35 protein-coding genes, 1 tRNA gene and 2 pseudogenes are annotated in these 45,006 nt (G+C 70.7%); 17 read left to right on the plus strand and 21 right to left on the minus strand.

Features of this window, described 5'->3' with window-relative positions; genetic code table 11:
- Window positions 1-754 precede the first annotated feature (754 nt).
- Together ABD481_RS41885 and ABD481_RS41890 are read right to left on the minus strand one after the other, a co-directional pair.
- A complete protein-coding gene (locus ABD481_RS41885; protein WP_344671481.1) occupies window positions 755-1,936 on the minus strand; it encodes a winged helix DNA-binding domain-containing protein in 1,182 nt (393 codons plus the stop codon).
- Window positions 1,933-2,166, minus strand: coding sequence for an SCO4848 family membrane protein (locus ABD481_RS41890; protein WP_344671482.1), 234 nt, complete (start codon window positions 2,164-2,166; stop codon window positions 1,933-1,935). Before ABD481_RS41890 ends, ABD481_RS41885 begins: the two co-directional genes overlap by 4 nt.
- A gap of 121 nt (window positions 2,167-2,287) precedes the next feature.
- Here ABD481_RS41890 and dnaE point away from each other — a divergent pair, with 121 nt between their 5' ends.
- The 6 genes from dnaE (at window position 2,288) to ABD481_RS41920 (ending at window position 8,717) form a co-directional block, all read left to right on the plus strand.
- Window positions 2,288-5,854 (plus strand): DNA polymerase III subunit alpha, encoded by a 3,567-nt coding sequence (gene dnaE, locus ABD481_RS41895; protein WP_344671483.1) that lies wholly within the window; start codon window positions 2,288-2,290, stop codon window positions 5,852-5,854.
- A gap of 124 nt (window positions 5,855-5,978) precedes the next feature.
- Window positions 5,979-6,593 carry a nitroreductase family protein gene (locus ABD481_RS41900; protein ID WP_344671484.1) on the plus strand — a complete coding sequence of 205 codons (615 nt, stop codon included), beginning with the start codon at window positions 5,979-5,981 and terminating at the stop codon, window positions 6,591-6,593.
- 79 nt (window positions 6,594-6,672) lie between these two features.
- Entirely contained in the window at window positions 6,673-7,500 is an 828-nt protein-coding gene (locus ABD481_RS41905; RefSeq protein ID WP_344671485.1) for an inositol monophosphatase family protein, read from the plus strand.
- 124 nt (window positions 7,501-7,624) lie between these two features.
- On the plus strand, window positions 7,625-7,942 hold the full coding sequence (locus tag ABD481_RS41910) for an ArsR/SmtB family transcription factor (RefSeq protein WP_344671486.1): 318 nt from the start codon (window positions 7,625-7,627) through the stop codon (window positions 7,940-7,942).
- Window positions 7,939-8,454 carry an SRPBCC domain-containing protein gene (locus ABD481_RS41915; RefSeq protein ID WP_344671487.1) on the plus strand — a complete coding sequence of 172 codons (516 nt, stop codon included), beginning with the start codon at window positions 7,939-7,941 and terminating at the stop codon, window positions 8,452-8,454. The genes ABD481_RS41910 and ABD481_RS41915 overlap by 4 nt, the downstream gene beginning before the upstream one ends.
- Before the next feature lie 178 nt (window positions 8,455-8,632).
- A tRNA-Tyr gene (locus ABD481_RS41920) sits at window positions 8,633-8,717 on the plus strand.
- Window positions 8,718-8,734: 17 nt separating this feature from the next.
- Here the strand turns inward: ABD481_RS41920 and ABD481_RS41925 are convergent.
- The 3 genes from ABD481_RS41925 to ABD481_RS41935 form a co-directional block, all read right to left on the minus strand.
- A complete protein-coding gene (locus ABD481_RS41925; RefSeq protein WP_344671488.1) occupies window positions 8,735-9,106 on the minus strand; it encodes a hypothetical protein in 372 nt (123 codons plus the stop codon).
- Window positions 9,103-10,359, minus strand: a complete 1,257-nt coding sequence (locus ABD481_RS41930; protein ID WP_344671489.1) for a helix-turn-helix domain-containing protein — start codon at window positions 10,357-10,359, stop codon at window positions 9,103-9,105. The genes ABD481_RS41925 and ABD481_RS41930 overlap by 4 nt, the downstream gene beginning before the upstream one ends.
- Before the next feature lie 443 nt (window positions 10,360-10,802).
- Window positions 10,803-11,966, minus strand: a complete 1,164-nt coding sequence (locus ABD481_RS41935) for an AfsR/SARP family transcriptional regulator (RefSeq protein ID WP_344671490.1) — start codon at window positions 11,964-11,966, stop codon at window positions 10,803-10,805.
- A gap of 143 nt (window positions 11,967-12,109) precedes the next feature.
- Between ABD481_RS41935 and ABD481_RS41940 the strand changes: the two genes are divergently transcribed.
- Complete coding sequence (locus tag ABD481_RS41940) at window positions 12,110-13,456, plus strand: hypothetical protein (protein WP_344671491.1); 1,347 nt, start codon at window positions 12,110-12,112, stop codon at window positions 13,454-13,456.
- A 253-nt stretch (window positions 13,457-13,709) separates the two neighbouring features.
- Window positions 13,710-14,918, plus strand: coding sequence for a phospholipase D-like domain-containing protein (locus ABD481_RS41945; protein ID WP_425559406.1), 1,209 nt, complete (start codon window positions 13,710-13,712; stop codon window positions 14,916-14,918).
- Between the two features lie 87 nt (window positions 14,919-15,005).
- Here the strand turns inward: ABD481_RS41945 and ABD481_RS41950 are convergent, their stop codons facing one another.
- Window positions 15,006-15,869 (minus strand): NAD(P)H-binding protein, encoded by an 864-nt coding sequence (locus ABD481_RS41950; protein WP_344671492.1) that lies wholly within the window; start codon window positions 15,867-15,869, stop codon window positions 15,006-15,008.
- A gap of 125 nt (window positions 15,870-15,994) precedes the next feature.
- Between ABD481_RS41950 and ABD481_RS41955 the strand changes: the two are divergent.
- Window positions 15,995-16,936, plus strand: a pseudogene (locus tag ABD481_RS41955) (helix-turn-helix transcriptional regulator); the annotation flags it as partial.
- Window positions 16,937-17,219: 283 nt separating this feature from the next.
- Here the strand turns inward: ABD481_RS41955 and ABD481_RS41960 are convergent.
- Window positions 17,220-18,668: a class II fumarate hydratase gene (locus ABD481_RS41960; protein ID WP_344671493.1), complete on the minus strand. Its 1,449-nt coding sequence runs from the start codon at window positions 18,666-18,668 to the stop codon at window positions 17,220-17,222.
- Window positions 18,669-18,794: 126 nt separating this feature from the next.
- Here ABD481_RS41960 and ABD481_RS41965 point away from each other — a divergent pair, with 126 nt between their 5' ends.
- Window positions 18,795-19,448 (plus strand): Bax inhibitor-1/YccA family protein, encoded by a 654-nt coding sequence (locus ABD481_RS41965; RefSeq protein ID WP_344671494.1) that lies wholly within the window; start codon window positions 18,795-18,797, stop codon window positions 19,446-19,448.
- 117 nt (window positions 19,449-19,565) lie between these two features.
- Here ABD481_RS41965 and ABD481_RS41970 read toward each other — a convergent pair whose 3' ends face one another.
- Window positions 19,566-20,393, minus strand: coding sequence for an SAM-dependent methyltransferase (locus ABD481_RS41970; protein WP_344671495.1), 828 nt, complete (start codon window positions 20,391-20,393; stop codon window positions 19,566-19,568).
- Between the two features lie 386 nt (window positions 20,394-20,779).
- Here ABD481_RS41970 and ABD481_RS41975 point away from each other — a divergent pair, with 386 nt between their 5' ends.
- Together ABD481_RS41975 and ABD481_RS41980 are read left to right on the plus strand one after the other, a co-directional pair.
- Window positions 20,780-21,340: a TetR/AcrR family transcriptional regulator gene (locus ABD481_RS41975; RefSeq protein ID WP_344671513.1), complete on the plus strand. Its 561-nt coding sequence runs from the start codon at window positions 20,780-20,782 to the stop codon at window positions 21,338-21,340.
- Entirely contained in the window at window positions 21,337-22,743 is a 1,407-nt protein-coding gene (locus tag ABD481_RS41980; RefSeq protein ID WP_344671496.1) for an MFS transporter, read from the plus strand. The genes ABD481_RS41975 and ABD481_RS41980 overlap by 4 nt, the downstream gene beginning before the upstream one ends.
- Here ABD481_RS41980 and ABD481_RS41985 read toward each other — a convergent pair.
- From ABD481_RS41985 to ABD481_RS42000, 4 genes are all read right to left on the minus strand, one after another.
- Window positions 22,706-24,637 (minus strand): helicase HerA-like domain-containing protein, encoded by a 1,932-nt coding sequence (locus ABD481_RS41985; protein WP_344671497.1) that lies wholly within the window; start codon window positions 24,635-24,637, stop codon window positions 22,706-22,708. The genes ABD481_RS41980 and ABD481_RS41985 overlap by 38 nt on opposite strands.
- Before the next feature lie 5 nt (window positions 24,638-24,642).
- The gene (locus ABD481_RS41990) at window positions 24,643-25,353 is read right to left on the minus strand and encodes a PspA/IM30 family protein (protein ID WP_344671498.1); all 711 of its coding nucleotides are present in this window, start codon (window positions 25,351-25,353) and stop codon (window positions 24,643-24,645) included.
- Between the two features lie 44 nt (window positions 25,354-25,397).
- Window positions 25,398-27,536, minus strand: a complete 2,139-nt coding sequence (locus tag ABD481_RS41995) for a TPM domain-containing protein (RefSeq protein WP_344671499.1) — start codon at window positions 27,534-27,536, stop codon at window positions 25,398-25,400.
- Window positions 27,537-27,645: 109 nt separating this feature from the next.
- Window positions 27,646-29,511, minus strand: a complete 1,866-nt coding sequence (locus ABD481_RS42000; protein WP_344671500.1) for an ATP-binding cassette domain-containing protein — start codon at window positions 29,509-29,511, stop codon at window positions 27,646-27,648.
- A gap of 72 nt (window positions 29,512-29,583) precedes the next feature.
- Here ABD481_RS42000 and ABD481_RS42005 point away from each other — a divergent pair, with 72 nt between their 5' ends.
- Window positions 29,584-30,960: an aminotransferase class V-fold PLP-dependent enzyme gene (locus tag ABD481_RS42005; protein WP_344671501.1), complete on the plus strand. Its 1,377-nt coding sequence runs from the start codon at window positions 29,584-29,586 to the stop codon at window positions 30,958-30,960.
- A 61-nt stretch (window positions 30,961-31,021) separates the two neighbouring features.
- Window positions 31,022-31,411: a VOC family protein gene (locus tag ABD481_RS42010; protein WP_344671502.1), complete on the plus strand. Its 390-nt coding sequence runs from the start codon at window positions 31,022-31,024 to the stop codon at window positions 31,409-31,411.
- Between the two features lie 90 nt (window positions 31,412-31,501).
- On the opposite strand, the gene ABD481_RS42015 is transcribed toward ABD481_RS42010, so the two are convergent.
- The 6 genes from ABD481_RS42015 to ABD481_RS42040 all read right to left on the minus strand — a co-directional run bounded on the left by ABD481_RS42015 (window position 31,502) and on the right by ABD481_RS42040 (window position 37,026).
- Entirely contained in the window at window positions 31,502-32,149 is a 648-nt protein-coding gene (locus ABD481_RS42015; RefSeq protein WP_344671503.1) for a DUF1269 domain-containing protein, read from the minus strand.
- Between the two features lie 45 nt (window positions 32,150-32,194).
- Window positions 32,195-32,443: a helix-turn-helix domain-containing protein gene (locus ABD481_RS42020; RefSeq protein WP_344671504.1), complete on the minus strand. Its 249-nt coding sequence runs from the start codon at window positions 32,441-32,443 to the stop codon at window positions 32,195-32,197.
- Complete coding sequence (locus tag ABD481_RS42025) at window positions 32,443-33,096, minus strand: DUF2975 domain-containing protein (RefSeq protein ID WP_344671505.1); 654 nt, start codon at window positions 33,094-33,096, stop codon at window positions 32,443-32,445. Before ABD481_RS42025 ends, ABD481_RS42020 begins: the two co-directional genes overlap by 1 nt.
- A gap of 89 nt (window positions 33,097-33,185) precedes the next feature.
- Complete coding sequence (locus ABD481_RS42030) at window positions 33,186-34,622, minus strand: MFS transporter (protein ID WP_344671514.1); 1,437 nt, start codon at window positions 34,620-34,622, stop codon at window positions 33,186-33,188.
- Between the two features lie 110 nt (window positions 34,623-34,732).
- Complete coding sequence (locus ABD481_RS42035; protein WP_344671506.1) at window positions 34,733-35,761, minus strand: glutamate ABC transporter substrate-binding protein; 1,029 nt, start codon at window positions 35,759-35,761, stop codon at window positions 34,733-34,735.
- The gene (locus ABD481_RS42040) at window positions 35,758-37,026 is read right to left on the minus strand and encodes a hypothetical protein (RefSeq protein WP_344671507.1); all 1,269 of its coding nucleotides are present in this window, start codon (window positions 37,024-37,026) and stop codon (window positions 35,758-35,760) included. Before ABD481_RS42040 ends, ABD481_RS42035 begins: the two co-directional genes overlap by 4 nt.
- A gap of 218 nt (window positions 37,027-37,244) precedes the next feature.
- On the opposite strand from ABD481_RS42040, the gene ABD481_RS42045 reads away from it, so the two are divergent.
- Window positions 37,245-38,618, plus strand: coding sequence for a beta-propeller fold lactonase family protein (locus tag ABD481_RS42045; RefSeq protein WP_344671508.1), 1,374 nt, complete (start codon window positions 37,245-37,247; stop codon window positions 38,616-38,618).
- Between the two features lie 97 nt (window positions 38,619-38,715).
- Here ABD481_RS42045 and ABD481_RS42050 read toward each other — a convergent pair whose 3' ends face one another.
- Window positions 38,716-42,147: a fibronectin type III domain-containing protein gene (locus ABD481_RS42050; RefSeq protein ID WP_344671509.1), complete on the minus strand. Its 3,432-nt coding sequence runs from the start codon at window positions 42,145-42,147 to the stop codon at window positions 38,716-38,718.
- Between the two features lie 174 nt (window positions 42,148-42,321).
- On the opposite strand from ABD481_RS42050, the gene ABD481_RS42055 reads away from it, so the two are divergent.
- Entirely contained in the window at window positions 42,322-42,999 is a 678-nt protein-coding gene (locus tag ABD481_RS42055) for a hypothetical protein (protein WP_344671510.1), read from the plus strand.
- 319 nt (window positions 43,000-43,318) lie between these two features.
- Here the strand turns inward: ABD481_RS42055 and ABD481_RS42060 are convergent, their stop codons facing one another.
- On the minus strand, window positions 43,319-43,480 hold the full coding sequence (locus tag ABD481_RS42060) for a zinc-binding dehydrogenase (protein ID WP_344671515.1): 162 nt from the start codon (window positions 43,478-43,480) through the stop codon (window positions 43,319-43,321).
- Between the two features lie 43 nt (window positions 43,481-43,523).
- Window positions 43,524-43,835: pseudogene (locus tag ABD481_RS42065) on the minus strand (zinc-binding dehydrogenase); the annotation flags it as partial.
- On the opposite strand from ABD481_RS42065, the gene ABD481_RS42070 reads away from it, so the two are divergent.
- Window positions 43,812-44,501: a TetR/AcrR family transcriptional regulator gene (locus ABD481_RS42070; protein ID WP_344671511.1), complete on the plus strand. Its 690-nt coding sequence runs from the start codon at window positions 43,812-43,814 to the stop codon at window positions 44,499-44,501. The pseudogene ABD481_RS42065 and the gene ABD481_RS42070 overlap by 24 nt on opposite strands.
- Window positions 44,502-45,006: the final 505 nt, after the last annotated feature.

The following is a 45,006-nucleotide window of genomic DNA, read 5'->3' on the forward strand; positions in this document are numbered from 1 at the left end:
CAGGTATCAAGTCCATGCCGGAACCTTGTTGTTCTAGCGCTGCGGTTGGGCTTGCATGAACTTGACACCTGGTCGGCGGTACTGTAGGCAAAGCCCTGCCGACGTGACCGAGGAGAACAAACCAAAAACCCAGGCAGAGAGCTGACAATCACTGGGGAGGGGGCTGAGCGCCTTGCTGACTACGGCCGCCGGGAAGGTTCAAAGCAAAAGCGGCGGACAGCTGAAGGCCTCCCGCACCAGCATCCCAAAGACCTGCCGCGCCGGTACCTCAGAAACCTGCCTCACCCGGCGGCCGAAGGTTTGCCTACCGGCGGCCGGATGGCTGAAGTGACCGCCCACCGCCCCCGGATCCTTCAGTCCTCTCCCGGGTTTTTGGTTTGTTCTCCTCGGTCACGTCGGCAGGGCTTTGCCTACAGTACCGCCGACCAGGTGTCAAGTTCATGCAAGCCCAACCGCAGCGCTAGGACTCTTACCGCAGCGGCATGGACTTGATACCTGGGCGGCGGTGCTGTACCCGTAGGGCTGCCGACGTGAGCGAGGGGAACAAACCCCCACCCCACAAACCGCCAGCGCAGAGACTGACCAGACCACCCTATGGAGCTGGCGCCAGTTCTCCGAGGGATCCGAGGCCCTCGCCGGAGGCGCCTGCCTTACCCAGCTCTTGACTTTGACTGGCTTTTGACCTTCAGCTCTTGACCTTTGCCCCCCACCCCCCACCCCTCAACCCTCAGCCCCAACCAGCCGCACCCCACCCTCACCCCCCACTCAACTCCCGCTCCAACGGCACCCGAAACCTCGGCGTCACCCGCGTCTCCCCCAACAACCCCTCCCAGCGCTGAGCCTCAACCCCAACCGCCTTTACCGCATCACTCCCCACATCCCGCAGCACCCGCGTCGCGATCGTCCCGTCGGCGCGCTGAGCCCAGCCCCCGATCACCTCGCCGTTCCACCACACCGTTGGGCCGACGTTGCCCGCGCGGTCGAACAGTTGAGGGCGTAGCGCCTCCGGCAGATACCACTCGCGGGATTGCCAGCCCATCGCCGTCGGGTCCAGCCCTGGCAGGAGTGCGGCCCAGGGTTCGGTCGTTGTTGTTGACCCCAGCCGGCCCGCAGGTTCCAGGTCGTCGGGGAGTAGCCAGCCGACGCCCTCGTGGAGTGCCACCTCGACCGCTGCGATCGCCTTCAGGGCCCGGCGGGCGTCGGTGACCTTCCATCCGGTCCACCACTTCAGGTCGGCCTCGGTGGCTGGTCCGAAGGTTCGGAGCCAGCGGCGGGCGAGTTGAGCTTGCGCCTCCGCCACCGGCATCTCGGTGTGGCCGGCGCCGGGTTCCCAGCGGTGCTGGCTCGACAGCCAGGAGCCGACCGGGCGGCCTCGGGTCACGGCGCCGTCGAAGCCGAGGACGCGGAGTACGCGCGCGGAGGCCGGCTGCCAGGTCTCCCACTTCGTGCCCTTGCCGTAGAGGACCTTGTCGCGCAGGCCCGGGACCGCTTTGCCCAGCTCGGCGCCGGTGGCGGTGCCGCGGCGGCGGACTTCGGCGAGGGTCTCCGTCTCGACGCGGTCCAGCCAGGTCTCGTCGAGGCCGGCGTCGCGGGCGCTTTTCATCAGGTTCGCGCGTTCCTTGGCCCACAGCTCGCGGGTGATCGACGCCTGCACGACGGAGGCCAGGTCGGCCGGGAACACGAACAGCGTCTGGCGCATTCCGTGCATGCGGACCAGGGTGCGGTCGTCGTAGAGGGCCCGTTCGACCTCGGCGGTGGCGGGCTCGGCCAGGCGGGCCAGTGCCGTCAAGTAGACGGTCGCGGCGTCCGTCGCGTGGAGCGCCACCAGCGCCTCGGCCACGTCCTCGGCGGTGGCCGCTCGCCGGCTCGGCGCCAGCAGGTGGCGGTCGGCCAGGCGGGCCCGGCGCTCGGCGGCGTCGACGGTGCGGAGGGTCACCCGTCCATCCTGCGCAGCGCCCGCACCGAGCGCCACCCGATAACGCCGATCGCGATCCCGGCGCTGACGGAGACCGCGACCAGGACCGCGTGGATCAGGAAGAACGAGGTCGGCCCGCCGTCCCAGGACCGGTGGTCCTGCCAGATGGCCTTCATGAACCGCGGCCAAATGATCAGCGACCACAGGCCGAACGCGACCAGGAACCACGACGCGACACGCCCGAGTTTCACTTGCTCTCCTCGCCTACCTGGGATCCAGAAAACCCTACCCGCCCGAGCGCCACGCCCCCCTCGCGACCTGTTTTAGACTTCACGTGCCCCGCCAGCCGCACCCCCGCAGGAGGATGTTCCCGTGTCTGATTCCTTCGTCCACCTGCACGTTCACACCGAGTACTCGATGCTCGACGGTGCGGCACGGTTGAAGGACATGTTCAAGCACGCGTCATCCCTCGGGATGCCGGCGGTGGCCATGACCGACCACGGGAACATGCACGGCGCGGCCGACTTCACCAAGCAGGCCCAGGGCGCCGGGGTGAAGCCGATCATCGGCATCGAGGCGTACGTGGCCCCGGAGTCGCGCTACAACCAGAAGCCGATCCGCTGGGGCCAGCCGCACCAGAAGTCCGACGATGTCTCCGGCGGCGGCCTGTACGGCCACGCCACCATCTGGGCACGGAACGTCACCGGCCTGCAGAACCTCACCAAGCTCTCCTCCCGCGCCTTCACCGAGGGCTTCGCGCGCAAGTACCCGCGCATGGACGCCGAGCTGATGGCCGAGCACTCCGAGGGCCTGATGGCCACCACCGGCTGCCCCTCCGGCTTCGTCCAGACCCGGCTGCGCCTGGGCCACGAGAAGGAGGCCCTGGAGGCGGCGGCGCAGTACCAGGACATCTTCGGCAAGGACAACTTCTACCTGGAGCTGATGGACCACGGCCTCGACATCGAGACCCGGGTCCGCGAGGGCCTGCTGGACATCGGCCGCAAGCTCAACATCCCGCCGGTGGTGACCAACGACTCGCACTACACCTACCGCGAGGAGTCCGTCGCCCACGACGCCCTGCTGTGCATCCAGACCGCCTCCAACATCGCCGACCCGGACCGCTTCAAGTTCGGCGGCGACGGCTACTACCTGAAGACCGCCGACGAGATGCGCGCCCTCAACAGCGACGACGTCTGGCAGGAGGGCTGCCGGAACACGCTGCTGATCGCGGAGAAGGTGGACCCGGAGGGCATGTTCGCCTACCGGAACCTGATGCCGCGCCTGGAGGCGCCGGACGGCCTCACCGAGGACCAGTGGTTCCGCAAACTCGCCTACGACGGCCTGAACAAGCGCTTCCCGGCCGGCGTCCCGGACCAGAAGACCTACCACGACCGCCTGGAGTTCGAGCTCGACGTCATCCTGTCGATGGGCTTCCCCTCCTACTTCATCGTGGTCGCGGACTTCATCAACTGGGCCAAGGACAACGGCATCGCCGTGGGCCCGGGCCGCGGTTCGGCCGCGGGATCGCTGGTGGCGTGGTCGCTCGGCATCACCGACGTCGACCCGATCCCCTTCGACCTCCTCTTCGAGCGGTTCCTGAACCCCGACCGGGTCACCCCGCCCGACATCGACATCGACTTCGACGACCGCCGCCGCTCGGACGTGATCCGCTACGTCACCGAGAAGTACGGCGAGGACAAGGTCGCGATGATCGCCACCTTCGGGCGGATCAAGGCCAAGGCCGCCGTGAAGGACTCCAGCCGCATCCTGGGCTACCCCTTCGCGATGGGCGACCGGATCACCAAGGCGCTGCCGCCGGACGTGATGGGCAAGTCGATGCCGCTGTCCGGCGTGTTCGACAGCAACCACCCGCGCTACGGCGAGGCCGGCGAGATCCGCGGCATGTACGAGCAGGACCCGGACGTCAAGAAGGTGATCGACACCGGCCGCGGCGTCGAGGGCCTGATCCGCCAGCCCGGCGTGCACGCGGCCGGCGTGATCATCTCCCCGGAGACCATCACCGACCACGTCCCGGTCATGATGCGCCCGGCCGACGGCGTCATCATCACGCAGTTCGACTATCCGACCTGCGAGGAAATCGGCCTGATCAAGATGGACTTCCTCGGCCTGAGGAACCTGACGATCATCACCGACGCTCTGACCAACGTCGAGACCACCACCGGCGCCCGCCTGAACACCCTGGAGTTCCCGCTCGACGACCCGCTGACCTACGAGCTGCTGTGCCGCGGCGACACCCTCGGCGTGTTCCAGCTGGACGGCGGCCCGCTGCGCTCGCTGCTGCGCCAGATGCGCCCGGACAACTTCGAGGACGTCTCGGCCATCATCGCCCTGTACCGCCCCGGCCCGATGGGCGCCAACTCGCACATCAACTACGCCGAGCGCAAGAACAACCGGCAGCCGATCACGCCGATCCACCCGGAGCTGGAGGAGCCGCTCAAGGAGGTGCTCGGCGTCAGCTACGGCCTGATCATCTACCAGGAGCAGGTGATGGCGGCCGCGCGGGTGCTCGCCGGCTACTCCCTGGCCCAGGCCGACCTGCTGCGCCGGGCGATGGGCAAGAAGAAGAAGGAAGTCCTCGACAAGGAGTACGTGGGCTTCGAGAAGGGCATGGCCGACAACGGGTACTCGGCCCAGGCCACCAAGGCGGTGTGGGACGTCCTGGTCCCGTTCGCCGACTACGCGTTCAACAAGTCGCACTCGGTGGCCTACGGGTTCATCGCGTATCAGACCGCGTATCTCAAGGCCCACTATCCGGCCGAGTACATGGCCGCGCTGCTCACCTCCACGGCCACCGACAAGGACCGCTCGGCCATCTACCTGGCCGAGTGCCGCCGGATGGGCATCAAGGTGCTGCCGCCGGACGTCAACGACTCGCTGCACCAGTTCACCCCGGTCGGCTCGGACATCCGCTTCGGCCTCGGCGCCATCCGCAACGTCGGCGAGAACGTGGTCTCCTCGGTCATCGCCACCCGCAAGGCCAAGGGCCGGTTCACCTCCTTCAACGACTTCCTGGCCAAGGTGGACCTCCCGGTCTGCAACAAGCGGACGATCGAGTCGCTGATCAAGGCCGGCGCCTTCGACTCCCTGGGCCACTCCCGCCGCGGCCTGATCGAGCAGCACGAGCGCGCCATCGACTCGGTGGTGGACGTCAAGAAGCAGGAGGCGCTGGGCCAGGACTCGCTGTTCGGCTCGCTGCTGGACGGCGGCCAGGAGGCCATCACCGGCGGCGTCGAGCTGGCCTTCTCCGACATCGAGTGGGACAAGAAGGTGCTGCTCGGCTTCGAGCGGGAGATGCTGGGCCTGTACGTCTCGGACCATCCGCTCTCCGGCGTGGAGCACGTCCTGGCCTCCAAGGCCGACTGCTCGATCGCCTCGCTCACCTCCGACAGCGAGCGCGCCGACGGCTCGATCGTGACCATCGCCGGCATCGTCTCGGGCCTGGCCCGCAAGGTCACCAAGCAGGGCAACACCTGGGCCGCGGCCGCCATCGAGGACCTCGAGGGCGGCATCGAGACCATGTTCTTCCCGCAGACCTACCAGCTCTACGCCACCCAGCTGGCCGAGGACGCGGTGGTGGTGGTCAAGGGCCGCCTGGACCGCCGCGACGAGGTGCCGAAGCTGATCGCGATGGAGGTGGCGATGCTCGACATCTCCTCGGCCGGCAGCAGCGCCCCGGTGGTGCTGCACGTCTCCGAGGCCCGGGTGATCCCGGCCACCGTGGAGCGGCTGAAGCGGATCCTGACCAGCCACCCGGGCACCACGCCGGTGCGCATGCACCTGCGCAGCCGGGACGAGAAGGTGGTCCGCTACCAGCTCGGCGACAACCTGCGGGTGTCGAACTCGCCGGCCCTGAGCTCGGACCTGAAGGTGCTGCTCGGCGCCGGATGCTTCGGCTCGGAGCCGGCGGCGGCCGAGTAGCGTCGGTCGCGGTGGGTCGCAATGAGTCGCGCCGGGTGGCGCTGAGGGGGGCGCCGCGGGGGGCTGAGGGGGGCGCCGAGCAGCGCTGAGAGGCGCCGAGTCAAGCCGAGCAAGGGACAGGAACATGGAATTCCAGGACGTGATCCGCAAGCGCAAGATGGTGCGGGCGTTCACCACCGAGCCGATCGCGCCGGAGGCCGCGGACCGGCTGCTGCGCGCCGCGAACCGGGCGCCGTCGGCCGGCTTCTCGCAGGGCTATGCGATGCTGGTGCTGGAGTCGGAGACGGACCGCACGGCCTTCTGGACCGCGATGGACCCCGAGGACGACTACGCCGGCACGCCGCTGCGCAACGCGCAGATGATCGTGATCCCCTGCTCCAACAAGGACATCTACCTCGACCGCTACGCCCGGGAGGACAAGGGCTGGACCGACCGCGACGAGGCCCGGTGGCCGGTTCCCTTCTGGCACATCGACACCGGCATGCTGACGATGCTGTTGCTGCTGGCCGTCGTCGAGGAGGGCCTGGGGGCGCTGTACTTCGGGATCCCGCCGTCGGTGATCGGCGCGGTCCGCGAGCAGTTCCGGATCCCGGACGACTTCACGCCGATCGGGGCGGTCGCCATCGGCCACCCGGACCAGGACCGGGACGCGAAGCAGCGGACGTCGCGCAAGACGATCGCGCGGCGCACGGTGGAGGACATCACGCACCGGGGCCGGTGGGGTTCAGCAGAGGCCTGACAGCCCCTCACCCCCCTCACCGGTCCGATGCGTGGACCGAGGATGACCGGCCCTTGCCGTCGTCTGCGAGAGTGAGGGAGTGATTTCCCTCGCGGACCTGGCAGAAGTCGAAGACATCATCCGTTCCGTCAATGAAGCAGTGGTCCTGCCGCGGTTTCGGAGCCTGCGCGACTCCGACATCGCCATGAAGGGCCCCATGGACCCGGTCACGGTCGCCGACCGGGAGGCCGAGGAACTGCTCCGCGACCGCCTCACCGCCTTCCTGCCCGGCTCGGTGGTGGTCGGCGAGGAGGCGGTGTCCGACGACCCGCTGGCCCTACGCGCGCTGACCGGTCCGGCGCCGGTGTGGATCGTCGACCCGATCGACGGCACCCGCAACTTCGTGGCCGGCTCCAGCCGGTTCTCCACGCTGGTGGCGCTGTCGGTGGAGGGCGTGCTGCAGGCGTCGTGGTCGTACGCGCCGGTGCTGGGCCGCGTCGGCACAGCGCTGGCCGGCCAGGGGGCCTGGGTGGACGGCGCGCCGGCCCGGGTGGCGGCGGCGAGCGAGCCGCCCGCGCTGCCGGTGACCACCTCGCACCCGGTGTGGTGGCCGGCCGGCTACGGCCGGAGCTACGACGCCCTGAACGCCGCGGGCCTGGACGTCCGCTACTTCGACGCGTGCGGGATCGAGTACCTGGACCTGGCCGTCGGCCGGCGCTCGGCGATGATCCTGACCTGGGAGCACTGCTGGGACCACGCCGCCGGCCTGCTGCTGGTCGCCGAGGCCGGCGGCCACGTCGCGGCGCTGGACGGCAGCGCGGTGCGGCTGGCGGGCGGCAACGCGCTGCCGTTCGTCGCGTCCAGCGACGCGGCGGGCAACGCGCTGATCCGGCAGCTCATCACGGGGTCGGCGCAGTCTGTGGCGTGAACGTACGTCGCTGCGGTGGCCTGAAGGTACGTCGCTGCGGTGGGGTTCGCGGTTCCGGGCCGCGAACCCACACCTCCACTATATTCCTTGACGGGCATATAACCGAAGAGGCAAACTCGATGCCATGACCGTCGCCGCCGCCTTCCAAGCCCTGGCCGAGCCTCGCCGCCTGGCCCTCCTGGAGCTGTTGCGCGACGGCGAGAAGTCGGTGGGCGAGCTCGCCGAGCGCCTGGACGCCAGCCAGCCGGCGGTGTCCAAGCACCTGCGGGCCCTGAAGGAGGCCGGGCTGGTGGAGGTGCGGCCGGACGCGCAGCACCGCTTCTACCGCATACGCCCGGAGCCCCTGGCCGAGGTGGACGACTGGCTGGCGCAGTACCGCTGGCTGTGGAACCGGAGCCTGGACCGCCTGGAAGCCCACCTGGAGCAGCGGAGGAAGACATGAGCGACACCCCGGCGACCCTGACCACCCCCGGCCCCCAGGGCGCGGCCGTCCGCCTGGAGCGCGTCCTGCCCGACCCCCCGGAGGTGGTGTGGCGCGCCCTCACCGAACGGGACCAGCTCAAGGCCTGGTTCCCCTGCGACGTGATCGTCGCCGGCGGAGCCTGGCGACCGGGCGCGGCCATCTCCTTCCCCTTCGGCCCGGAACCGGACGCCCTGACCCTGACCGGCGAGGTCCTCGAAGTCCGCGAACCCGAACTCCTGGCCTTCACCTGGGCCGACGAGACCCTCCGCTTCGAACTCACCCCCCACCCCTCCGGCACCCACCTGGTCCTCATCGACGAACTACGCCCCGGCATCGCCGCCCGCAACGCCGCCGGCTGGGACGTGTGCCTGGACCGCTTGCTGGGCCGCGATCCGGCCGACGACGCCTGGCGCGGCCTGTTCGAGCGGTACACGGCCGCGTTCGCGCCGACGCTGGGCGCGCAGGAGGGGCCGCCGGAGGGCTTGGGGTAGGGGGACGGCGGGGGCGGTGGCGGCGGTGGCGCTTGCGATTGCGGAAAAAGCCGTTGGGCCGATGCCCCGGGCAGCCCTACCGTGGGACGCGCAACAGCGGCACGGGCTTTCGGGACGACTCTTCGGGTCTGCCTTTCGAGGCGACCTTTGGAGGCGACCTTCCGACCGGCCGCATCGTGCGGGTGCGCCGGAGTGGGAGAGCCGGGCCTGGCTGTAACCCAGGTGGCCTCGTGCCTGAGCAGGTTCGAATCCTGCCGCCCGCACCCGACGTGCGCCGCGACTAACCTCGCTCCACAGCCTCGAAAATGTCGCTATTCGTCTCCCGCTGCCACTCGGGCTGTTCACTCCAGTCCGCCACGTAGCTCGGCTTCGGGTCGCCGAAGTGCTTGTAGATCTGGGCGATCCAGCACAGCGACACAAACCGGCCTTTCTGCTCACGGGTCAGTTTGGCGGCACTGCCTTCACTCACCTGAAGGAACGCCCGCAATTGCTCGCACACCGTGGCAGCCGCCTGCCGTTCCCATTCAGGCGTCTCTTCCCAACGCGCGATATAGCCAGGCTTGGGCTCACCGGGGTAGTGCTTCTTCACGCCTGCGATCCACGCCTCACGGAACACGCGGCCGGCTTCTTCGGACAAGGCTCTCCCTTTCATCTTCCAGCGACGGGGAACGCTGAGATCGCTTCGCTCAGGTCATGGATCTGGCTGTCGGTAACGAGCGGTGTGAGTTGGTTGTTCAGCGCGTGGAGCTTCCGCCCGATGTACCCCGACCCCGTTGCATCAGCCAGCTCGAGAGCCGCGCTGCCGTAGTGCGCAGTCTGGCCGACGTCATTGCGCTGCATACCGAGCACAGCAAGATCAACGAGTACGCTTCCGCGTCGACGAGCGGAGAGCTTCTGACTCAACGCTGCGATGAGCGCGGACTCTGCACGGTCAGGATGTCCCAGCTCGATGTAGCACCTACCGCGCTCCTCAGCCAGGCGGGAATCATCGAACCGCAGCCAGCCACCGTTCTGGAATGCTCCGGTCATGGCGCTGACGGTCTCAGCCTCGTCGAGCGCCCGGCTGCACCCGTCGAAGTCTCCCGCACCGGCCAGGGCCTGCGCTCGCACTTGCGCCACCCAATAGCGAGTAGAGAGCTGATTGTCACCGCGCTTGGCGAGCGAGGAAGCGACGTTCAGGAGCGGGAGCGTCTGCGTGAAGTGCTGCTCGGACATGGCGACGAAGGCGTGACGAGTCAGCGCACAGGCCCACAGGTCGAAAGCCTTCGCCTCCTTGCTCGCGCTGGCGGCCAAGGTGTAGCAGTGTCCGGCATCAACCAGGCGATTACTGTCGAAGAAGACCTCACCGGCGAGCTGGAACAGGTCGCCCGCCAGGGCGCACAGCTTTTCATGGGTCGCAATGCCTTGGTTGCGCTCCAATGCCGCAGTGAGCAGCCCCAGCTGCTGCCGGACGAGCGGGTACACCGCGCGCTTGGATTGCGACAGCGCAAAGGCCTGCCACAAATGGCTGTTCATCTGCTCGAGTTCGTCGATCGACTCCGGCATGACATGGCGTTCCGCACCATCGAGCTGCGGGACGGCAACGAGCGCGCCCGCGATGCTCAGCAGCTGAAGCAGCTCCCGACGGTTCATGTCACTATCTATGACTTCCAGTTCAGAAGGCGCCGGCAGACTGACCGTGCCCGCTGGCGTGGTGGCCGGTGTCCGTAGCAGCGTCATCAGCTCTCTGGTGCTGACTTCGAGGATACGGGCAAGCTTGGGACGGATGTACGGTTGCGGATCAGTCCCGCCGAGCTCCCACCGAACGACCGTCGAACGTTCTACGCCGAGCGCCTCGGCGAGCGTCTCTTGTGTGAACCCAAGGGCCTTGCGACGTTCGGCGAATCGGCGGCGCTTCGTCGGCATGACCCTCCTTCTGGCGATCTACCTTGAGTGACGTTTTCCGCGCTCAGAGTACGGGATGCGTCATCGATGCGCCTCGAATGCGCCATTTTCGATCTGTTGGGCACCGAATGCCGATGCCTTACTTCTTGTGGGGCGTGGTTGCGCGGCCCCGTCGATCGCATGGCAAGGATTTTCGATCATGGTGAGTGTGCCCCGCCGACAAGCATCGGTCACGAACAGCGAATCCCGGAATCGCTATGCCGCCCTTCCGATTGAAGGTACGCAGATTGTCCGCCAGGTTCGGGGGCCGAACGAAGCCCCGGGTTTCGCTGTGCGTTGCTGCTGTGGATACCGGGCCGGGCCGTGGAACGGCGTCGAAGCGGCCGAGGCGGCCAGGGCGCTTCACGCCGACGCCTGCCACTGGCCGAAGCCGTGACTTCAGCCGCCCGCACCCACCACCCCCCTCAATGATCATCCACCTTCAACACATACAACCCCAGCACCTTCCCCTCCGCATCAAGCGTCACCCGCCCCTTCATCCGCGCGGTCTCGTAGATCAGCGGGATCTCGACCACCGTCCGTAGGCCCGCGCGGCGGACTCTGGGTATGCCTGACATTCGTTGGAAGGCGCCCATCTTCCGTTCCAGGTTGTCGCGGGCGCCGGCCAGGTGTTCGATGGTGGCGACTTCGGCGAGGGGGGCGCTGAACCAGGGCCAGAGGCGGTCGAAGCGGCCGGTGACGAAGGCGGCGAGGGTCAGGGAGGCGCGTTCTACGGCTTCGTCGATCGCGTGGAGGGATTCCAGGGCCACTACTGGGGCGGCTGTGTGGGGGGAGCCGTTGCCGTGGGTGGCTTTGGAGGTGCCGCCGTCGAGGATGCGGCGGTGGAGGGCTCGGAGTTCGGCGCCGGGTTCTATGCCTAGTTCGGCGATGAGGGCTCGGCGGGCGTCTTGGTAGACCGCCAGGGCTTCGGCGCGGCGGCCGCTGCCTTCCAGGGCCAGCATGAGTTGGGCGTGGAAGTGTTCGTAGAGCGGGTGCCGTTTCACGAGTTCGCGTAGGCGGGGTATCACGTCGCCGTGGCGGCCGAGGGCCAGGTCGGCCTCGCAGCGGTCGTCCAGGACCTGGAGGCGCAGCTGTTCCAGGTACGGGACGCAGGCGTCGCGCAGGCGTTGGGACGGCACGTCGACCAGCGGCTGTCCGCGCCACAGGCGCATGGCGCGTTCGGCCGCGCTCGCCGCCACGGCCCAGCTGCCGCCGGCCAGGGCGACCGCGGCGCGGCCGCAGGCGGTCTCGAAGGCGAGGGTGTCGAGTTCGCCGACGGCGACGCGGCAGAGGTAGCCCGGCGGCTTCGTCACGATGCGGTCCGCGGCGGGGCCCAGGGCCCGGCGCAGCCGCAGGACGTAGACCCGCACGGTGCGGGCCGCGTCCGCCGGTGGTTCGCCGTCCCAGAGGATGTCGCAGAGCTCGTCGACCGAGACCGGATGGTTGGCGTGCAGCAGTAAGGCGGCAAGCAGCGTCCGCAGCCGGGATCCCGGGATGCGAACCTCCTGTCCGGACTCGTCGCTGACTAGGAACGGTCCGAGGATCGCCCAGTGCATCGTCTTCCCCTCGTCGGCGGCGTCGGTGGCCACGCGCCGTCAGTGTCCTGCTGTAGTCGCAATGTAGTCGGATTGTCACGCACTGCGCAGAGCCTGGTACCCAGCGCCACGGGCCGTGACCGGAGTCGGGGAAATCAAGGTCCTTCGACCGCGAGCCCTTAGAGAGGGGAAACCCCATGAATCCAGTCTCGCGACGCCGCTTGCTCGCGGGCGGAGCGGTGGCGGGAACCAGTGCCGCCGTTCCTCAAATACTTCAGACTGCGCGGGCCGACGCGCCGTCCGCGCCGCCCCCGGCGACCACTCCGACAGTAGTGGTCGGCGGACCCGCGAACGCCCAGTGGATCACCCCGTCGAACGACCCCACCGGGGTGCTCGACACCCCAGTGATCCAGGCCGGGCTGACGAGCGGAAGCGGAGTATGGCTCGCTCCCGGCGACTTCTACATCAACACCACGCTCACCTTCGCCGCGAACAACACCGTGCTCTACGGCCAGGGCCGCCGCGCCTCCCGGATCCACGTGGCCCCCGGGTTCACCGGGGCGCACGCCGTGGACCTCGGCGGCCATCAGTTTTGCGAGGTACGGGACCTCTCGATCGAGGCCCCGGCCGGCACGCTCGGCACGTCCACCCAGCTCAACGGCATCCACCTGGGCGGCGGCGGCATCCGCAATCGGATCGCAGGGGTCTACTTCCTCAACCTCAACGGCTGGGGCTTCACCTTCGACAGCACCACCGCCAACTGCGCGGGCCTGGTCCTGGAGGACCTGGTGGCGGACACCTGCGCGGGCGCGATCTCGTTGCGCGGCCCGGCCTCCCCGGCCTATCACGGCTCGGCGGCGATCATCGCCCCGTCGGCGGTGAACATGGGGACCGGCTCGGGCCCGCTGGCCGGCGCGCCGGCGTTCGCGTTCACCGACTTCGAGGACGTGACCTTCTTCGCCCATCCGGCGACCACGCCCCGCAACGGCGGCGGCGCGATCGTCATCACCGGCGACTGCGCGGCGCTGTTCTTCTACGGCGCCGACATGGGCGGCACGCCGAACAGCCCGGCGGTCGTCATCCAGGACGACGGCACGGCCTCGCCGACCGCCATCAGCTTCCACGGCGGCTTCCTCCAGCTGGCCTCGATCGGCGCTCAGATCATCGGTAGCGCGAGCAAGATCCTCTTCGAGGGCGTCCACTTCCAGCACAACCAGACCCACGGCCTGTCGATCGAGAACGCCGGCCCCGTGACCGCCACCGGTCACGACGTCCTGGTCTCGCGCTGCTTCTTCGCCGCGAACGGCAACGGCGCGACCGGCACCGACTACGACCTGAACTGGGCCGGGGGCAGCACCGGCGACGTGCTCGGCTGCCACTTCGGTTCGACGATCGTGAACCCGGTGATCCCGCCGCAAGCCCCCGGGGTGCGGTTCTCGGTCAACAACGCGACTGCGAACGTGCGCTACGAGCTGAACACGTTCCCCGCCACGAGCGACAACTACACCGCCGATCCGCCTTCTCACGTTCTGCCCACGCCCTGACGGGGCTCCTGGAAGGCTGGCCACGTGCCGGTCTTCCGGGCCCGACCAGCGCCATCACCCCCGTTCATCTAAAAGTCCTGCTAAATACCCTTTGCACGCTAAGCGCCGATCTGTACTTTCCGGTGTGGGTTCCCCCGGTACCCTCCGAACCCCACCATCAGGAGAGACGGAATGCTGAGATCCGCCCTCCGGCGCGTCGGCCTCCGCGATCTACAACTTCATCACCAGCGCCCAGAAGTCCATCGACGTGACGATGTACGAGCTGCGCGACACCACGGTGACGACGGCCCTGGTGAACAAGAAGAAGGCCGGGATCCCGGTCCGGGTGATCCTGGACGGGAAGCAGACCAGCGTGAACGGCGCCGCCTACAGCGCCCTGCAGGCCGGCGGCGTGAGCGTCGTCTACAGCTCCTCGGCGTTCACCTACACCCATCAGAAGACGATCACCGTCGACGGCGCCACCAAGACGCTGGACGTGCAGGAGGAGGAGTTCGGCGACACCGCGCTGATCAACGCGATCGTCGCGGCGGCGCAGCGCGGCGTGACAGTGCGCTGCGTGCTGGAGAACACCGGCGGCTCCTACAACTCGGAGATCAGCCAGGTCCAGGCCGCCGGGGTGCAGGTGATGCAGTACACGTCGCAGACCGGCTATTACATCCACGCCAAGGCGATCGTCGCCGACTACGGCACGGCGAACGCGAAGGTGTTCGCCGGCTCGGAGAACTTCTCCGACAACTCGCTGAACCACAACCGCGAACTCAGGCTGATCCTCACCGACAGTGGTGTGCTGTCCGGCATCGAGAACGCGTTCACCGCCGACTTCACCAAGGGCACGAGCACCGGCGTGACGGTCACCAACCCGGGCGCCCAGTCGGCCACCGTCGGCACCGCCGCCGGAACCAGCAGCGTGACCGTCACCGCGACGGACTCCACCGGCCCGTCGGGCACGGCGGCGTTCAGCTGGACGGTGACCGGCGCCTCGTCCTGCGGCAGCGCCAACCTGCTCGGAGACCCCGGTTTCGAGAACGGGACCAACGCGGCGCCGTGGACCGCGTCCTCCGGCGTCATCGCCAACAGCTCCAGCGAACCCGCCCGCACCGGCAGTTGGGACGCGTGGTTGGGCGGTACCGCCTCCGGCACCGGCACCCTGGCCCAGACCGTGGCGCTGCCGAGCGGCTGCACGACGTATACCTTCGGCTTCTGGATGCACATCGACACCTCGGAGACCAGCACCACGACCGCCTACGACACGCTCAAAGTGCAGGTCCTGAACAGCGCGGGCACCGTGCTGAGCACCCTGTACACCTACTCCAACAAGAACGCCAACACTGGTTACTCCCAGCACAACCTCTCGTTGGCGTCCTACGCCGGCCAGACCGTGACGCTGAAGCTCACCGCGACGAACGACTACGAGTACCCCACCTCGTTCGTGGTCGACGACACCTCGGTGACGACCAGCTGACGCTCTCTGGCCGATGAGTTCCCGGCCCGCGGAGGCCACCGCGGGCCGGGAACGCCTTCAGGACGCTGCGGCGTGGTCCTGGACCTTTCAGAACGCTGCGGCGTGGTCCTGGACCCACGTCGCGAAGCTCCGGGCCGGGTGTCCGGTGACCCGCTCCACGGCGTCCGTCACCGGGCGTGGGTTGCCGACGGAGGCGGCCCAGATGCCGATGATGTCGTCCAGGATCGGCGCCGGAACGTGCGCGCTCATCTGCTCGCGGACCGCGTCGACCGGCACCTCGACGAAGCGGATCGGGCGGTCGAGGACCTCGCCGAGGATCCGGGCCTGGTCGGCGTGCGTCAGGGACTCAGGGCCCGACAGGTGGTAGACACGGCCCGCGTGGCTGGTGGCCCCGACCTGGCCCGCCGGGTCAGCGCCGGTCAGCGCAGCGACGGCGACCTCGGCGATGTCCACCTCATGAATCGGCGACCCCGCGGCGGCGGCATACGCGCCGCGGACGTCGTCGCCAGCCTTCGTCTGGTAGCCCCACGGCAGGGTGTTGGCCGCGAAGACCTCGCCGCGCAGGAACGTCCACTCCAGGTCCGACGCCCGCAGCGCCTGCTCGGCCCGCCAGTGGTACTCGGCGATCGGGCCGCTCTGCGTCTCGGCGTCGTCGTCCACCGAGCCCGAGGACAGCAGCACGACGCGCCGCACGCCGGCCGCCTCCGCGGCGGCGACGAAGTCCGCGCCGGAGGCCGTGGGCACGGCCAGCAGGAACACCGCCTCGACCCCGGCCAGGGCCGCCCCCAGCGACGCCGCGTCGGCCAGGTCGCCCGCGACCGCGTCGACGCCGGCCGGCCACTGCGCCCGCTCCGGGTTCCGGCTCAGCGCCCGCACCTTGTGCCCGGCGGCGGCCAGCTGCTCGACGACGTTCCGGCCGACGTTCCCCGTGGCACCAGTGATCAAGAACATGAGATCTCCCCAGAGACTGCAATGGATGCGCGCTACCCGGATCGGGCTCGCATCAGCGAGACTAGAACCCCTTGCGGACAGGTTCTGTCCTCGATCCAGGAGCGATTCCAAGGAGTTCGGCGCCCATGCTCCAGACCTCGGCCCGGCTGCTCCGGCTGCTGTCGCTGTTGCAGTCCCGTCCCGACTGGCCCGGCGGCGAGCTGGCCGAACGCCTCGAAGTGACGCCCCGCACGGTCCGCCGCGACGTCGACCGGCTGCGCGACCTCGGCTACCCGGTGGAGTCCGCGCCGGGGACCGCGGGCGGCTACCGCCTCGGCGTCGGCGCCGCCCTGCCGCCGTTGCTGCTGGACGACGACGAGGCGGTCGCGGTGGCGGTGGGCCTGCGCGGAGCCGCCGCCGGATGGCTGACCGGGATCGAGGAGACCTCGCTGCGCGCCCTGAGCAAGATCGAGCAGATCCTGCCGTCGCGGCTGCGGCACCGGGTGGACTCGGTCCAGACCGCCATCATGCTGCTGCCGGGCGACTGCCCGGTGGTGGACGCCGCGCTGCTCATAGCCCTCGCCGGAGCCTGCCGGGCACACGAGGGCGTCCGCTTCCGCTACCGGGACCAGACGCGGCGCGTCGAGCCGTATCGGGTGGTCCGGGCCGGGCGGAACTGGTATCTGCTCGCCTACGACCTGGACCGGGACGACTGGCGGACGTTCCGCGTGGACCGCGTCGGCGGCCCGATCCAGCCGGGTGCGCGGTTCACGCCGCGGCCGGAGCCGGACGGCGACGCGGTGACGTACTTGTCGGACGCCATCACGCGCGCGCCCTATCGGTATCAGGCCACGATCTTGTTCCATGCGCCGGTGAAGGATGTCGCGGCCGGGACCACTCCCACCGCCGGCCGCCTGGAGGCGCGGGACGAGAATTCCTGCTTCTACTACACCGGCGCCGAGGCGCTGGACACCATCGCGGTCTACATCGCGTTGAAGGGCTTCGAGTTCGAGGTCATCGATCCGCCGGAGCTCCGCGACTACATAGCGGCGCTGGCCGCGCGGATGGACCGCGCGGTGGCGTCGACGGTCGCGCAGCCGGTTGCCGAGGCAGGCGACGAGCCCGCACCAGGTGCTGAACCGATTGCCAAACTAGGTGCCGAACCAGTTGCCGAGCCCGCCACCGACTCCGCCGCCGAACCGGCCACCGACTCCGCCACCGAACCGGGCACCGGGCAGGACGCCAAGCAGATCTCCGAGCAGGTCGGCGAACCGATCGCCGAACCGATCGCCGAGCAGGTCGCCGAACCGATTCCGGCCTAGAACCCGGCCGCCCCCTGGCTCGCCAACAAGCCCGTCGGACCCGAACCCCTCACTCGGCGTCCGGCGGCACCGTCATCGCCCTCGGGTCCACGATCCGGTCGAACTCCTCGGCGCTGAGGAATCCGCTGGCGATCGCCGCCTCCCGCAGCGTCGCCCTGGTCGTGTCCGCGCTGTGCGCGATCTGCGCGGCCTTGTCGTAGCCGATCTCCGGCGTCAGCGCCGTCACCAGCATCAGCGAGCGCCCCAGGTCGCGGTCGATGCGTTCACGGTTGAGCTCGATGCCTTCCAGGCAGAACACGCGGAAGTTGCGGGCCGCGTCGGTGAGGATGCGGGCCGAGTGCAGGAACGAGGAGGCGATCAGGGGTCGCATGGTGTTGAGTTCGAAGCTGCCGGAGGCGGCGGCGTGGGCCAGGGCCGAGTCGTCGGCCAGGACGCGGGTGCAGACCATCATGGTCGCTTCGCACTGGGTCGGGTTGACCTTGCCGGGCATGATCGAGCTGCCGGGTTCGTTCTCCGGGAGGCGGAGTTCGCCGAGGCCGGTGCGGGGGCCGGAGCCGAGCCAGCGGACGTCGTTGGCGATCTTGTGGAGCGCGGTGGCGACGCCGCGCAGGCCGGCCGAGGCCGCGGCCATGGCGTCGGCGCCGGCCAGGGCCGCGAACTTGTTCGGGGCGGTGACGAAGGGGTGGCCGGTCAGCTCGGCGAGTTCGGCGGCGAAGTGGCCGGCGAAGCCGCGGGGGGCGTTCAGGCCGGTGCCGACCGCGGTGCCGCCGGCGGCGAGTTCGTACAGGCCCGGCAGGGCTGTCTCCAGGCGGGCCGTGGTGGCGGCGATCTGCGCGGCGTAGCCGGACCATTCCTGGCCGACGGTGAGCGGGACCGCGTCCTGCAGGTGGGTGCGGCCGGTCTTCGGCACATCGGCCCATTTGCCGGCGTTGGCGTCCAGGGCGGCGTGCAGGGCGCGGAGTTCGGGCAGGACGCGGTCGTGGAGCGCCAGCACCGCCGCGACGTGGGTCGCGGTCGGGAAGCTGTCGTTGGAGGACTGGCCGAGGTTGACGTGGTCGTTGGGGTGGACCGGGGTCTTGCTGCCGAGGGTGCCGCCGACGAGTTGGATCGCGCGGTTGCTGATGACCTCGTTGACGTTCATGTTGGTCTGGGTGCCCGAACCGGTCTGCCAGACGAACAGGGGGAAGTGCTCGTCGAGGTCACCGGAGACGACCTCGGCGGCGACGCGGGCGATCAGGTCGGCCAGCCAGCCGGGCAGCCGGCCGGCCTTGCCGTTGACCAGCGCGGCGGCCATCTTCACGTGGCCGTAGGCGTGGTGGATGCCGGGCGGCATGTGGTCGTCGCCGATGGAGAAGTGCTCCAGGGAGCGCTGGGTCTGGGCGCCCCAGTAGCGGTCGGCCGGGACGTCGATCGCGCCGAGCGCGTCACTCTCGCGGCGCAGGCCGGTGGCGTCGATCCCGATCGGCAGGTCGAGGATCTCGGGAACTGGTCCGTCCATGCGGCAAGGTTATCGAGCATCCTTGAAATGCGCAGATCCGCGATGTGCACAAGAATTCGATCGACGACTGCCGACCCGACGGGTCCGGCGCACGATGAAATCCGCTCAGGCGGGTAGGGAGTGGACGTGTACGAAACGACAACGGCGCGCCGGGCCGGCTATGGCATCTCGACGAACACCTTGTTCGCGCGCACCATGACGTATGTCGCGGCCACCGCCGGGCTGTTCGCGGTCGGCGCCTACCTGGGCCGCAACCTGAACCACGGGGCCGGGTTCATCGCCTTCATCGCCGCCTTCGTGGCGCTGATCGCGATGCGGTTCACGGCCGAGAAGTCGCGGGAGGCCACGGTCGTCCTGCTCGGGGCGTTCGGCCTGATGATGGGCATCGCGATCTCGCCCACGCTGGTCTACTACGCGACCACGGATCCGAAGGCGCTGTGGCAGGCCGGCGGCGCGACGGCGCTGTTCATCCTGGCCCTGGGCTCGGCCGGGTACGCCACCAACCGGGACCTGTCCGGCGTGGCCCGGATGAGCTTCTGGGCGCTGGTGGCGCTGCTGATCTTCGGCGTGGTGGCCATCTTCGTGAACATCCCGCACGCCTCGGTGATCTACAGCGTGGCGGGCCTGGTGATCTTCGCCGGCTTCACGCTGGTGGACTTCCAGCGGCTGCGGCGCAACCAGGACATCGTCTCGGCGCCGCTGCTGGCCGCGTCGATCTTCCTGGACATCCTCAACGTGTTCCTGTTCTTCCTGAGCCTGTTCGGCGGCCGCAGGAACTGAGCGGAAAAGAGCGGAAAAGAGCGGGCCGGAGCCGGGCCGGAGAACCGGAACCGGGTCGCGACGACGAGAAGGCCGCCGGGCGATCCGCCCGGCGGCCTTCTCGCGTCTGCCCGGTCCTCAGCTCTCCGGGATGCGGGCCAGCACGCCGTACGTCCGCAGGATCGATACCTCGTTGCTGTTCGGCTCCGGCTGCCACTGGTCCACCGTGACCAGGCCCGGGTCCTCGATCTCCAGCCCGGTCAGCCAGGCGGCGATCTCCTGGGGCTCGCGGTTGATGAACGGCACCTTGGTGGAGCGCCGGTAGTCGTCGAGCATCTCGGCCTGCTCGCCGGGGTGCGCCAGGTCGGGCGCGGCGTGCGAGAGCGCCAGATAGCTGCCGGGGGCGACGGCGCCGATGTAGGAGCGCAGGATCCCGGCCGGGTCCTCCTCGTCCGGGATGAAGTGCAGCACCGCGTTCATCAGGACCGCCACCGGCCGGGACAGGTCCAGGGTGCGCCCGACCAGCGGGTGCTCCAGCACGCTCTCCGGGCGCCGCAGGTCGGCCAGGACGGCCTCGGCGCCGTCGACGTCCTTGAGCAGGTGCCGGGCGTGCGCGATGGCGACCTGGTCGATGTCGACGTAGAGCACCTTGACGTCGGGGTTCACGGCCATCGCGACCTCGTGCACGTTGCCGACCGTCGGCACGCCGGAGCCCAGGTCCAGGAACTGCGTGATCCCGGCCGGGCCGGCCAGGTGCCGCACCACCCGGCCCAGGAAGGCGCGGTTCGCGCGGATCGCCGCCACCAGCGTCGGCATCGCGGTGGCGGCCCGCCGGCCGGCCTCCCGGTCGGCCTCGAAGTTCTGGCTGCCGCCGAGCCAGAAGTCGTAGATCCGGGCCGGGCTCGGCTGTGAGGGGTCAACATCGGGAAGGCTCAGCGCGAGCTCCGCAACCTCGATCGCGTCCATGCGCACAAAGGTACGCGCGCGGCGCGGATTTCACGACAGGACGATCAGTACAGAGCGATCAGTCCCCTCACGTTTCAATCGCCGCAACCGGGTACCCGGAGCATCGATCGACGGCTGCACCGCTCGGCGGCCCACGGGGGCCCGAGCCGACCTGGAACAACCCACGGAGGAACGACGATGACCACTGTCTTCGCGGAGGCGGCTGTGGTCCGCCGCGCCCGGCTCACGATGGTGATCCGGCGGATGCTGATGATGTGGATCGTCCGCGGCGGCTGAGGGGCGCGACTGAGGGGTGCGCCGATGGGGCGCGCCGGTGGGGCGCGGTCGACCCGTTGTTACTTGTTAGTGAGTAGTAACATGCCAGCATGGCGACGGTGTCGAAGAAGATGACCGCCGACGAGCGCCGGGCGCAGATCCTGGCGGTCGCGGCGGAGGAGTTCGCGCTCGGGGGCCTGCACGGCACCTCGACGGAGACCATCGCGCGGCGCGCGGAGATCACGCAGGCGTACGTCTTCCGGTTGTTCGGCTCGAAGAAGGCGTTGTTCATCCAGGTGGTGCAGCGGGCCTTCGAGCAGTTGACCGGCGCCATGCGGGAGGCGGCCGGGGACCGCACCGGCCTGGAGGCGCTGTCGGCGATGGGCCTGACGTACGACTCGTTGCTCGGCGATCGCACCGCGCTGCTGTTGCAGTTGCAGGGGTTCGCGGCGGCGAGCGAGCCGGAGGTCCGGGACGCGGTCCGCGACAGTTTCGCGCGGATGTGGGGCACGGTCGCGGACACGACGGGGCTGGAACCGGTGACGGTGAAGTCGTTCCTGGCGTTCGGGATGCTGCTGAACAACAGCGCGGCGCTGGAGCTGCGGGACGTGGACGAGCCGTGGGCGCTGGGCGTGCGGACCCGTATCCAGCCCGGCTTGTTCACTCATATCACCAGTGAGACCAACCAATGACCGCCGCCACGGTGGCCGCCGAGGACCGGCGGGCCGCGGACGCGCTGACCCGGACGCTGCTGCTGATCGCGCTGGTCGTGGCGATCGCCGGGAGCCTGGGCTCGCCGCTGATCACCAGCGTCGCGACCACGCTGCACGTGTCGTTGGCGGCGGCGCAGTGGACGCTCACGGTGTCGCTGCTGGTCGGCGCGGTGGCCACGCCGGTGCTGGGCCGGCTGGGCACCGGCGCCCGGCGGCGTCCGGTGGTGCTGGGCACGCTCGGCGTCATCGTCGTCGGCAGTGTCCTGACGGTCCTTCCGCTGTCGCTCCCGGTGCTGATCGCGGGGCGGGCGGCGCAGGGCTGCGGGCTGGCGTTGCTGCCGTTGTTGATGGCGGCGGCGCGGGAGCGGCTGGACGCGGCCCGGTCGGCGGCGGCGATCGCGATGATCTCGGTGGCCTCGACGGTCGGCGTCGGCATCGGCTATCCGCTGGCCGGGTACCTGACCGACGTCGGCGGGATCCGGGCCGCCTACGGCGCCGGGCTGGTCGGGACGACGGTGGCGTTCGTCGCGGCGGCGCGGGCGTTCCCGGAGTCGCGGCAGCCGTCGGCGCCCGCGCCGGACGCGGCCGCGAGCGCGCTGCTCGGCGCCGGGCTGCTGGTGCTGTTGTTCGTGCTGGGCGAGGTCAGCCTGTGGCAGCACCATCTGCCGGTGGCCGCCGCGCTGGTGCTGGCGGCGGCCGCGCTGCTGGCCGGGTGGGTGCTGCGGGAGCGGCGGCTGCCGACACCGCTGGTGGACCTGCGGCTGCTGCGGCACCGCGCGGTGGCGGCGGCGAACGCCGCGATGCTGGTCGCCGGGGTGGGCATGTATCTGCTGCTGTCCTGCATCACGCGCTACGTCCAGACGCCGCACGCGGCCGGGTACGGCTTCGGGCTGAGCACGTTCGCGGCCGGGCTGTTCCTGGTGCCGTTCTCCATCCTCGGATTCGTCGCCGGGCGTATCAGTCCTCGGCTTCGCGAGAAGCTGTCGGCTCCGGCGTTGTTGAGCGGCGCCACGGCCGTCGTGCTCGTCGCGTTCGTGGTCTTCGCCTTGGTGCGGAGCACTGTGGCCGGGCCGCTGGTCTCCATGTCGCTGCTCGGGTTTGGCGTCGGTGCGTTCTCGGCGGCGATGCCCGCGGTGATCCTCGCCGTGACTCCGGCGCAGGAGACGGCCAGCGCGATGGGCGTCAACCAGGTGGTGCGGAGCATCGGGTTCTCGATCGGCAGCACGCTCAGTGCGCTGGTGCTGGCGGCCGCCACGCCGGCCGGCTCCGTCTTCCCGAAGGAGGACGGCTACGGCACCGCAGCGTGGATCGGCGTCGGCGTGACGCTGTTGGCGCTGGGCCTGGCTAGCGGCGCTTCCGCGTCCCGAACAAGTTCCGAGTGATCTCGCGGACCGCGGTGTTCACGGCCTGCTTCACAGTGCCGTTGCCCAGGTACTGGTCGATGAGGTTCGGCGGCGCCTTCTGACTGGCCGGGGCACGCCGGGCTTCCTTCTCGGCGCGGGCGGCTTCGGTTTGCTGCCGTTTGGCTTCCTCGTCGGCGGCTTTCTGCGCCGCCGCGTCCGCCGCCGCCTTCTCAGCGGCCATCTGCGCCTCGAGTTCGCGCGCGGCGAGGATTTCGTAGGCTGATTCGCGGTCGATCGCCGCGCCGTACTTCGCCATCTGCGGGGAGGCCGTGACGGCGCCCTGCACGAGGGCCGGGTCCGCCTCGGCCATCAGCGACTCCGGCGCCCGCAGCCGGGTCCACGCCACCGGCGTCGGCGCGCCCTTCTCCGACAGCACGGTCACCACGGCCTCGCCGATGCCCAGCTGCTGCAGCAGTTCGCCGAGGTCGTAGCCGGACTTGGGGAACGTCGACACGGTCGCCTTGAGCGCCTTGGCGTCGTCGGGGGTGTAGGCGCGCAGGGCGTGCTGGACGCGGTTGCCGAGCTGCGCGAGGACGTCGCCGGGGACGTCCTTAGGGGTCTGGGTGACGAAGAAGATGCCGACGCCCTTGGACCGGATCAGCCGCACGGCCTGGGTGATCGCGGACAGGAAGTCCTTGGAGGCGCCGTTGAACAGCAGGTGCGCCTCGTCGAAGAAGAAGACGAGCTTGGGCCGGTCCAGGTCGCCGACCTCGGGCAGGCGCTCGAAGAGTTCCGCGATGAGCCACATCAGGAACGTGGAAAAGAGCTCGGGCCTGGTGGCCACGCCCGGCAGCTCCAGCAGCGAGACCACGCCGCGGCCGTCGGGGGCGGTGCGGATCAGGTCCATCGCGTCGAACTCGGTCTCGCCGAAGAACGGCTCGGCGCCCTTCGCCTCGAACGCGACCAGCTCGCGCAGGATCACCCCGGCGGTCTGCGACGACAGGCCGCCGATGGTCTTCAGCTCGGCCTTGCCCTCATCGCTGACCAGGTACTGCACAACGCTGCGCAGGTCCTTGAGGTCCAGCAGCAGCCAGCCCTTGGTGTCGGCGTAGTGGAAGACCAGGCCCAGCGAGGACTCCTGGGTGGCGTTGAGCCCGAGGACCTTGGCCAGCATGGTCGGCCCGAACGCGGTGACGGTGGCCCGGATCGGCACCCCGGTGCCCTGCCCGCCGAGAGTGTAGAACTCGCACGGGAACGCCGTGGCGCTCCACTGCTGACCGAGCCCGGCGGTCCGGGCCAGCAGCTTCTCATCGCCACTGCCGGGCACGGCCATGCCCGACAGGTCGCCCTTCATATCGGCCAGGAACACCGGCACCCCGGCCGCCGACAGCTGCTCGGCCAAGCCCTGCAAGGTCTTGGTCTTGCCGGTACCGGTCGCACCCGCGACCAGACCATGCCGGTTGAGCATCGCCAACGGCACCTGGATCTGAAGATCGGCCCGCGGCTCGCCATCGACGACCAGCGCGCCGAAGTTCAGGACCGGGCCGTCGAAGGCGTAGCCGTCGGCGATGGCGCGCGCCGGGTCGGCGGGTGGCTCGGCAGCTGGCTCGGCGGGTGGTTCGGCGGGTGGTTTCGGGTCGGCGGATGGTTGTGGAGCGGCTTCGGCAGCTGGTTGCGGAGCATCTGCGGCTTCGGTTTCGGCGGCAGCTGGCTCGGCGGCGGCCGTCGGTTCGGCGGCAGTCGGCTTTGGAGCAGCCGGTTGCGGAGCATCTTCGGCTTCGGCTTGGGCAGCAGCTGGCTTGGCGGCGGCAGTCGGTTTGGCTTTGGCAGGCGGTTTGGTCGTAGTCGGCTCGGGCTCGGCGGCGGCCGTCCGGCCCGCCGAAGCGCTCCCGGCGCTCTCAGTACTCTCAGTACTCTCGGCAGTCTTCTTCATCGTCGTCACTGTGCTTTCAGCGCGGCCAGGCGCTTGGCGACCTCGGCCTGGTCGGCGAGGCCTTCGAGGTCGTTGAACTGTGCGTCGAGCGAGGAGGCGGCGAGTTCCTGGGCGCCCTTCACCTTCGCTTCTTCGCGGCGGACCTTGTCCTCGAAGCGGCTCACCTCGCTGGACGGGTCCATGATGTCGATGCTCTTGAGGGCGTCGTTGACGCGGGACTGGGCTTCGGCGGACTTGGAGCGGGCCACCAGTTCGTCGCGTTTTGTCTTGAGCTGGTCGAGTTTCTCCTTCATGGAGTTCAGGCCGGCCTTCAGCTGGTCGACGACTTCCTGCTGGTTCTTGATCAGTGGGGTGGCGGCCTTGGTCTGGCGCTCGGCGGCCAGCTGGCGTTCCAGCGCGACCTTGGCGAGGTTGTCGAAGCGGTCGGCCTCGGGGGTGTCGCCGCCGGCTCGTAGCGTGTCGGCGCGCTGGCTGGCCGCCAGGGCCTTCTCGCCCCATTCCTGCGCGGCCTTGGCGTCCTCGGCGTTGTCGGCCTCCATCAGGCGCAGGTTGCCGATCGTGGAGGACACCGCCTGCTCGGCCTCGGCGATGTTGTTGGTGTAGTCGCGGATCAGCTGGTCCAGCATCTTCTGCGGGTCCTCGGCGGAGTCCAGCAGGGCGTTGATGTTGGCCTTGGCCAGCTGCTTCACGCGGCCGAGGATGGTCTGCTTGGTCATCGGGGTGCCTTTCTCGCCGTTGGTGCCGCCGGAGGGCGGACGGGTCAGAACCTGCCCCCGCCGCCGAGCCGGCCGCGGGTGCCGCCGCCGCCGAAGCTGCCCGGTCCCCCGCCGCCGCTTCCGAATCCGCCGCGTGACGGCGCGGACCACCCGCCGCCGCGTCCGGTGCCGCCCCGGCCACTCCGGCCACCGCCCCGGCCGCCGCCGAGCAGGTCCCCGAGGATGATGCCGCCCAGCACGGCGCCGCCCATCGAGCCGCCGGAGCGGCCGCCGCCATAAGGGGACTGATACTGGTCGGCGTCGTTCTGCGCGGCGGACAGCGCCTGCCGGGCGCGCTGGTCGGCCTGTTGCGCCAGCGTCAGGGCCTGCGCGGCGTCGGTGCCGGCGGCCGCCGCGGACTGCTGGAGCAGCCGCTTGGCCTCGGCCAGGCGGGTCCGGGCCTGGCTGCCGACGGCGCCGCGCCGGGTGGCGACGAAGTCCTCGGCGGCGGCGATCTCGCTGCGCGCGGTCATTGTGGCCTGCTCCAGCAGGCTGCGGGCCCGCCGGTCGTTCTGCTCCTGCTCACGCACCGCGTTCAGCGCCTCGTCGAGCAGTGCGTCGGCCTCCTCGGCGCGGCGCAGGGCGTCGATCGGGTCGTAGCGGCCCGCGAGCTCGGCTCGCAGCGCGGTCACCACCTGCTCGGCCCGGCCCGCGCGGCCGGCCAGGTCGGCCAGGTCCGGCGCGGCCGCGGCGCCCCGGGACGCCGCCAGCGCCCGGGCGTCGGCCAGGTCGGTGTCCATCTCGGCCAGCGCGGCGGGCAGCTTCGAGGCGGCGGTGTCGAGCTCGGCGGCGCGCCGGTCGACGGCGTCCAACAGCAGCTGGGCCTGCTCTACGCCGGCCTCGGCGCCGCGGATCAGGACCGCCGCGCGCCGCTTGTCACCGGCATCCAGCGCGACCCCGGCCGCGCCGAGGCTGTCGTCGGCGAACGCCAGCCGGTCGGCGATCTGCTGCGGGTGCCCGGCCAGCGGTGCGGTGGCGGAGTCGGCGTATCCGTCGCACAGGCGCTGGAAGGCGGCCAGCACCGGCGCGACGCGCTCGTGCTGCGCGTCGGCCGCGCGGCGGGCCGTGGCGAGCGCCTGCGGCGCGTGCTGGACCAGGGCGCGGAGCCGGTCGAAGGACTTCACCTCGGCGTCCAGCCGGTCGTTGGCCCGGCGGCAGCGGTCGATGATCTCGGTCAGCATCCGACGCCTGGTGGGCTCGTCCTCGGGGATCTCGTCGTCGAGCGCCTGCCGGATCCGGAAGGCGGCGGTGAGCTCGGCTTTGGCGTCGGCCAGCGCGTCGGCGAACTGCGCGGTGGTCTCGTCGCCGAACTCGGCGGAGGCGAAGCCGAGTTCCTCCTCGCTGGTGCGGACGGCGTCGTCGGTGGCGACAAGCGCGTGTTTGGCGGTGGCGTCCAGCTCGACGACCGGCGCCGGGCCGCCGGCGCTGTGCGTCGGCGCCGGCCGCCGCCGCCTGGTGCGCGAGTAGGCCCAGACCCCGGCCGCGCCGAGGCCGCCTACCACGACCACCGTCCCGGCGAGCGCGGCGCCGCTGACGCCGGTGGAGGAGTCGCCGGGGTCGGGGACGCCCGGGGTGACGGCGACGGCGGGTATGGGCAGGCCGGAGACGACGGCGCCGATGCCCTGCGCGGCCCCGATCGCGGCGCCGGCCCAGTCGTTCAGGCGCAGCGCGGGCTCGACGGCGGCGGTGGCGACGGAGGCCATCTGCGCGGCGGTGACGCCGGAGTCGGTGTCCGTGGAGTACCCGTACTGGCGCGCATGAGTGGCGACGGCGAGCAGCACGTCGTGCAGGCCCAGGCCGCTCTTGGCGGCGGTCTCGTTGGCCCAGTCGGCGGGCGCCCGGCCGGAGAAGTCGCGGACGTAGGCGACGAACAGCTGGATGCCGTGCTGGGTGTCGAGCTGGGTGAGCGCGGCGGCTACCTCGCCGCGGCGGCCGCCCAGAGCGTTGACCTTGTCGGTGATCTGGCCGACGCGTTCGAGCTGGATCGGCGCGTCGGCCGGGAACGGCGCGCCGGTCGGCTGCGGGATCGCGGCGTGTGCGGGGGCCCAGGCGGCCGAAGCCCAGGCCGCTCCGGCCCCGAGCAGCAGCGTCCCCAGCGCGGCGGTACGGCAGGCGAGCGCCCGCGTCCGTGTCGCCTTCGCCATGGCCGCCTCTCAGCTTTCGCCGTCAAGCACTTGATCGACCTGCTGGGATCGACCCTAGGCAGCGCTCCGGCGCCCCCGCGACTTGAGGCACCCCGAAGGGTCACGCGGCCTACCGCGCCGCCCGACGGCACTTGCGCGCGAGCACCGCCCACGCCGCGACCAGGAACAGCACCGTGAACCCGCCGAGCCAGAGCCAGCCACGGACCGCGGAATGCGCGAAGGTGTCGCCGTAGGACGCCAGCAGCGGCGGGCCCATCGGGGAGGCGCCGTGCGCCCACAGCGCGTCCAGGTCCACGCCGGAGCCGAGCGCCTCGAACGCCCAGCGGTTGGTCATCGCCCAGCTCAGGCCCGCGCCGAGCGCGCTCATCCGCGGGACCGGGACGAACGCGCCGCTGAACAGGACCTGCGGGAAGCACAGCAGCGGCAGCATGAGGGTGGCCTGCCCGGGCTCGGCGACCGCCGCCGAGGCCAGCAGACCGAGCGCCAGGGCTGCGGCCGAAGCCAGGACCGCGGTGACGAACAGCGAACCGAGGACGCCCGCGTCGGCGGCGGGCAGCCGGTCGAGGAGCCGGAGCACGGCCAGCAGCAGCGCGTCGGCCGCGACCAGCACCGGCAACAGGATCGCGACCTTCGCCATCAGATAGGGGCCGAGCCGCAGCATCGTGAGACGTTCGCGACGGACGATGGGGAGCTCGGTGCAGATCTGGAGCAGGCCGTAGGTGAGGCCGAAGAAGAAGGCGCCGAACGCGATCCAGAAGCAGATCATCGCGGTGGAGGAAGGATCCGGCGAGGCCGGGTCGAAGGCCCCGGGGCGGAACAGCATCGCGAACATGGCGATGATGACGAGCGGGGACCCGACGAGAACGGCCGCGGACAGCCGGTTGCGGGCCAGGATCTCGGCCGAGCGGCGGGTCAGGAGCCACCATTGGCGCAGGGGGCCGATGAGCTTCGGGTCGGTCGCGCTGTCGGCGGCGGACGACATCGGATTCTCCGACTTGGTGTCCGCGCGAGGCGCGCCTTCGAGCCCGGTCTGAAATGCGGACTCGGATTCGGGCTCGGATTCGGGCTCGGATTCGGTCTCGGATTCGGGCTCAAGTTCGGACTCGCGCTCAGCTTCGGATTTGAACTCCGGCTCGGACCCGGGCTCGGATTCCGACTCGGACCCGGCTCCGAGGGCTTCGAGTTCGCGGTCGCGGTCATAGTCGTGGTCGGATTCGGGCGCGGATTCGGACTCGGCCGGGACCGAGGGCGCTTCCGCCGCCGCGCCGTAGGCCTCCTCAACGCTGTCCGTACCGAAATGCTTCAGCAAGCCGTCCGGCGCGCCGCGATAGACCAGGCGCCCGTCCGGGGACAGGAACGCCACCGTGTCGGCGCGCAGCAGGTCCGCCGGGGTGTGGGTGGTCAGCACGATCGTCGTGCCCTGATGCGCCAGGCCGCGCAACAGCTTGAGCAGTGCCGCGCCGGCGGCGGGATCGAGCCCCGATGTCGGTTCGTCCAGGAACAGCACGCGCGGGCGGATCAGCAGCTCCACGGCGATGCTGGCCCGCTTGCGCTCGCCACCGCTGAGCAGTCCGACCCGCTGGCCGGCCACAGCGGTCAGGCCGAGGTCCGCCAGCGCGCGCCGGACCGCCCCGTCGATGTCCTCGGACCGGGTCCCGGCCGGGAGGCGGAGCTCGGCGGCGTAGCGCAGGGTGCGGGACAGTGGCAGGTCGCGGTGCACGATGTCGTCCTGCGGGACGTAGCCGAAGCCGCCGCCGCGCGGGGCGGGCGGACGGGTGCCGTGCCGGACCGAGCCCTCGTCCGGGGGCCGGATGCCGGCCAGCACCTCCAGCAGCGTGGTCTTTCCGGCGCCGCTGGCTCCGGCGATGACGAGCACCGAGCCGGGCCGGGCGGACAGCGACACGTCGCGCAGTACCTCGCGGTCGCCGGCCACGCGCAGCCGGACGCCTCGGGCTCTTATTCCGGTCGCCGTCATCGCAGCCCCTTCATGAAGAATTTGTGTCGAGCTGATACGGCACCCTGGCAGATCAGGTGCACATAATGAGCCATGACCGCCATTTCCACGCTCCGTGCCACCGAGTTCGGCTATCTGGACGAGCAAGGGCAGGTCTATCTCGACCACACGGGCGCGGGGCTGCCCGCGCGGCGCCAGCTCGACGCGCACGCGGAGCGGATCCGCAGTGCCTGCTTCGGGAATCCGCACTCTGAGAATCCCACGTCGCTGGCCTCGTCGCTGCTGGTGGAGCAGACCCGCACGGCCGTGCTCCAGCACTTCAACGCCGATCCGGCGGAGTACGCGGTGGTGTTCACGCCGAACGCCACCGGCGCGTGCCGGCTGGTCGGCGAGGCGTTCCCGTTCGACAAGCGCTCGCGGCTGGTGCTGCCGTTGGACAACCACAACTCGGTGAACGGCTTGCGGGAGTACGCGCGGGCCGGCGGGGCACGGACGGTCTACGTGCCCTTCTCAGGTCCGGACCTGCGGATCGACGACGACGCGATCCGGCAGGCGCTGGCCGAGGGCCGCTCGCGTCGCGGCCTGTTCGCCTATCCGGCGCAGAGCAACTTCACCGGCGTGCAGCATCCGCTGCGCTGGATAGCGACGGCCCAGGACCTCGGATACCAAGTACTGCTGGACGCGGCCGCGTATGTGCCGACGAACCGCTTGGACCTCGGCGCCGTCCACCCCGATTTCGTGACGGTGAGCTGGTACAAGGTCTTCGGCTATCCGACCGGTCTGGGCTGTCTGATCGCCCGCCGCGCGGCCCTGGCGGGGCTGCGGCGGCCGTGGTTCTCCGGCGGCACGATCCATGTGGTCAGCGCGCAGGGCGACTGGCACAAGATGGCCGACGACGAGACGGCGTTCGAGGACGGGACCCTCAACTTCTTGAGCATCCCGGATGTCACGGTCGGGCTGCGCTGGATCTCCGACATCGGCCTGGACGCCATCCACGAGCATGTCGCCGGCCTCACCGAGCGCCTGCTGACCGGGGCCGCCGCGCTGCGGCACGGCAACGGCGAACCGCTGGTCCGCCTCTACGGCCCGACCGACGGTTCCCGCCGGGGTGCCACGGTGACGCTCAACGTCCTGGATCCCGAGGGCGCGATCGTCGACGAGCGCACCGTCAGCCGGGACAGCGCCGCGCGCGGCATCTCGTTACGGACCGGCTGTTTCTGCAACCCCGGCGCGGGCGAGGCGGCCTTCTCCATATCCCGCCGCCTGCTGTCCGGCGCGATCCGCCGCACGACCGGGACCATCGACGACTATCTCCAGCGGCTCGGGCTGCCGTCCGGGGGCGCGGTCCGGGTCTCGTTCGGGCTGTCGTCGTCGCCGGAGGACGTCGACACGTTCTTGGAGTTCGTCGCGGCGCAGTATCGGGACCGGCCGCGGGCGGACGACGGGCTGACTCCTCGCGAACGCTGTTGAGCTGCGCTGACCTGCGTGTCTTCCTTGATAGACCGATCCCGACCCGCCTATGGTGTGGCGCATGAGGATCCGTCTCACCAGCGTCTACGTCGACGACCAGGCCAAGGCTCTGAGTTTCTACACCGACGTGCTCGGCTTCGTGAAGAAGCACGACGTGCCCGTGGGCGCGGACCGATGGCTCACGGTGGTCTCGCCGCGCGAGCCGGAAGGCACCGAGCTGCTGCTGGAGCCGTCGGACCATCCGGCGGTGGGCCCGTACAAGGCGGCGTTGGTCGCCGACGGGATCCCGGCCGCGCAGTTCGCGGTCGAGGACATGCAGGCCGAGTACGAGCGGCTGATCGGGCTCGGGGTGCGGTTCACGCAGGAACCGCGGGAGACCGGGCCGGTGACCACGGCGGTGCTGGACGACACGTGCGGCAACCTGATCCAGCTGCTGTACCGCGAGTCCTGAGGTCGCGCTCACAGCGACCGGCGTCATGAACGGCCCGGCGCCGGCGGGAAACCTCCCGCCGGCGCCGGACCGTCGTCACGGAAGCCTCGGTCACTTCTTGGCGCCGGCCTCCGCGGGCTTGGCCGGACCGGGCTTGGCCACACCGGGCTTGGCCGCTCCCGGCTTGACCGCACCGGGCTTGACCGCACCGGCCTTGACCGCGCCGCTCTTGACCGCCGACGCCGCGTCGGCCGCACCGGCCGCGTAGGACTCGTCCTCCGAGAACGCGGCGCGCAGCTGCGCCTCCTGCTCGGCGCTCAGGTTGGTGCTGATCAGCTCGGCGTGCGCGCCCTCGAAGGCCGGCTTCACCCGGTCCGCGACCGCGTCCTGGGTCAGCAGGAACAGCGCCGAGGTGCCGGGCTTGATCTTCGCCTTCACCTGCTCGATGAAGTCCTTGCTGATCCCGACGTCGGCCATCGAGCCGCCGAGCGCGCCGGCCGCGGCGCCGATCGCCGCCCCGAGCAGCGGGACGAAGAAGATCAGGCCGAACAGCAGGCCCCAGAACGCGCCGCCGAGGGCGCCGGAGCCGGTCAGGTTCGACAGCTGCCTGGTCTTGGGCTTCTTGGCCTGCTCCGGCCAGGCCACCACCGCCCCGTCCTTGATCGAGACGAGTTCCTGCTTCTGCATCTGCTCCAGCTGGCCGAGCAGTTTCTCCGCGCCGTCCGCCTCGTGGAACTTCCATACCGTCAGGGTCGCCACGTGCTGTGCCTCCTTCGCGTTCACACACCGGTCGTGATCAGTCGATCACGAGACGGAGCCGATCGCCTCCGGAGAGCGGTAACCGAGAAGATCACCGGGCTGGCAGCCGAGCGCGGCGCACAGAGCGGTCAAGGTCGAGAAGCGGACAGCCTTGGCGCGGCCGTTCTTCAAGATCGACAGGTTCACGACACTGACGCCGACCTTCTCGGACAGCTCGGTCAGGGTCATGCCGCGCTCGGCGAGCAGCCGGTCGAGGTGGACGGTGATGGCGTGCGGCTCGCCGTCGTCGGGCATCAGATGGTCCCGTCCAGGTCTTCGCGCATGCCGACGCCCTCGCGCAGGATGCGGGCCAGCGTGATCAAGGCCACGGCGATCAGCAGGACGGTCCAGTTCACATGCCAGAACGGGGCCCAGAAGGTGCCGTTGAAGTGCTCCGGGACCAGGTCGTTGTAAAGGTGCACGCTGCCGACGGTACGCAGCGCCGCCACCGCCGTCTCGCCGGCCAGCAGCGTCCAGCCCAGGAACTGGACCCGGCTGACGACCTCGGTCCGGTAGACGCCGCCCTTGGCGGCGATGGTCAGCAGCCGCGAGGTCAGGCCGAAGGCGACGAGGAAGAACGGGAGGCCGAGGCCGTTGGCCAGGGTACTGGCGAAGGCTTGGTGGTTGTTCGCGTACTGGACGCAGACCCGGGACTCGTGGACGTTGGTGGTGACGGAGGTCCACTCCATGGTGTGGATCTGCGGCGGCATGAGCTGGTCCGGGACGGTCAGGCAGGCCGTGCCGCGGTGCCAGCCGAACGAGTGGCCGCGGGCGAACAGGAGGTTGATCGCGGCGATCAGGAAGACGACGAGCGCCACGTAGTAGGTGACGCGCACGATGACGACCAGTGGCTGGAGCGGGTTGCGGAGCCGGCGCGGGCGGGCGGCGGCATTGCTCGGTGTCGTCACGGTTCCCCCTGGCATATCGAATATCGATGGTATCGATAAACGTAATGGAGGGATCGGGGGATGGCAATGGGGCGGGCGGGGCGGGCGGATCAGGCGTCGGCCAGGACGGTCGGCTGCGCGGAGGCGTCCGGGGAGGAATCCGCAGAGGAATCCGCAGACGCCTCCGAGGCGTCCGAAGCACTCGAAACGTCGCCGGCGTAGGCCTGCGCGACCGCCGCCCGGTTGAAGACCGGCCAGGTCGTGGCGGCCACCGCGACGGCGACGACGAAGGCGACCCAGTAGGTCGCGGTCAACCCGAAGTGCGCGCTCACCACGCCGCCGAGCAGCGCGCCGACGCAGTTGCCGCCGGCGGCGATGAACAAGTTGGTGCTGCCGACGCGGCCGAACATCTCCGGCGGTGTCAGCCGCTGGCGCAGAGAGTTGGCGACGATGGACCACAGCGCGCCATGGATGCCGAAGGCAAAGAACGCCGCACCGACGACGTAGGCGTTCAGCGAGGTCGCCAGCACCAGGTGGAAGGCGGCTTCGACGATCAGGCCGACGCGGATCGTCCAGGTCGCCGTGACGGCGCGGACCAGGCGGTCGCCGAGCGCGGAGCCGAGGATGCTGCCCACGGCCATGGCCGTGAACAGCGCGCCGTAGCCGACCGAGCCGAGGTGCAGGCGGTCCTTCGTGAGCAGCACCAGGACCGCGAGGGCGGCGGTGAGGGTGACGTTGAGCAGGCCGATCAGGACGGCCATCGTGCGCAGCAGCCGCTGGCGGATCAGCCAGCGGAAGCCTTCGGCCATCTCGGACCAGACGGCGCGGAGGCGTTCGGGTTTCGGCGGCGGGGCGGCCGCTCCCCCAGCGATCTCGGCCATCTCGGCCATCTCGGCCGTTCCGGCGCGCCTCGGTCGCGGAACCCCGCGATACGTGCCCACGACCGCCGTGGTGAGCACGGCGCTGACCGCGTACGTCGCCGCGTTCCCCCAGTACGGGATGCTGGCGGCGACGACGAACAGCGCGGCGCCGAGCGGGCCGGCGATCATGTTCTGCGTCACCGTGACGCCGCCGATCAGCCAGCCGTTGGCCTTCTCCAGCCCCTCGCGCGGCACCACGGCGGGGATCATCGCCTGGCTCGCCGAGCGGAACACCACCTCGCCGGCGTTCACCATGAACAGCACGGTGTAGATGAGCGGGATGCCGGCGTGCCCGGTCACGAGGGCGGCGGCGAGCAGCGTCATCAGGGCCACCCGGGCCCAGTCGATCCAGATCATCAGCCGGCGCCGGTCGACGCGGTCCACCAGCACGCCCCCGGGCAGCGCGAACAGCAGCCAGGGCAGCCAGGCCACGGCCTGCGCGGCCGAGATCGTCAGCGGGCTGTCGGTGCGGGAGGCGATCAGCAGCGGCGTGGCGACCGTGGCCAGGCCGACGCCGAGCGCCGAGGCGGTGCCGGCGAGCCAGAGCTTCGTGAAGGCGGGACCGAGCCGCACCGTGTTGCCCGCACCGCCCGCACTGCCCGGACTGCCCGCACCGCCCTTACCGATCTTCGCCACAATCAACGACGGTAACAGCAGCACAAGGACCGAAGTCCGCAGTTAGCGCTTACTGCACGGCCCGGATCAGGGAAGTAGGCAAACGATCACCGTCAGCGAGCTCACTGGTAGTCCGGAGGCGGCGGCGCGGGCACCGGACCGAGCTTGTCGCCGACCCACCGGGTGTAGATGGCGGTCCACGTCCCGTCGGCGCGGATCTTCTCCAGCACGCCGTTGACGAAGCGGACGAAGTCCGGCTCGCCCAGGGGCATGCCCAGGCCGTGCCGCTCGTAGGTGAAGCGCGGCCCGACGATCGTGGTGTAGGGGTCCTGGATCTGCAGGCCGAGCAGGATCAGGTCGGTGGTCGACACCGCGTCCACCTGGCCCTGCTGGAGCATGACCAGGCAGTCGGCCCAGTTCACCGCCGAGACCGGCACCACATGGTAGGCGGGGTTGGCCAGCGTCTGGATCGACGTGGTCCCGGCCGCCGCGCACGCCTTCCGCCCCGCCAGATCGGCCAGACTCCTCACCGGCGACGACTGGTTCACCAGGATCCGCTGCCCGGCGTCGAAGTAGTCCGAACTGAACGCCACCTGCTTGGCCCGCTCGCAGTCGACGGTGAAGATGTCCGCGACGATGTCCACCGAGCCGTCCGTCAGGGAACTGATCCGCTGCGCCTTGGTGATCGCCTTGTACCGCACCTTGTCCGGCGACCCGAAGATCGCCTTGGCGACCTCCCGCACGAAGTCGATGTCGAACCCGATCAACGGCGCCGCGCCGGGATCCGTCGACGGATTGCGGTACCCGAACAGATAGCTGTCCTCATCCACGCCCGCGATCAAATACCCGCGCTGCGAGATCCGCGCCATCGTCGACCCGGCCGGCATCTGCCCCGGCGGCGGCAACGGCCCCGGCCGCGGCGTCTTCTCGCACCCCGAGACCGGCACCCCGCCCGACGGCCCCGGCGGCATCGTGGTGACCCCGTCCGGGAACGGCGTGAGCTGCGGCGGATTCGCGGCCGCGCGCGAAGAGGCGGCGGAGGGCGGTGCGGGAAGAGTGCTACAGGCTGCTGTCAACGCGGCGGCGACGGTGAGGAGCGCCGCGAGCAGCGCGGTGCCGACGCCACGGTTCCGCTGATCTGCCCTCGTCATCGGTACTCCCTCAGCCGTCGGTACATCCCGTACCCCGCCGCCGCCAGCGCCACCACGGTCAGCGCCACCGTCGCCGCGGCGAGGCCGTCCAGGTCGCCGTGCCCCGCACGGACCGCGGCCAGGTATTGCGCCTCCTCCGCGTCCGCGCCCTGGCGCAGGTCCTGGTCCACGCGGAGGAAGGCCGCGTCCGAGCCGCCGGCGGCGGGCTGGGTCAGCAGTCGCAGTGCCTGTACGTTCGCCGCGTTGTCCGGTTGCGGCAGGGTCTCGGCCGGCACCAGTGCGAGGTGGGCCGCTCCCCAGCTCTGGCGCGCCAGCCGGGCATCGTCCGCGTAGGCGCCGTGGTCGTTCTTCAGGAGGCTGTCCAGGGTCGCGGTCGCCTTGGCGAAGTCGTTCTCGTAAGCGCCCACGTCCTCGCCGCGCGCCGCCAGGCCGAGCAGTTCGTCGCCGTGGGCCTCCACCGCCGCCAGGTCGGTCGCGATCGCCGTGTCCGCGGCCTGCCAGTGCGTCTTGGCCTTCGCCACCGCGTCGCCCTCGTCGGGGCCGGCGAACCCGGTCCACACCGCGATCACGGCCACCAGCGTCGTCGCCCCGAGCAAGCCGGGGTTGATCCGCCGCCGGGTGCGCCGCCGGACGAAGGTCTGCGTCACGAGCAGCGCCACGATCGTGGCCCCGGCCATCACCAGTTCCAGGGTGTAGTCCGTTCCCGCGGCGTCGTCGTCGGCCTTCAGCCGGTCGCTCTCCACCTTCAGCGCGGTCTGCGCGGCGGGCAGCAGCCGGTCCCGCAGCAGCGCCGAGGCCTCCCGCAGATACGCCGCGCCGACCGGCAGGTTCTGGCGGGCATCGGCCAGCGCGGTGCCGATCAGCTTCGTGAACACCGGCAGCCCCGCCAGCAGTTCGCCGTCGGCCGCCCGCAGGGCCGCCGAGCCGCGGGTGTCGGCGTCGACCGCCGCCAGGTTGGCCGACACGCGGCTCAGGTCCGCCGCGTAGCGCTCCTCGCCGGAGGTGCCGGCCTGCGCCGCGCTCAGGAACGTCTCGGCGGAGGCCGCGTCAGCGTCGGACAGGTCGCGGTAGATGTCCTCGGCGGCCACCGCCAGCGGTTCGGCGGTGCTCACCGCGTGCCGCAGATCGGCCTGCCGGTCCGCCACGGACACCGAGACGGTCACCCCCAGCACCGCGATCAGCGCCGACGACACCGCGCTCCCGAGCCGCAGCCCGGTCCTGGTCGACACCCGCCGCCGGGGCGGCGTGGCAAGGTACTGCGTCACCTACGCGACTCTAGGGAGGCGCTCCCCGCGACGACAAGACAAATCCTTGTTCCCGCGCGCACCGCTGTTCGCCGCGCCACCTAGGGGACACTCCCGTTCCCTCGATCGGGCGACCCCGGGACAGCGACACAGGACTCTGAGTCAATGCGGCCCTATGCTCGGGCCGCCTCGACCACCGAGGCCGCCCGCAGGGGCGGCCGCTCCCCCTAGGAGCCCGCGTGACCTGGTCTTCTCAGCACCACTCCACTCCGTCCGCCGCGCAGCCGCCACCGCGGTCCGCCGCCGGCCGCCGCACCACGGCGTTCGCCGTCAGTGTGCTGACAGCCGCCACGCTGTCGGCCTTCGCCGCCGTCCCGGGCCACGCCGACACCGGCGCCCCGCTGCCAGGCGGCACCTACGTGTACGTGGCGAACGCGGGCTCCAACACGGTCTCCGTCATCGACACCGCCTCCCAGTCCGTCGTCGCGAGCATCCCGGTCGGCTCCGCCCCGACCGCCGTCGCGGCCTCCGCCGACGGGCACCGCGTCTACGTCACCGACTCCGGCTCGTCCGACGTCGCGGTCATCGACACCGGCGCCGCCTCCGGCCCGGCGGTGGTGGCCACCATCCCGGTCGGCCGCCAGCCGCAGTCCGCCGCGCTGTCGCCGGACGGCGGCCGCCTGTACGTGGGCAACGACATCGCCGGCACGGTGTCGGTCATCGACACCGCCACGAACACCGTCCTCACCACGGTCGGCGCCGGGCCCGGCGCCGAGGGTCTGGCCGTCTCCCCCGACGGCTCCCGGGTCTACGTCGCCGACACCGGCGGCTCCTCGGTCACCGTCCTGAACGCCGCCGACAACACCGTCGTCACGACGGTCCCGGTCGGCGCCGCCCCGATCAACCTCGCGGTCACCCCCGACGGCAAGCACGTCTACGTGCCCGACTACGGCAGCGGCGACGTGGCCGTGATCGACACCGCGACGAACGCCGTCACCTCGATCCCGATCGGCGGCCGCCCGCACAGCGCCGCCGTGAAGCCCGACGGCTCCACCGTCTACGTCACCGACGCCGCCTCTGGCAGCGTGGCCGTCATCGCCACCGCCTCCAACACCGTCACCACCTCGTTCAGCGTCGGGGCCGCGCCGCACGGCATCGCGCTGAAGATCGTCCCCGGCGGCTCGTCGGCCTATGTCGCCGACTTCGGCGCGGCCGGCGTCTCGGTCGTGGACCTGGCCAGCGGCACCACCGCCTCGCCGATCCGCGTCGGCAACAACCCGGTGGACCTCGCGGTGTCGGTGATCAAGCCGGCCGCGACCGCGCTCAGCGCCGGGACGGCGACCCTGACGATCCTCCCCCTCGGCGAGGCCAACCTCAACGCCACCCTCACCACCGCCGGCGTCCCGATGGTGAACCAGACCATCTCGTTCACCGACGTCAACGGCTACCCGCTGTGCAGCGCGAAGACCGACCTGAGCGGCCACGCGGCGTGCAGCACCTCGCCGGGGCTGCTCGACTCGGTCGGCGTCCTGCTCAGCGGCTACAAGGCCACGTTCGCGGGCAACCGGAGCTACCTGCCCTCGTCCGCGCACGGGAACACGGCGCTGCTCTAGCCACTCAGAAGAACAGCGACGGAAACCGCGCGAGCGGTGGCCCCGGAAATCCCGGGGCCACCGCTCGCGTCATCGATCGATCTTCTCGGTCAGCCGCTCAGCTGTGTTTGAACACCACCGTCGCGGCCAGCCACACCGTCGACTTCCCGGTCCCGAACGTCGCCGCGGGCGTGGCCCCGGACGCCGGCACCTGGTCCTCGACCACGAACTCCATGTCGCTGGCGCCCGACACGTTCACCCGCTGGTTGAACCCGCTGCCCGCGGTGAGCGTGTCGCCGAATCCCGAGTCGGCGTAGAAGCCGACCGCCAGCTCACCGGCCGCCGCGACGGCCGCGGTCGCGCCGGCGGACACCGTCGCGGACGCCGACGTGGTCCCGGAGGCGTGCGACTGCGCGTCGACCGCCGCGAGCCCGGCCGCCGTCGACAACCCCGAATATTCGAGGGCTGCCACGCCGACGTCCGCCGACGACGACAGGGTCGCCGTCACCGTGGGCCTGGTCCCGCCGCCGGCCGTGATCGGCGCGCTCCACACGCTCATCTCCGTATGGTCGGAGGCGGTGAAATGGGTCAGCTCGGTATACGTGTTGCCCGCCGAGTCGGTGACCCCGGTCGCGGTCGCCGAGGAGGTGTTCCACACCCCCACCTCGACCACCAGCCGGTTGCCCACCGTGACCGGCGTCCCCAGCGCCACCGCCGCCGTCGTGCCGCTGCCCTTGTGGAGCGAGGACTGCTGCACGAACACCGGCGAGGAGACGTTCGTCGGGATCACCGCGTTCGACGGCGTCGAGGCCGCCCCGGTGCCGGCCGAGTTGGTCGCCGCCACCGTGAAGGTGTAGCTGGTGCCGTTGGTCAGGCCGCTGACGACCGTCGAGGTGGCCGGCGGGTTGCCGGTGACGACGGTCGGCGCCAGCGCGCCGCCGTTGGCGTACGGCGTCACCGTGTACGAGGTGATCGGCGCGCCGTTGGTCGCCGGGGCCGTCCACGCGACCGAGGCCGAACTGGCCCCGGGCGTCGCGGTGACCGCGGTCGGGGCGCCGGGCACCGACGGCGGCGCGGCGCTGATGTGCACGTTCGCGGCCACCGACGGCACGCCGGCCTTGTTCACGATGAACAGCATGTAGTCGCCGGGCGGGGCGACGGCGCCGTTGGCCGGGGCCTGCACCGACAGCGTCCCGCTGCCCGCCGTGAAGGACAGCGGCACGAAGTGCTGGTCCATGTCCGACTGGTGGGTGTCGGTGCCGTAGGAGACCAGGTTGACCGCGGAGATCGAGGCGGCGTCCGGCGTGGTCACCGTCATCGAGCCGCCGTAGATCGCCGAGCCCGGACCGGTGGTGATGGTCGGGCGCGGGCCGTTGAACAAGTACGAGGGCGAATACACCTGCGCGTTGTACTGGCCGGCGTCCGCGACCCCGGTCGGGTGACCGCCGCCGGCGATCAGCACCGTGCCGTCGGGCAGCAGCACCGCCGTGGAGTGGTAGTTGCGGGCCGCGGCGATCGAGCCGATCGTCGTCCACTGGTTCGTCGCGGGGTCCCAGATCTCCGAGGGCAGCGTCCCGGTGGTCACGATCTGCTGGTCGGACGTGGCCTCGCCGCCCACCGCCAGCACCCGGCCGTCGGCCAGGGTGGTCAGCGTGTGGTAGACCCGCGGGTAGTTCATCGGCGCGACCGGCTGCCAGGCCGGAGTGGTCGCGGTCAGGTCGATGGTGGCCGCCGAGGTGACCGAGTTGGTGGTGTTGATGACGCTCGCCGAGCCGCCGCTGTAGAGGATCTTGCCCGGGCGGTACATCACCGACGAGCCGTTCTTCAGCCCGCTGGGGCCGACCGAGGTCCAGGTCTGGGCGTTGGCGTCGAGCCAGTAGGAGGTGTCCTCCTCCGGGCCGATGGTGAAGATCTTGCCGTTCGGCGCGAGGTAGGAGAACGGGTACTCCTCCTCGTGCACCTGCGGGGTGCTGATCGCCGACAGCAGCGTCCAGGTGTTGCTCGCCGGGTCGTACACCTCGGGGGTGTCGGCCCAGGTGTTCGCGTCGCTGGTGTTGCCGCTGATCGCGACGTAGCGGCCGTCCGAGAGCTCGGTGAGGTCCGGGTACCAGCGCGCGTAGTGCATGTTCGCCATGCGGGTCCAGGCGTTGGTGGCCGGGTCGAAGATGTTGGTGTCGACGATGCCCAGCATGCCGTTCGCCGAGGCGCCGTAGCCGCCGGCCACCAGCACCCGGCCGTCCGGCAGCTTGGCCAGACCGGAGCAGAACAGGCTGTCGGTCGGGGTGGCGGTGGTGAAGGTCTGGGTCGCCGGGTCGTAGACGTGGGTGGGCTGCGGGCTCTGCCAGCCGTCCCAGACCAGGACCTTGCCGTCGTTGAGCACCGCCGAGTGCACGGCCACGATCGGCCAGGTCTGCAACGCGCCGAACTGGCCGTTCGGCACCGGGTCCGGCACCACGGTGTTCGAGGGCTGCGACACCGGTCCGGCGCCGATCGCGTTGGCCGCGCTGACCGTGAAGGTGTAGGGCACGGCGTTGGTCAGCCCGGTCAGCGTCGCCCCGGCCGCGGCCGGCGCGCCGGTCACCACGGTCGGGGTCCCGGCCACGCCGTCGGCGTAGGGCGTGACGGTGTAGGAGGTGATGGTCGATCCGCCGTCGGCGGGCGCGGTCCAGGTCACGGTGGCCGAGCCGTTCCCGGCCGCGGCGGCCACGCCGATCGGCGCCCCCGGCGCGGTGGCGGCCCCGGTGCCGGCGGCCTTGAGCACCACGGTCGCGGCCAGCCAGATCGTCGAGGCCCCGGTGCCGAAGGTGGCGCTCGGCGTCGCGCCGGCCGCCCCGGTGAGCTGCTCCTCGGCCGCCAGCTCCATGTCGCTGACGTGGGAGACGTTCACCCGGCTGGTGAATCCGGACCCGGCGGTCAGGGCGTTGCCGAAGCCGGAGTCGGCGTAGAAGCCGAGGGCGAGCTCGCCCGGCGCCGTCGTGGCCGCGGTGGCCCCGGCCGCGACCGTCCCGGCGGCGGTGGTCTTGCCGGTGGCGTGCGACTGGCCGTCCAGGACCGAGGCGCCGCCGACGCTGGAGACGCCCGAGTACTCCAGCACCGCGACGCCGACGTCGGCCGAGCCGGTCGGCTTGGCGGTCAGCGTCGGGATGGTGCCGCCGCCGGAGGTGACCGGCGCGGTCCAGACGCTCAGCTCGGTGCCGTCCGAGGCGGCGAAGTGCGTCAGCTCGGTGTAGGTGTTGCCGGCGGTGTCGGTCACCGAGGCGGCCGTCGCCGCCCCGGCGCTCCAGACGCCGACCTCGACGACCAGCCGGTCGCCGGTGGCGATCGCGGCGGTCGGCTTCACCGTCAGAGTACTGACGCCCCCGGCGCGCGCCCACGCCTGCTGGACGAAGGTCGGCGCGCCGCCCGCGGCGTGCGCCGGACCGGCCGGCCCGGAGACCAGGCCGACGGCCACGGCCCCGGTCCCGAGGGCCAGCGCCAGGGAGCTCAGTCCTTTCAGGGACCAGCGTCGTCCGGAGCCGGGTCTGGATTGCGCGGATGTACTCACTGTCATGGATCCCCCCAGGGTGCCGATGATGTCGCCCGTTCCGAGCGCGTGACATGCCGAATCCAGGATCGGACCAGCGCATTCACCCGCGATACCAGGGAGAACACTGAATCACTCGGGCGTACCGCGTGGGACAGAAGTGACAGGAGGGACGTCGGTCCGACAATCTAGGCTGGGATCATGGAACCCGCAGTCACTGGCGATGCCGCCGACGATGCCACCAAGACCGCCGATGTGGACGCCGACGCCGATACCGAGGACTTCGACGACGACGAAGACCTGTTGCTGTCCTACCTCGCGCAGTGTCCGATCACTGACGCGACCGCCGCGACGCTGGCCGCCGCCGCGCAGATCGACCTGACGAAGGTCGACGAGGCGGACCGGGCGTTGGTGGGACTCGGTTTCCTGAAGGACGGGATCGAGGTCGACGGCGCTTGGTACCGCCTGCCGGAGGGGCACCTCGTGTACGGCGACTACACGGTGGCCGTGCCGTTCGCGTACTCGTACGGCCTCGGCGGCGAACTGAACCCGGAAGACTACTGGGGCACGCTGCCCGGGTGGTCCAGCGCCGAGGAGGAGCCGGACCAGTTCCGGTCGCTGATCGAGGACGCCGTCCAAGCCTTCACCCGCGCCTTGGGCGCGCCGCCGGAGCGGGACGGCCGCACGCGGCAGCCGTTCGCGAACCGGATCGCGGCGTGGCGCGTGGGTGGCAATGTGCTGATTGTCAGCGAGGGCAAGGAACCGTATTCCTATTGGCAGGACGACCAGGCGCTCGTGATCATCACCGCCGCGCCCGGCGACCCGGGCGACCCGCTGCCGGAGGACGTCAACGACATGGAACGTCTGCGGAACTACTGAGGTCGGTGTCCGGCAGAGCAGTTCGCCGATAGCGTCGGCCCCGACTCCGTAGTCGGGCCCGACGCTATCGCTCGATACCGCTCGGACTAAGCGATGACGAAGTAGTGCGCCTCACCGAAGGAACCGCCGCCCCAAGGGATCTTGCTCGACTGGACGAGGATCACAGCGGCGTGTCCGCCTGCGCCTGCGCGCCGACGGTCAGCATGGTGACCGCAGCCGCCGTGGCGGCCAGCGGGGTGATGGTCTTGACGATGCGGGACCGGAATCGGGTCAGCACGGTGCTCCTCCAAGCACTGCTCGGGGGCGGACCGGAGGCAGGTCAGCGGCTCGGGTCGAGCAGCAGCTTCCCGGACGTCCGGCGCGACTCGATGTCGAGGTGGGCCTGTTCGGCGTCGCCCAGCGGGTAGCGGCCGCTGATGTCGACCCGCAGCTTGCCCTCGCGATATTTGGCGAACAGGTCCCCGGTGTGTTCCAGCAGCAGTGCCCGGGTAGACCAGCGTGCCCGCGCGGCGCAGCACTTCGGTCGACGGCCAGAACGTGGCCGCGCCGCCGCCGTCGAAGACCGCGTGCACGCCCGCGCCGTCGGTCAGGGCCCTGACCCGCTCCACGAAGTCGCCGTCGGAGGAGACGAGGACCTCGTCCGCGCCGGCGTCCTTGGCGATCGCGGCCTTCTCCTCGCGGGAGACGAGGCCGATCACCCGGACACCGCGCAGCTTCAGCAGCTGGGTGACCATCCGGCCGACTCCCCCGGCGGCGGAGTGCACGAGGGCGGTCTCCCCGGCGGCCAGCGGTGCGGACTCGGTGACGAAGTGATGCGCGGTGACGCCCTGCATCATCAACGCCGCGGCCACATCGCTGGGCACGTCGTCCGGGACCGGGACCGCGAGATCGGCGGCGAGCACGATCTTCTCGGCGTAGCTGCCGAACACCCGCACCCAGGCCACCCGGTCGCCGACCGCGAACCCGCAAAAATTGCGGCCTACTGTCGGTGGCAGCGCCGGGTCCCGGCAGGGAGTCGAACAGAAAGAGGTGCGCGCGATAAAGGCCAGCTGTTCCACTACTTCCCGGGCGGGAAGGAGGAACTGCTGCTCGCCGTCGCCCGCCACGAGGCGGAACGCGTCATCACCGATCAGCAACCCCACCTTGGCGCGCTGACCTCCTGGGCCGCGTGGCTCCGCTGGCGCAATGCCCTGATAGCCCGCTATCGCGCGCAGGGGCCGAGCTGCCCGCTCGGGACCTTGATGGACCAGGTCGGCACCACTCCCGGCGCGGCGGAGGTAGCCACGGCACTGCTCGACCGGTGGCAGGGCATGATCCGCGCGGGCATCGGCGCGATACAGGCCGACGGGCTCGTCGATCCCCGTCTGGACGCCGATCGCGCCGCGGCCGCGTTTCTCGCAGGGACCCAGGGCGGGGTTCTCATTCTTCGTTCGACAGGTGAGAGCACACATCTGGAGGCGGCTGTCGACTTGCTGATCGATCACCTGAAGGCAAGCCGGTGAGGGACAAAGCGCTCTCCGACCGGCGGCGATCGCACGACGGGCCGTCTCAGGATCCGACCACTTACCCCGGTTCTGCCCTCCGCAAGGATTACGGCCCGTAACTTCGGGGTAATCGTCGCCGCAGTCCACAACAAAAGTGGGCCGGTCGGGTGTGGCCGACCGGCCCACGCTTTTTTGCGCCAGGAGCGCGCGGGGATCAGCGCGCGGGGATCAGCGCGCCGACGGCGGCCGAGCAGGATCAGCCCGACATACGCGAGCGCCGCAGGACCGCCGGCCTGGCGGTCCGGCGGTCCTGCGGCGTCTGCGTCCGTTCCCGGGTCGTTCCCGCGTCGCCGCGTCGTCCTAGGCGGCCAGAGCGGCGGTCCGGCCGGTGCCGCTGGTGGCGTTGTTGCGCTTGATGGCCAGGGCGCCGGTGCGGCCCAGGAGCATGGCGATGGCCATGACGATGAGGGTGTCGGTGAGGGCGTCGACGCTGACCTGGTGGTCGTACATCCAGCGGCCGAGT

The sequence above is a fragment of the Catenulispora yoronensis genome, from assembly GCF_039531695.1.
GTDB classification, from domain to species: domain Bacteria; phylum Actinomycetota; class Actinomycetes; order Streptomycetales; family Catenulisporaceae; genus Catenulispora; species Catenulispora yoronensis.

What these genes read in the sequence shown, in the direction of transcription:
- ABD481_RS41900 (WP_344671484.1), top strand. Translation starts at nt 5,979, where the DNA reads ATGGAATTCCAGGACGTGATCCGCAAGCGCAAGATGGTGCGGGCGTTC.
- ABD481_RS41910 (WP_344671486.1), top strand. Translation starts at nt 7,625, where the DNA reads ATGACCGTCGCCGCCGCCTTCCAAGCCCTGGCCGAGCCTCGCCGCCTG.
- ABD481_RS41915 (WP_344671487.1), top strand. Translation starts at nt 7,939, where the DNA reads ATGAGCGACACCCCGGCGACCCTGACCACCCCCGGCCCCCAGGGCGCG.
- ABD481_RS41925 (WP_344671488.1), bottom strand. Translation starts at nt 9,106, where the DNA reads ATGAAAGGGAGAGCCTTGTCCGAAGAAGCCGGCCGCGTGTTCCGTGAG.
- ABD481_RS41930 (WP_344671489.1), bottom strand. Translation starts at nt 10,359, where the DNA reads ATGCCGACGAAGCGCCGCCGATTCGCCGAACGTCGCAAGGCCCTTGGG.
- ABD481_RS41940 (WP_344671491.1), top strand. Translation starts at nt 12,110, where the DNA reads ATGAATCCAGTCTCGCGACGCCGCTTGCTCGCGGGCGGAGCGGTGGCG.
- ABD481_RS41945 (WP_425559406.1), top strand. Translation starts at nt 13,710, where the DNA reads ATGTACGAGCTGCGCGACACCACGGTGACGACGGCCCTGGTGAACAAG.
- ABD481_RS41950 (WP_344671492.1), bottom strand. Translation starts at nt 15,869, where the DNA reads ATGTTCTTGATCACTGGTGCCACGGGGAACGTCGGCCGGAACGTCGTC.
- ABD481_RS41960 (WP_344671493.1), bottom strand. Translation starts at nt 18,668, where the DNA reads ATGGACGGACCAGTTCCCGAGATCCTCGACCTGCCGATCGGGATCGAC.
- ABD481_RS41970 (WP_344671495.1), bottom strand. Translation starts at nt 20,393, where the DNA reads ATGGACGCGATCGAGGTTGCGGAGCTCGCGCTGAGCCTTCCCGATGTT.
- ABD481_RS41975 (WP_344671513.1), top strand. Translation starts at nt 20,780, where the DNA reads ATGACCGCCGACGAGCGCCGGGCGCAGATCCTGGCGGTCGCGGCGGAG.
- ABD481_RS41980 (WP_344671496.1), top strand. Translation starts at nt 21,337, where the DNA reads ATGACCGCCGCCACGGTGGCCGCCGAGGACCGGCGGGCCGCGGACGCG.
- ABD481_RS41985 (WP_344671497.1), bottom strand. Translation starts at nt 24,637, where the DNA reads ATGAAGAAGACTGCCGAGAGTACTGAGAGTACTGAGAGCGCCGGGAGC.
- ABD481_RS41990 (WP_344671498.1), bottom strand. Translation starts at nt 25,353, where the DNA reads ATGACCAAGCAGACCATCCTCGGCCGCGTGAAGCAGCTGGCCAAGGCC.
- ABD481_RS41995 (WP_344671499.1), bottom strand. Translation starts at nt 27,536, where the DNA reads ATGGCGAAGGCGACACGGACGCGGGCGCTCGCCTGCCGTACCGCCGCG.
- ABD481_RS42000 (WP_344671500.1), bottom strand. Translation starts at nt 29,511, where the DNA reads ATGACGGCGACCGGAATAAGAGCCCGAGGCGTCCGGCTGCGCGTGGCC.
- ABD481_RS42005 (WP_344671501.1), top strand. Translation starts at nt 29,584, where the DNA reads ATGACCGCCATTTCCACGCTCCGTGCCACCGAGTTCGGCTATCTGGAC.
- ABD481_RS42010 (WP_344671502.1), top strand. Translation starts at nt 31,022, where the DNA reads ATGAGGATCCGTCTCACCAGCGTCTACGTCGACGACCAGGCCAAGGCT.
- ABD481_RS42020 (WP_344671504.1), bottom strand. Translation starts at nt 32,443, where the DNA reads ATGCCCGACGACGGCGAGCCGCACGCCATCACCGTCCACCTCGACCGG.
- ABD481_RS42035 (WP_344671506.1), bottom strand. Translation starts at nt 35,761, where the DNA reads ATGACGAGGGCAGATCAGCGGAACCGTGGCGTCGGCACCGCGCTGCTC.
- ABD481_RS42050 (WP_344671509.1), bottom strand. Translation starts at nt 42,147, where the DNA reads ATGACAGTGAGTACATCCGCGCAATCCAGACCCGGCTCCGGACGACGC.
- ABD481_RS42055 (WP_344671510.1), top strand. Translation starts at nt 42,322, where the DNA reads ATGGAACCCGCAGTCACTGGCGATGCCGCCGACGATGCCACCAAGACC.
- ABD481_RS42070 (WP_344671511.1), top strand. Translation starts at nt 43,812, where the DNA reads ATGCGCGGTGACGCCCTGCATCATCAACGCCGCGGCCACATCGCTGGG.